Raw genomic sequence first — 47426 nt, 5'->3', positions numbered from 1 at the left:
GTACGGTCGAGCAGGTCCAGAGCTGCTCAGAGCCCGAATGCTGCCTCTCCGCCACACAGAATGAGGCAGAACCCAATTAAGGGCTACGCGACACCAGGGCTCGCGCACCAACTCCTCCCCGAGGCGCCAGGAGGAGATGTCGCCACTCCGCGGCGGCACGTTGAGCGTCACCGCGAGAATGGCCGCCGTCGCGCGGGCGGTTTCCGCCTTGGCCCGCCAGTCGGCATGGTCGTCGGCCCGGTCGAGTTCCCGAACGATGGCCCGGACCACCTCCGCATAGCCGCCCTTCGCGTAGAGCGCCTCGATGCGCGACTGCTTGAGTTTGGGCGTGCGCCGCGCCTCCCGCAGACAGCTCATCTGGACCGACCGCAACCCCGCGACGGCATCCGGATCGACGCCGCCATGCGCCGCAAGGCTCACCAGGCCCCCGAGGTAGCCGGCGATCGTCGCGGGCCTCAAGCCCTCGTCACGGAAGCTCCGCGCCATCTCCCAGCCCAGCAGCCAGCCGATACGCGGCGGACAGGTCAGGCCGGGCAGCAGCACCGCACAGCGATTGACGGAGGCCACATGCCGGCGCAGCGTGCTGTCGCCGATCGGGGCCTCCTGGAGCGCGGGCAGCAGGGCGGCCCAGTGTGCCGGCCAGTTGCGCGGTTCGGTGCCGCGATTAGGGTGCGCAGAGCCTTTCGCCCCGGTCCCCGAGGACCGGGCACGATAATAGCCCTTGCGCAGTCCCCGGCCCTCGGCAAGGCAGATCCCCGGCGCGTGGCGCTCGAGCATTCTCAGGAGCAGGCCCAGGGCGGACTCGTTGCCGCAGGCCGCCACGAAACTCGCCCGCGAGGGCAGGTCCGGATCCTCCTCGCGGTCCGCCAGCACATCGAAGAACCGCGCGACCGCGGTGATCGCGCCGGGGGGCAGGTCGGCCCGGGCCGCCATCATCCGGTCGCGCACGGGAACAGGGACGCGTTTCAGCCGCGCCCGGGCAATATCATCGCGCATCGCGCAATCTCCTTGTCAGTGTCTTGAAGAGGTCCGGGTGCTCGGCGAGGATCGCCGCGCGCGCCTCCCGCGCCGCCGCCTGCCCATCATCGCGCCCGTAGTGCTTGCGCGCCGTGCTTTCGAGGATCCCCAGGATCGAGGAGGTGAACGCATGATCGCCCGGCCGGAGCGCAAGGCAGAGCAGCGCAACCACGTGGCGCATGCGATGCGGCGTCTCATGCACGCCGAGCGCTTCCGATGCGTCCCGCCACAGATCCAGGAACGCGCTTGGCGAGTAGCTTCCGCGCAGCAGCACAACAGGATCGCCTTCGTCCTGCGACGGCAGGGCGTTTCCCGGGAAGAGGTAGATGTTGTCCGGGTCGAGACCTTGCAGGTCGATCAGCCTCGGCCGTCCGTGGTCGAGCCAGGCTCGGAGGATCTCCGCATCGGCGCCGACCACATCCACGTTGACCCAGGCATCGTTTTTGATTTCCCAGGGCGCGAACCGGAACGTCAGGAGGGTCTCGTTCGGCGACGTTCGCAGCAGGTTCGCATGCGCCTCGCCTGAGGAGGCGATCCGGGTGTGGCGCAGGCAGGTCGTCCGCAGCGGCCGCGACATCTGGAGCGCGTAGGCTGCGGCACCCGCGAAGAGGCGCAACGCCGTCACTTCCCGGGCCTCCTTCTTCGAGCTGACCGCGGCGTCGAGGGCCCGCTGTGCGGTCTCCGCGATCCGCGTCGGCGCATTGGCCCAGACCGAGGCGAGGTCGGGGCATTGCCGCAGCTTCCCGGCGATCCGGTCCACTTCCATGATGACGGCACTGGACTTCGAAGCCTTCCGCTTCGTGCGAGGGGCGTCGTAATGCTTGGTCTTCAGGAGCGTGATCACCGCCGTGAGACCGGCGTCCTCGAACCCGTGCCGCGCCAGGGTGATGAGCCGCGTCAGTCGCGTCTTCAACGTCGTCGACTCCAGCCCGGCCTTCAGGTCAGCCCCGGAATCGGATCGCGCGAGCTGCTGTGCGATGGCGGCCTTTACGATCTCGAGATCGAAGAGCTCACGCACGTCCTTCAGGTGCTGCGCATCCCGGCCACTGTCTTCCCAGGCCCGCACCAACCAGGTGACAGCCTGGCGATACCCGTTTCGCGCCGCCGTCGGCTTGCCGATGTCCCGCCCCTCCTGCAGGGCCTGGATATCGGCTTCGGCCGCGACCGCTTCAGGGTCTTCTCCAGCCTCGATCCGCGCGAGCATCCTGTCAGCCAGGTCCTCACTGTCGGCGAGACAGGCATCGGCCAGCGCCTCGAAGGAGGCCCGGAACGGCGCCGGCAGGGCGTCCCAGTCCATCCGCCGCGCCCTGGCGGATCCGGCCGGCGGCATCAGATCGATCTCGGGAAGAAACTCCCGGATCGCCGGCAGGGTATTCGAGACGCCCTTCAGCGCGTTCACGAACGCGACCGTCTTGCGCAGGCTCTTGCGATCATCCGCGGAGATCTCGCGCCCGATCCGGTCGATCTCGGCCTGTGTCAGCGCCTCCGGCGCGCAGTTTGCCCGGGCCCGCAGGATGGCCAGGCTGCGGTGCCGGCCCGTGTTCCAGAGCGCGCCTGAGCCCGGAACGCCCTCCTCGGCCTCGATCAGTGCCATCAGCTGCGTGTACCGCTGTCGATGCGCGGGCGTGGGCGGCGGAAGGAGCGCCTTCGATTGCAGGAACCGCCGGAGAGCGGACCGGATCCGGGAATCCGCCCGGCGTCCGTTGCTCTTCATGTTCCGAGCCCGGCTGACCAACGCATAGCCCTGCCCGGCGACGGTGGTCTCGAAGAACCGCATGTCGGCCGGCAGCGTGGCGATATCGTGATCGAGCATGCCGAGCCGTGCCGGGACATAACGGATGGCCCGGACCGTGTCGGTTCCCTCTTCGTGTACGACGGCCCAATCCAGCAGGTCCCGGAATGTATGTTGGGTCATGTCCATCTCCTTGTCGGGCCACCCTGCGGCCCCTCATGATGAGGGGGCCGGAGGGTGGCCGAACTGGAGATAGGGAAACGTCCGCCCACACCTGAAACCGGTGCGCGTGGCGATCGCGGCGCGATACGTCAGGCGGTAACGAATGGCTGCCGACGATACAGATCGGAAACGCAGTTCTGGAGCGCCGCGATCCCGAGCGTGCGCAGCTCCTCGGGGATTTCGGCCTCGAATGCCAGATCGCTCAGCGCCTGTGCTGTCTCGCCGAGGGACCAGTCCGGGTTGGCTTCGACCCGCCAGATCTGATCGCCATGATAGACCGCGACATGCCCGGTCAGCACTTCGGTGGTCAGCTTCAGGGCCGGCTCCTCTCCGCCGTCGAGAATGTTGATGAGGATCATGCCGAAGGGGCTTATGAAGCTGGAGATGTAATATGCCATGGTGGCCTCCTTGCGTCTGCGGGACCACTGCGGCTCCGCTTCTGCACAGAACATCGACATGCAGGCGGTCTCGCGGAAATCGGAATGGCTAATTTCTTCTCAACGCGTTGATATGGATATGTTCTTTCCATCCTCTTTCTTGTGAAAGGCAAAGCAGACCAGACGGATCCTGCTCTCTGGCGATCCTGAGGGGCCATCGGATTGCTGGCCCGGAACGGGCGAGATGCGTCGCGTCGCGCTCTTCCATGAGGAGCACCCTCTATCGGGCAAGGTCCCGGGAACCTCGGCGGATCGACACGTGAAACCGAACATCGACCTCAACGCCGGTTGCGCGGGTCTCGTCGACTCTCCGTTTCACATCAGATGTGGTCGCGACAGGCTCTGAGGACGTTCAGACCCCCGCCATAGGGACGCGGAACTATTTCGAGGGTTTCTTCTTCGTCTCGGCCGCCAAGAGCCAATGTCGGCGGCATCGACACAAACGGCGTGGAGATCTCGGGTGCACGACATCGGAACCGGCATTGCCATGGAGGACCTTCTCGGTGCGCCGCTTATCATCGGCCGGGAACCCTCGAACCCTGTAACAGAACAAAGCCGCGAGAGCTGGTCCAATGGGTGCTGAAGCCCCGCCGCGCTGCAGGCTGCAGTTCGCGCGACAACGTCGTCTCAGTGTCTATCCCGATGCGTTCGGCATGGAGCAGGATATCTGCGACGTCACCATGTGGCTCGTCACGAAGTTTCGCACCCGCTTCGTCCATCTCTGGATTGATCGCCACTACACCCATCAGGGTCGCCAGATTGCGTCTCTTCAAGCAATGACCTGGGACAAGCAGCCAGATCGCCTGACCCCGTACGCAACAGATGCGTTCCTGGCCCTGGGCTACGAAATCGCCGACACCGGGGCCGACACTTATGCTCATCAGAACTGCGACGGGCAGCATTCGAGACACGAAGTGTTGAAAGCCTATGGTCGGATCGAGGGTGCGTTGGAGAAATGGCGCCCGAAGCCGCGTAGCCACATGTGAGTGGTCGCTTGGTTGCCGGTGCCATTGCCGCACACGCCTGGCGGTTCGCCGCGAAAGTCCGCGCTTGCCGTAACTCTCGGATCTCGCAACACGCCCATTGCTACAGCGCGGCTTCCCCACACCGGACTTCCCAGGCATCGCGCAGCATCGTGTACGAGACCGAGGTCGGGTACCCAGTTAGGCTGGTCGAGGAGTCGTAGCCAATTTCCTTCAGCTGCGCCTTACCTGATGTTACCGAGCGGGATCTTTATGGGGGGATGGTTCGCCTGCTTCGCACATATGTTCCTGAGCAGGAACATATCGCCAAAATATCGCACCAACTCCGTATATGTTCCCGACCGGGAACATTCGACCTTGTATTGATGCGACAAAACCATATGTTCCCGAGCGGGAACATCAGTCTCTCTGGCCAATCAGGCGAGGTCCTGCCATGAGCAACAACGATCAGTCGTCCGCCATATCGCAACCGGATCAGCCCGGTGCCGATGATGCGCGCCGTTTCGGTCTGATGGTCCGTGCCAGGCGCAAGGCACAAGGGCTGCGCCAGGAGGATTTGGCCAGCGCGACCGGCGTGGGCCGACGTTACATCGTGGACATGGAAAACGGGAAGCCGACCCTGAGGATTGGCCCGGCCCTGATGATTGCGCGCTTCCTCGGTATCGTGCCGATGGTTGAGCACGCGTTGAGGGCGCCGCAAGACAGTAATCTTCCCGACATCATCCCCGAAGATCTGCCCGACGACTTGCCGCCGTTGGAGGACTGAGATGAAGATCTTTTACGAAAGCCGGGAAGTAGCCGAAATCGCGCCGGGCAAGGACGGGGCGGCGACGCTGACCTATAACACGGACTGGCAAGGGACCCAGGGCGCCTTCCCGGTGTCGACAAGGATGCCTCTCGAGGTAGCGCGCCATGGGGCTGGCGAGGTGCTGCCGTGGGTGGCGAACCTGCTGCCGGAAAGCCGACAGCTCGAAATGGTGGCCCGCGCCACCGGAGCCTCTCAGGCCGACCCCCTCGCGCTGCTTGCCAGCATCGGGCGGGATACTTCCGGAGCAATATCCTTCTCCGAGCGGGGCTTCACGCGAATGACCACCCGGGAGGTGCCCGACGAGGCGGCACTCGAACGGATCATCCAGGACTTGCCGCAGAAGCCATTCCTCGTCGGTGAGGATGGTGTCTCCATGTCCCTGGCCGGTGTCCAGTCCAAGATCGGCGTGCACGTCGGCGAGGAGGGCATGATCTCGATCCCCGTCGAAGGCGCGCCGTCGACCTGGATCCTGAAGCCGGATTCGGGGAGCCTGCCTGGCAGGGTCTATAACGAGGCGCTGTGCCTGCGCTTGGCGCACCTCGTGGGGCTCGCCGCGCCGGAGGTGCGCTTGGGGCGCGCCGGCGAGCGGCGGTATCTTCTGGTAAAACGCTACGACCGGCGGCAGCAGGGTGAGAATTGGCGCCGCCTGCATCAGGAAGACATGTGCCAAGCCCTGGGGCGTCTGCCGAGTGCGAAGTATGAGCGCAACGAGACCGGGCAGCGCGGCCCCACGGTCCGCGATATTGTCGGCCTGATGCGCTCGCTAGATCCGCTGCGCGGCGTGTTGTCGATTTTCGACTACGTGATTTTCAACGCCATCGCCTGCAATACCGACGCCCATGCGAAGAACTATTCGGTCATGGTCACGGCCTCCGGCGCCCGTCTGGCGCCGATCTATGACGTGATGTGCGCCAAGCTTTGGCCGGACATCACCAGCAAGCAGGCGATGTCGCTCGCGACGAAGTGGGAAGGCGATTACTTCAAGGGCCGCCACTGGCAGCGAGAGGCCGCACTCCGTGGCCTGAACCCCACGTCCGCGCTGCGTCGCGTCGAGATACTTTGCAAGGCGACCATGAAGCATTTGCCACAGGCGGTGGAGGAGGTCATTGAGATGGACCCCGACGCCGAGCATTGGGTGCGTGAAGTGGAAAAATACATAACGGAACGCGCGACCTTCCTGATCAAAGGCCTTGCCGAGCAGGACCCGGAGGCGACCACATGGGCGCGGGCGCGCCTCGATTCGGTAGGCTGATGCTCTCTGTAGCAGCCCGCACCGCGGCGCAGCTTAGCAGGCTTGACTTGAATAGGCCGCTGACAGGTAGCTTTTCAAAATCCTTCTTCGCCGACCTGATGGCGAAGCAAGCCAAAAGCGGTCCTTGGGCGGTGTCACAGCGAAAGACCGCTGACCACCCTATTAGGCGGCACTCGCGATCAAGGCGATTCGCGCTTCCCGGCAGTCCCTTGCCGGTCCCGGAAACTGATCCGGGCGGCAAGCAAATGCCGCTCCGACCGGTATGCCAAAAAAGCGGAATCGCGTTTTTGGGCCCTTGGAAAACGTTCCATTTCCTCGGCAGGAGACAACTTCCGAGGAAAGGATCCACCCGATGAACAAGACTTACCACTGCAAGCAGTGCCGCAGCCAGGACGTGAATTTCTATGCCAAGGCCGTCTGGTGCTGGGAGGCTCAGGACATGGTGCTGGAGTATGGCATTCACGACCGCATCGCAGACTGCTGGGAGTGCGAAACCGAGGTCGATGCCGTGGTACGCACGGAAGATGGCCTGCCGTTGAGCGAACGGGACCTCTTCGAGGGCGAAGTCTTCAGCCAGCACCTTCGGCTCAAGATGGCGGCACGCGATAAGGCGGAGAACAGGGCGGAACACGCGCAGGCCTGATGCCGAACGCCAGGTTTGCCGGCGCCTTCCCGTCAGGTCGGGATGCCGCCGGACCTGCGGGAGGACCGAGGTTCAACGCGTGCTTGTGATGCAGCGAGGTGGGGACCTCCGCATACCGCAGGCGCCATGACACTGTCCGACCACCCCGAAAGCGCCCGTTCTTGAAACCGACGATGGGCATCGTTACGGAGGCGTCACGGGCCATTCTCGCCACGCGACCGACGACGTCGGATCGCCTTCAGTCGCTCGTGGTTTGTCGGCGGCGCCCCGAATACGAGCACATATGGCAGCGCCGGCACCCAGTTGGCGGGCCTTGTTTCGAACCCGAGATCGCTCAGAAGGACCCGGGCAGCTGATTTCAAGTGGTCCCTGGTCTCCGCGGACCAGTCATTCTCGAAGCCCACGTCCACGGCGACCGCGCCACAGCGCCCGCGCAACACGGACGCGACGAGAAAGACCGGTGCGAGGGTCGGGTGATCGTGTTCGAGATAGGCCCGCACCAGCCGGAGGGCCGTCGCGACTGCGCCTGCATGGAGGTCGAGGTCCGGGTCGGACGTCCTCATGGGTCATTCCTGTCATGTGCGAAGGCGCCGGCCACCGCCTGGGCGGCGGCCGACGCGACGATCACGTCCGAGCAGCGATCAGGGACCTGATCTGCCCGAGGCGTTCATTCCGACTGCTCCGGGCCAGGGACGCGAGCTTTCGCGCCATTTTGGGTTTCCGTTCGCCGAGAACCAGGAGCAGCTCTGCGAGAACCTGCCGTGCCCGGACCGTGCCGCCCCGGTCCGTCAGTCGAAGACCGCCCTCCTCGGGCGCGTAGGCCTGGCAGGCCAGTTCGAGGGTGACGAGATCGACCACCGCGCTCTCGAGAAGGTCTTGTCGGAGTGCGGCATCCGGGGAGAGCATGCAGCTTGTCAGCCAGCCGCGAAGGCGCTCGCCCCATGTTCCGCTATCGTTAGCGGAGAGCAGGGTCTCGAGGGCAGAGAGATGTTTTTGCCCGAAGTCTCGAAGAGACTCGAGTGTCTGGGGATCATGCATTTGGTTCACCTTGTTTTTTGAGTGGCCTGGCGCCCGGGTTTCAGCGGCCGCGACCCTCAGATCCGGTACGGGGCCCCTGCCCTGCGGCGGCGATCACCCTTGCGCGGATGCAGACCGCGGCGTTCCGCCTCGAGCCGGGCCGCCTCCTCCGGCCAACTCGCCTTGATCCGCGCGAAGAGATCCGCCTTCCGCAGGCGCAGAGCCTCTGTCAGGCGTCCGAGAACCGGTGTTCCCGAGGCGTTTGTTTCAAGTCTCGGATCGGACCGCGCGATCCGGATCCGCCGCGCCAGAACGAAACGGCTCGCCCGGTCGAGGCCGCACTCGGCGAACTCGGCATTCACGCGGAGCTCGAAGCCCACGTTGGCACGCTCCCGCGACGAGGTACCGTACGCGAGCAGGAGTTCGTCCTCCGTGGCGTCAAGAACGACGCAGGGGCGCGCATAGGGCGCCATCCCCTCTGAATACGGAAACCTGAACGAAACGATATCGCCCGGATAAACAGGGTCGGTGGCAGCATGAGACATGACAAATTCCTATGAAGAAGGCGACACCGGCGACGTGCCGATGCGGTGGCCCCCCAGCACCGCATCGGCACGCGCGCCGGCCCTGTCGCCCTCCCCGGCTCCGACGCACTGCTTGAGAGGTCCCCAGATCGTTTCCGCGCTGCGAAGCGCCTCCTCGCCGGATCCGGCCAAGACCAGAGCCTCACAAAGGCGGGCGTGGGGACGATCCTCCTTGAGATGCATGACGTGCAGCTGACCGCGCAGGCGAGGACTCAGAGCCCCAAGGATGGCGCGGGCGTCGACCCCCTCCCGTTTTCGGAAAGATTTGATGGAATCGAGTGTCGGGAAGACCGTCGGCGCATCCTCTACGAGCCCCGCGTCCGACAGACGGATCCCGCCTTTCTCGAGGACGGCATCAGTCAGTGCGGCGACGGGTCGGGTCGGACAAAACGCCTGCCAGGAGACCAGCTCATCCACTGGCAGCCCGGGGACCGGCATGTTGCAGCCGAGGATGACCCGTTTGCGGGTCTCCGAACGCGCAAGCCGCAGACGTTCGACCAATTGCCGTGTCGCCAGCTCCCGCGTCTGCACCTGAACCCGGCGGATCAGCGGATCCGGGTGGCAGGGCAGGCGCACGGCTTTCGCGCTGCCATCCGACATCTCGTAGAGAACTTCCCGATCAGGCAGGCGCAGCGCCCCATCTTCACCGGGCGCGACGAACTCCAGATCGACCCCCGCACGATCACCCCAGAGGGCCCGCCCATGGTCCTCGAGCGCCTCGACCGGCAGTTCCTCGCGTCCGATGACAATCACCGTCGAAAAATCGCGATACCGGTTGGTCCCGAGCGACCTGCCGCCAAACCACAGCCAATGCGCCCCGTGCAGCGGTGTCTCCAGCATGAAACGGGACGCTTCGTCGTCCGACAGCCCGTCGAAGTCGTGGCCGGCATCTTCGAAAAACCGCAGTACCACCTTGCGGCTGGCGCCGACGAGCACGCCGCGGCCCTTCTCGACCCGGTCGCTCAGCACCTCGCGACGGATCACGCGACGCCAGGTCTCGCGCAGGTCCGTGCCCTGCAGCAGGCTTCCATGCGTCATGCGCCGGTCATGGACCTGCACGACCTCGGCATTGGGTCGCAGCACCATGTGCGCGGTGCGTTGGAGGTCGATATCGAGCGCACCGACGATTTCCGGATCGGCATCCGCGTCGAGGATAAGCATCGGTTGTCGATGCTTTGGGGGATGCTTCCGGCAGACCCGGATGACCATCCTGCCATTGCCACGTATGAGGCGCAGGCGCTCGATCGTCGTCCGCCCGGCCTCCTTCGCCGCGGCAAGACAGGTCCAGACCGAGGCGTACCAGGACACATGCCGAAGCGCATCCTCGGCGCGCGTGAGAAGCTGCGATTGCTCCGTTTCCGTCTGGTCCGGCGTCGGCGCGGGTATATCCGCCTGGGCCGCGTATTCGAGGCGGGCAAAGCCCCGGTAGTCCGCGGCGCTGTAAGGTAGATCCAGCGGCGGTCGGCCGGCGATCAGCGCATCGACAAGCGCATGCGCGGCCCCGATCAGGTCCGCATGCGCCTTGACGCGCGATTCCTCTTTCCGGCCGCGCCGCGTGAAGTGCTTCATGAAGGTGCGCGGCAGGCGAAATTCATCGATGCCGATCGTCACGAACGACAGCTGCTGCGCCCAAAACGTTTCGTCGACCACGCGCAGAACGCCATCGTACGCGTCGGGATCGGGGTACCCGAGGTAGCTTGTCGCCATGTATCGATGGCCGATGGTTTGGTCCGGCTCGAACTGGCGCAGCCAGGCGCAACTGCCGGCAAACTCGCACCGTGCATCGTCATTGAAACAGAAGCTTTCCCGGATATTGAGCCCCAGGCTGATCCCGCGCGCGACCAGCGCCGGTTTCCGGCACATCTGCTGGTCCGGCTCTGCCGGATCCGTCGCGAAACGTCCGCGGATCACATGCGCCGCCCCGCCGATCTCACGCGCATGATCGGCGGCCTCTTCGCAGAGCGCCAGGGTCGGCGCGTGAAACACCACCGGCTTGTCCCCGGCACAGCTTTCGAGCAGCTCCCGCGCGAGCCGGCTCTTGCCAGCCCCGGGGCTGGCCGCGATCACGGCCGCCGGGACCGGGGCCTCCTCCTCGGCGGCTTCTATCCCTGTCAGCTGCGTGATGGCCACGGACAGCGCCGCCCGAAGGTTGGGCTCGGCATCCTGCAGCCTGGTGAACATCGTGGCGGGCGCAGTCGCTCCGGCCGGGTAGGCCCCCTGCCCGCCGAACCGGCCGGCAGGATCGCGGGGAGGTATGATGGTCGACATGATCGGTCCTCGAAGTGATGTTTCGAGGAAGTCGGTCGATCAAATCCGGCAGGGAAATTTCCCGGGCAAGATGAGTGTCACACCGGTAATTAAGGTTTGAGACCGGCATGACACCAAAGTTGGCACGCGATCGGAGTTGCGCACCTCGGGCCGCTCACCACCTCCGACGCGCTCCTGCAACATGCCGAAGCGACCTTCCCGGTCAGGGCGCAGAGTAGTCGGGATCGCATTTGCCTCGCGCCGGCGTCGCGTTCGGACCGGCCGCGTGTCGTGGCCCCATCGGGGTCTGTCAAAGGCCTGGACATGCCGAGATCGGAACGACGGCTGACGCCGCCGTCCGCAGGTCCTGCGAAAAAAATTCTCAGATCGACCGAAAATCGCTTCCGGCTGAAATGAACGATCCGAATTCCTCTTCACGACCCCAACCGAAGAGGACTTCACCATGACCATCTCGCTGCACGCCAGCTCCGCCGCCGCCCGCATGTCCGTTGCACCGCTGACAGGCCCCCTGCCCCAGGTACCCCACCTCGTCGCCCCCGAACGCGCGAGCATCGGAGATATCATCGGCGTCTTCGGCGGCATCACCAACCAGCCGGACTCAGCCTCCGCGAAGCAGGTTCACTGCGAAGTGGCCTACAGGAAGGGCGTGCTGGAACCGGAGAACGCCTTCATCGACGAGATGCCGGACGCAGATGCCGCAGTTTTCAAGGAGATTACCGCGGTCCCGTTCTGCGGCATCGATCATCACCTGATCGTCCGTCAGGCGAAGATGATCGAGCCGGGGCAGCCCTTCCAGATCCACCTGGTCCAGTTCGCCGATGCCATCCTTTACGTGCATCCGGACTGGCTGCACGGCAACTGGGGCCGCCAGCCCGGCCACAGAGCGTCCCGTCCCCTCATGATAATGCTGGAAGGCGCAAGATCGCGGGCGGAGGCGGCGCAGCGCCTCGAGAAAACCAAGCGGTACATGAAACTGTTCCGTTCGGCTCTTCCGCCGGCAGTCCGCAAGAGCCTGAACCGGCGCCTCGAACTGCCGAGGGTAGATGACTTTCTCGCCAGAGGCGGATCGGACCATACCTTCGTGCGGTAACCTGCTGCCCCGCCGGGCGCGAGGTTCCGACCCCGCCCGGTGCCTTCCTCGCCCGGCCAATCCATTGGCCGGCACCGCAGGGCGCTGGCGGCTCTCAGGACGAGGAGGTTCCGCCGGATTTCATTTCCGCGGCTCTCGATCGGAACCCATGTCCAATGCAGCGGCCATTCAAGGACCGCGTTCACCTAATAAGGAGGCCCCCACGTGAGCCTTGATTACGCATTCTATCGCCAGGACGAGATAGAGGTTCTCCGGTTTCGCAATCACTCCGAGTTCCTCGACATGTTCACGGCGGAGCCCCTGGTCCAACTCGAGACCGTTCACGATTTCTACGTCACGCGCCGCATGGTGAGCGCCATCATCGAGAAGATCGAACGGGAAATGGCGCAGCACGGGCTGCCAATGCCGCCGAACGATTCCGAGGAATTCGCAGAACTCGAATACGCGGTTCCGGAGGACTTTTACTGGTCCGAACCGGAAGATTGGGTGGCCGCCCTGCCCTACTACCGCGTGCTTCTCTACATACTGCTCGAGGATGTGCGCGCTGACGGGTGCCTGGTGTGTGGTTGGGACGCATGACCCATGTCGCCGAACCGCGTCGCCCCGAAAACACCGACCCGGCCCACGTTCAAAGAGAAACCTGTGCAATGACCCTGCTGCCCATCCATACGGTCCGACGACTCTACGAAGACCACACCCTCGAGGTCATCGAAGCTCTGATCGGTGGCGGCCCGTTCGACCAGGCCAGCGATCCGCTGGCCAGCCAGTTCCTCGACCCGGAGGCCTGGCGCTCCATGCACAAGGGGCCGCTGATGCTCTCCGGGAATATCAAGGCGGAGACGGCTTGGGCCTTCGCCCACGCGCTCGCGTATGATCGTTACCTCCCGACCGTCGTGCTGTCCCGCGCCCGGAGCATGTGCCAGGCAAGTTACAATCCGGGACCTGTCGAAGTTGTCTATTTCCCGGACGCCATCGGCATCCTGCACCATGGCGACGGAGGGACCAGCGGTGAAGACAGGTTGCCGCCGGCCGAGGCGAGAATGTGTCTCGTGACGCGGGACATTGATCGCCCTCGGGACTTCCTGCGTCGCAATGATCCGTTCGAAAGAACCGTGTGGCGCTGGCTCGACCACCTGCATGCCGCGTCCGTCTGCTGCAAGGGCCTGAAGCTGCCAAGGATCGAGCACCTCGCGCGCGCCGCCACGGCGGACCCGCTCGAGCTTGCGCCGATCGCAGATTGAACCAAACAACATCGGGAATTGCCGGGTAGGCGCCTTCCCCCAGAGAAACACGCCAAGGAACAGACCATGGGAAACGACCGCAGATACAAGGGCCTCCTGCTCGACGAAGCCGATTTCGCCCTGCCACGCAACTGCGACATGGAGGCTCTGACCGAAGCCGTGGAAGGCTATCTCGTGCCAGAGTTCAGCGACGAGTTCGACCGCCCTTCCCTCGAGATCATCGGCGTGGTCTCGGAAGGGTTAGGTCAGACGACGGCCTGCAGCTCAGACCATGTGCGACCCACATGGGTCAAACCCGACATTGAGTTCCGGGATATTGTTCTCGGGATCGCAATCGGGCTTGGCTTTCCCGAACCCTTGGCGATCACCACCTTGGAGACGGGCCGCACGGATGGCATCGAGGCGCATCTCGAAAACCGGATCAGGGCACTTGTCGAGGACCGCGACTATGACGGCGCCCGGATGCTGATGGAGCATCTGTCAGGCCTCCGGTCGAGTGGCATTCCGGGCGTGATAGAGGCCAGCAGCTTCGACACGCGTGGCGAGGATGAGATCGTGGACTTCCGGGTCAACAACTACGGGCCGGGCCGACGCATCCTCGCCGAGATCGCGTTCAACTGGGGCCAGTAGGGCAAGCACGCAAATCCCTGGAAACAGATGCGCGTCGTTGGTGTTCGGCCGCAGTCCGAAGGGATCACGGCCGTCGCGATCGGCTGTACGGCCCTCCATCCAGATGGCAGGCACCCACAACGGGCGAAAAAAAATGGCCGAGACAAGCTCGGCCAAAGTCCAACAGGGAGGATGGATGCCGTTGGCCATGATCCGCCTCTTGCACCCAAGCCCGATGTATGCACCGAGCATGTAATCTGCAAGCTCCTGGCCATCGGACAAGGTGATTTGAGCGTGTTCACGTGAGCAAAGGGCAACACACAACTGCGTCTGATCTGGTGAGACAGATGGAATACCTGCTTCAGCCTGCTGGCCGGTAGCCTCTCCGTCGCTTCGCCGTTTCGAGCGCAAGCATCGACGATACGGCTTCGTCCTCGCAAGAATGACGCTCGATGAGGGATTGGCCCCGCGACCCGATCCGGCCCCACTCACGCACCACGTCGACACCGCCGAAGAGATCCGGCTGCAGGCTCATGCGGTAGAACCGCCGCATGTTGAGCGACGGATCAATTCGCCTGAGATCGACACTTGGCGGTCTTGTGTTAAATTCCTCGGCGGTAGGGAACATATTGGGAGTCAGTTTCATGACGACCACAATATCAGGTGGGCCCCGATGTTTCCATTATGTTCTACGTCGGTTCGAAGCCAGCGCGGAATAAAACGAATGCCCGCTGATGGTCCTGCTCGAGATCCTGGGCGTCGCCTCGGAGCGCTTCGGCGCCACGCACTGCTTCCCCTTCGAGGACGCCCGGCCGCAGTGGATCGAGGCGACCGGCGAAGTCCACTGCGCCCTCCTCGCCGAATGTCGTCGCCTCGGCTCCCCGATCCCGAGGCGCTTTTAGACATGGCGGACACGGCGCAGGGCCTGATCGAACCGCGTCTCCGTGCCCTGATCTGCAAGCATGTCATGGCCGGCGAGGACGGCGCCGCGGACAACCTGCACTCCGCCCTCGCCAGTCCCGGCGAGTGCGGCCTACCGGGCGTCCTGGACCGTGCGAGTTTCAGCGACGGAGGCGACGAGATGCTGCACGACTTCCACACGGAAGATCACGGCCCGGGCACCCGTATCCTCGCTGAGATCGCCTTCAACTGGGGCCAGTGAGCCCGCGTCCCGGGGGCGGCGCCTTCCTCCGCGTCTCACTGATGTATCCGGGGTCCCTCGCGTGCCTTTCTGGATGCGTGTCAGCGGCCATCGATCGCTCAGCCGCTTCGCCTATCTCGGACCCCTGCCAATCGCTCCATCGCCGCCGTGACGGCGGCAATGGAGCAATTCCCGTAGGCCGCCGGCCATCAGTTGCACCCGGTCCGGCCCGACAAATGCGCCGCGCCTGGCCCACTACAAGACGAAGTCTCCCTGCCCGAGCACGCCGAAACCCTGGACAAGGCGGAGGCCACGGCGGATCTCCATACGCTGCAGGCACGCGTCCTTTTCGTTGGCTATGGACCGGGCGCAGATTTTCAGGAGCGCGTGGTGAGGAATTTCGAAGTCCTCGCGCCGATCTTTCCCCTCCCAGTGTTCCTCGAGGTCGTCGAAACTGCCGGAAATCCAGAACATGCTGAAGCTCGCGAAGTGAACGGATTCGATCACCTCATGGCTTTCGAACCCGACGTCGCCGTATACCATGCTGAACAGGTGCTCTTGCTGGAAGAATGTGGCGAGAACCTCCGACACCTGCGCCCGGCTCACCGGATCAAGCTCCTTCATCCGAGTCCTGTCTATCCATGGGCCGTGATGGCTGAGAACCGTTATCAGGCGGGAGTAAGAATCATACCACGCATTGCCGAGAGAGTGCTTCAGCCAGAGCGCCACCGGAGCGGCCGGCCGGCGTAATCCCTCGATATCGCCGAGACTGGCCAGGAGCACATCCTGCGTGGCACGCGTGAAGACCGCGTCGGCCGACATCTGTTCGGGAGCGTAGTCCGGAAGATCGTGCAGGAGATCGAACGTCATGGCGGAGCCTTTCTGTATATAGGGGTAGCGCGGCGAGCACCCGGCGCTTCGCGGCCGCTCGCCGGGCAGAGTTGGACTTCATGAGAGAAGGATGGGCATTCCCAATCGCGCGCGGAAACGGTTCCGCCAATGAAGTCGCGCAATTGCCGCAACGTCAGTCTGGGTCGCGGCAGCTGGGGCCGCCTGGATCGACGGCGTACGCCTGATCGACAATGTCTTCATGGCGGGCCCCCACAGCTTCAAGAACGCGGAAGATCAACCGCTCGAGCCGACCTGAGGGAGATAGGTGACAATAGGACGGGCCATTATCGTTACCGGCCGAGCGGACAAGGCATGTGTTTATCGCCAACAATCGACGATCAATCCGAGCGTCCACCAACCAATGCCACCAGCAACTTCCTTACGAAACCGGACAGAACGGCCGCAGTTCGACGCAGCCAGGACGCAGGTTTTGTATCTTGAGAAGCGTGGCGCGCAATCTGCGCGTGCATGATCCTGCTTGCCTGAGCACCCGAAAAGGCCGGGAGCCACTGGACGTTTCCAGCGCGAATTACATAGTGGGACTTGCATGGCGCATCGAAGACGCCGACTGACGGTTGAATGGTGGCATATCCACCTTCATCCCATACCCTGTGGCTATCTGGAACGATGAGCGTGATGCGGTGGCCGCATCCACATGCACAAAGTAGCCCTGCGAGTTCAAATTCCTCGGTGTGGTAGACGACGCCCTCCTCCATCTGTTTCGGGATCCGATCCACAAGCTGATAGCGAAACCTCATTCGACGGGCATCCTACGGTCGATCTCCAGCGACGTAGTCTCCAAGACGCATGACATCGCCGCATCTTCGCGGTCGTAAATCCCAAAGTGCTGCTTGAAGCGAAGGACGGCCAGAGCTGCATTAAGTGCATTCAACTCGGCAATCTGACCTTGTCGCCGGTACTCGCCTTCTTTTGGGTCCTCGCCTGGAAGGAAGACAGTACCTGCCGTTCCCTCGAAAGCAGTGCGATCCACACCTGTCACTCTCACAACACCATTCAAGCCCGTAGCTACTCTGTTCAAGCCCATTCCGCAGTCCACGAAGTGCACGTCGTTCGAACTGAGCCAGTCCGTAATTGTGATACGTGCCGGGCCGTTGTCGATCGACACAAACACAAAATCCAATCCGCGAAGTTGCTCAATATTTTCCTTCGTAACCCGTTCCGGATTCGGTATGATTCTCGAATGCCAATTTCCATACTGATGCGCCAACGCGTCCACTTTTGGAGTTCCGATCGCGCGGGGAATAAACCCCGGAAACCGAAAGATCGTATGAACATGCACCTTGTCGTCGTCAAATAGGATGATCTCGGCGAGGTGGGTTCGCGCAATGAAATCCAGGATGTATGAGCCAGTACCTCCTGACCGCCAGAGGCGCAGAATCCCGGCACAGTGCGGCGAGACGGCGCAAGCGCGACTGCGAGAGCCCGCGCACGACGATGTCGGCGAGTGCCGCTGCCACTTGTCCGTCACGTGTGGTGATGGCCGGAACGCCATGGACGAAATGCAAATCGATATTGGCATCGGCGCGCAGCGCGAGAAAGTGATCGTCGTAGTCGGCCGGCGACGCGGTGGCGATGGCAATGTCAGCTGGAGATACGCCCGACGCGAGCAGCGCCCGGACCCAACGCAGCGTCTCTACTGCCTCATGGTAAGCGGTCGCGGCACTGACGGATCGAATGGCCGGCGCCTCAGCATCGCCACGAGCGACGGAGACGCCGCATTCCTTGAGCCAGGCCGGGACAGGGCGAGGACCTGAAGACCATTGCATGGGGATGTGCTCGGCGAGCGCCTTCAAGAGAGGCCGCCAGCAGGGAGACAGTTCGGTCAGCCCGACGATTTCCATCGAGCCGAATATAGCGGGCGCATGGGTGATCCGGCTGATGGCTACGGCTACAATATCGACCGAACGCATCATTCCGCTCGGAAGTTCGGCAAGGACAGCGGCCTCCAGGCGAGCGATGGCTTCAAGCCTTGGATGATCATCTGACCGGGAAGCGAGATCGATACCGGCTCGCCACGCCTTGTGCAGTGTGTCGGCGGCCGCGCCGATCATGCCCGGCAGCATCTTGATATCTTCCAGTTCGCCCATCGGTGTTTCGGGGAGGACCGTTTGGATCGCCGCGCGCAGGCTTTCTTCGTCTATCGCGCGTGCGAAGCCGCCCGCGAGCCGCACAGCGGCTTGTTCGAACGACATGATCTGGAGGCCATGTTGACCACCGCGGGCCGCCGCAAGGCGGGCCTCCCGCATTGCGTGTCGTCCATAGACAATAAGCGTGGACCGGCTCGTCGTGGACATCTTTAAGTTCCTTTTTGAAGAATAGCTTTGACCAAATCGGGAAGTGCTTGTGTCGAAAGCTTTGAGGATTCAGCGTCCCGAACCAAAAGTTCGATAGTAAGAAATTGATGGAACTTCTCTGATATCAGATTGCCAGCGCCTGCGAACAAATCGATGGGTGCGCCAGATCGAATATCGTCCAGCGCCGATCGAAGATCGGGCGTTTCGTCCCCAGCCTCTACAATCAGAAATCCGTCATGCTGTTCGACCGAAAACCCCTCGTTTCTCAGTGCTAGCGCGAGGGTTGATGTCTTCACCGTCCCGACCCGCGTCGCAATGACTGATGTATGCTCGCCGATGCTGTGTATGTTATTGTCCCTAAACCCCAGCTGTTCAAAGTGAGCACGCGCTTCCTTGAGCATCATCAAAGAGACTGTGTCCATGTAAGCTGGGCTGGAATCCCCCTCGAGCACGGCGAACATTCGGTCAATTACCTTGTCATGAATGTCCCCTGCATCGCCGCCGAAGACGGGAGGCACACCAGCCTTCGCGGGCCTGACGACGATAACCTTTTCACGATCATGGATTTCTTGAACCACCCAACGCCGCCCAGAAAAAATCAGCAGCATCCCCGGAGCAAGAATATTGTCGATTGGCAGGGTTCCAAGATCCCGCCCCTCTGCAACCAAACGGAATTCTTCAGGTGTCTGGAACACCGCATAAAAGCTGTAATGCTCAACCAGCTTTTCGCCAGTCGGTCCCAAAAGCAACAGCCCGCTGCCGGTCTGTTCAATCAAGCCGGTTTCTGGATGGCCGATCGCACGCAAAACATCTGCGAATACTTGGGTTGTGACCTTTCGAAAGGGGCCTTCGCGGCAGACCACGTTGTAGACCACGCTTGCAGACGCGCCGCCGCGCTGCGCTATGACAGACAGAATCTGATGGACGAGCGTCGAGAGACGAAGCGCCTGAGGTTTTGGCGGTTCGCACCAGCCTTCAAGCAGGAGGTCTATCATCGCGATGGACCTGATCAGGCCGAGGCGAAGACGATCCACGAAACTGCTCTCCGGCGTCAGTTGGGCTTCGATAGCGTACTGCCTGAGAATGGCCGGTTGTCCTTCACGTCGGCCTGACCGGCCAAGCCGTTGTCGCAACGCCGCGACGCTGAATGGCGCACCGATTTGAGCCACGCAGGTCACGTCACCGATGTCGATTCCAAGCTCGAGCGTCGACGTGCAAACGGCCGTCGTCGGTTTCGCAGGATCCTTCAAGCGCCGCTCAACGAAGTCACGGTGTTCTCGGGAGAGGCTCGCGTGGTGGGGATAGAATTCCTGTGGCAGGTGCTCCCGTTCGCAAAGCTCCCGCAACCGATCTGCGTAAATCTCGACCCGTTGGCGCGCTCCAGCGAAGACCAGGTTGTCACTGCCTCGAAGGTGTTTGAAAAGATGGGCTGCTATGGCATCCGTTGCGGATGGACTGTTTTCATCCTCATCGCCTGAGAGGTAGCCGCGAAGCTGAAGCCTCAATTCTGCCTCGCCGCCATCTGCTTCGATCAGCTGGACAGAGCTTGCTGCGTCAGGGCGAAGATAGGCCTTGGCGAGGTCCATGTCGCCTAGCGTAGCTGACAGACCTATCCGACGGATTGGGCGCTTTATCGCGAGCTCGAGCCTTGTGAGCAGTGAACGAAGCTGGACACCGCGTTCGCTATCCAGAACCGTATGCAGTTCGTCGATCACGACCGCCCGCGTGGCCCCAAATAGGCGGGCAATTTCCAAACCGCGACGAATGAAAAGCGCTTCAAGGGACTCTGGGGTTATCAGGAGGATCCCTTTTGGAGATTTCAACGCGCGCGTCTTGATCGATTGCGAGACATCCCCGTGCCAGGGAACAACCGGAAGCTCTGCTTCCTGGCAGATGCCCTCCAGCCGCATGGCCTGGTCCGTGATCAAGGCTTTCAGCGGACCGATGTAGAGCAGGTCGAAACCGGTGCCGCCCGACGGCTCGTCAAGCACCTGTGAAATCAACGGCAGGAACGCCGCCTCGGTCTTTCCGCCCGCCGTGGACGCCGCAACGATCAAATCGGCGTTGGTCTCGTAGATCGTCCGGATGGATCGCGCCTGGATGTCGCGAAGTTCGCGCCATCCTTTCTGGCGTATCCATTTCTGCACAGGCCTCGCCAGTTTGTCGAACGCACTGCTCATCGGCGTCAGAGCTTGAAGCTGATCAGGTCATCGTCACCGGCGTCTTGGGTGCCAGTCGCCTCGTCTACCTCGGTCATGTCTTCGCCGAGGTCTTCGGACACCTCGATCTTTTCGATCAGATCGCTCCACTCGACACCGGGGTTTTGCTCAAGCACGGAAAGCAGGTTCACGAATGCCGTCACCGTATTGCGCGGGGTGCGGAAGTAAGCTTCACCGATCCGGTCCGAGCAATGCGCCATAAAGGCTTCGAGCGCGTCGTCCGGCAGAGCACCGGCATCGTCCTGCATGATCCGCCGGACATTGGCCAGAAGAACGAAGAGATCTTCAGGGGTCAGGCTGGCCAGCCGGACAACGGGTCCTGAAAGGTCGACCAATCCGTCTCGCGCGAAGGTGTTCTCGGCCAAACGCGATTGAAGGGCTTCGTAGCTGTAGAGCCCTCGACGGGTGTTCATCAGAAACTCCGGGGTCCCGCCCATCAGAAATCCGAGGTTCTCGGCACTGCCCTGCAGCACATCATTCAGGATCCGTAGGATCTGTTCGTAGTTTGCATTGCGGGCCTGCGACGATGTGAGCTTGTAGAGGTTCACCATCTCGTCGAGGCCGACGAGCAGGCCTTTGTAACCGGCTTCACACACGAATGCCGACATCAGCTTCAGATGGTCGTAGACACTGGCATCGTCGATGATCGTTCGCACGCCAAGCGCCTTGCGCGCGTCGGTACGTGTCGCGAATTCACCGCGCAGCCATCTCAGGGCTGCGGATTTCAGCTCGTCGTCGCCTGTTTCATGGCCTTCCCAATATCGACGGATGACTTCGGCGAACTCAAACCCTCCGGTGAGTTCTTCGAAGTGGCCAAGGCGTTCACGAATGACGATCCCCGTGGGCAAATCCCGTTCTTCAGCATCTCGGTGAGCCTGGCTGACAAACCGTTCCACCACGCTGGCCAATGCCCCGCCATCGGGTTTTGTCCGCGTCGAGAGGTTTCGGGCCATCTCGGCATACAGCCCCCGAGCTTGTCCGCCGGTCGCGTGAATGCGCCGATCTGGCGCTAAATCCGCGAACATCACGACCAGGCCTTTCTCCAGAGCCACGAGGCGGATCAGGTTCATGAAAAACGTCTTGCCCGATCCGTATTCCCCGATGATGAACCGGATCGCCGATCCGCCATCGGATATCCGGTCCATGTCCTTGACGAGCTCTTCAATCTCTCGGACGCGGCCAACCTGAATATGGCGTAAACCGAGCTTGGGCACGACCCCGGCCCGAAGCGCCTGTACGATTGCATCGCGTTCACGTGGTTTCAACTTAGACATCCCTGCCCTCCGCACTCATCTTTTCTCTTAACGCCTCCGCAATCTCCGGAGACACGTCATATCCATCATACTCGTCGAGAAGCGCTTCATCGTAGGTCTCAAAAGCCCATTCATTCACGGCTTCCAAAGCCCCGGACGCCATTAAGCCATGCGAGGCGCAGATCGTCTCAAACTCGGTCTCAGACCAATGCTCCCGAGTAACCAGTTCGAGAACAAGGGCGCCGTGTTTCGGGTCAAGCCCTGATAGCTGGCTTTGGCTGGCAGGCCCGGAGGCACCACTTTCTTCCTCTTCAACATCGAAAATCTGACCGAGGACGGACGACACGCGCTCGGTGTCCGAACGGATTGTCGCGATCCGCGAAGCGTCGAGCTTCGGTCCGCTGGCTTTTTCAAGCGCGGGTGTAGCTTCGCCCGGGCGACCCGGTTGCGAGGCACGAACGGTGCGTGGACCATCCGCAACTTCGCCAGCATGCAGGTCCGAGTAGGCCAGCGCAGGATCAAGGCCCAAGGCCTTGTAGATCTTCTCGATGCTTGCGACTTCGTCGGAGTGAATAATGCCATCGGCATGTGCTGCACCGACCAGCGCTGCCCGCATAGCGGCTTGGCTGTCTTGGCCCACCTCCTTCAATTTGCGCCGCAGAAGCGTCATGTCCGGTGGCACGGCCAGGAACCATTCAAGGTTTGCACGCAGCCTGCGGCGTTCCTGATCGCTGAGGGCCGCGGCAGCAACTTGCTCTTCCAACGCCCTGCGTTCAGGCTCCGCGATGCGACCATCCGCATGAGCAACGAACGACCCAAGTGCCAATTCGATTAAGGCGCTTCGATAGCTGTCGGAAACGTCCTCCAGTCGCTCGATAGGCTCGCCCAGACGAAACAGCACAACAGGCTCTTCCGCCTTGGGCGACCGGAGCGCAAACCGAGGGTCGGGCGCCAGACCGAAACCGAGGCGCGCGAGCGCGTCGGCCGCTCCTGTCATTTGCCGTTTCCCGATCTTCTCGTTCGTTTCTCCCTCCAGACGTCCGATCACCTCTTCAAGCGGCACCAATCCCCCCCGATCGACGATATCGGCAGCCCAAGATTTCAAGCGGTCCATTTCCTCTGATGGGAAAGCATCCCAAAGTTCTGAGGGCAGCAAGGCGTGCGCTTCCACGCTTCCGCGACCGTCAGGGTTTCGGCCCAGGAAGCGACTGAGCTTGTCGAGGTCGTTCATCACCTCGTCAGCCAACTCCTGGGCAATCTCGACCGGTTTGCGCAACCCGGAGATATCCGGGACAGGCTTGCCATCCACGGTTGGGTTGGCAGACCCCTGAAACTCGCTCGAGGCGGCCCTATAAGAAGCCGTGAGTGATTTCCGGGGTTTGGTCACTTTGATCCCATCAGGGAAACGCCGATCAAACCGCATACGGAAAAGAGCGACGAACTCGTCACGGCACCGCGTCGCGGGAGTTCTCAGATTTGTTTCCGGATGGCAGATGAACCAACTCAGCAACCAGTCAGCTGTCAGGTTCTCGCCTTTGTCGATCCGAGCTCCGATTGCGTATTTGAGTGAGAACGGAAGTTCCCAGCCCTGCTTCTCGAACATCGGCTCGATAGCGTCGAGGTCGGTTTCGGCAAGCATCGCTATGTCGAGGAACTCACCCAAATAGCGCCTGACGGAGTGGTTGTCAGGGTAAAGTGCCTGCAGTCGCCGAACTTCTTGGACGATATCCTTTGCGTCTTCGTTGGACTGATCAACGAAGAAGCGACGCTCCAGCCCATAGAAGTACAGGAACATGTAGCCGGGGTTGTAGGAGGCATCGTTTCGCCCGCTGGCCAGCCAGTCGAGGTAGGTCGCCCGGCACTGAGGTGAGATATCCGAGTATCCGGGCCAGTAGGGCATACCTTCACCAGCTTTGTCGGCTCCAGAGCGCGCGACAGACAGGGATGGATCGATATAGGCTCGGCACTTGTCACGATACCCGTAGGTGTTCAGCAAGGGAGGCGTGCCGACATAGACCATCCCGCCGATGTTGCGGCCGGCGACGCTAGCTGTTTCATTAGACGGGACCCACCCGCTTTTCGATGATCGGGCCGATGCGCTCGATGCCACTCGCGTTGGTTGGTTTCGTTCAGCGACCACTGCAAGTGCCGGCGCCGCAGACTTTCCAGCCCGAACGACATCGGCGTAGTCCTTCTTTGGTGGGGAATAGCCCTGAACGGTCGCCGGCGCTTTGGGCGCATTGGCTTGGCGAGTACGTTCGCGCTCACGCTCGATACGCTTGTCGTAGGCACTTGGGCGCGGCACCGGCTCAGGTCGGGGGGGGTGGGTTTCGGAACTCCCCTCAGCTTGCGCCTTTGCAGCGACTTTCCGCGATCTCCGTTTTTCTTGCCACCAGACCAGAATGACGGGAACACCAAATGCAAACAGCATCTGGCCACCAACCGGCCAACCCTGAAGCATTATGGTCACCACGACCATGCATAAGAAAAAATACAGGGCGAGAAAGAATGTAATTCGGAAAAACTTGAGTATTGAAGACATTATCGGAACCCTCTCCGAACCACACTATTTTGGATGCCCATCATTGCAACGACTATCGCAATGATTGAATGCGCTTTTGATGCGTAGACGTTCTTCGGTCGGGTTCGATCAACGATCTAGCGCAGGTTCACTCCTTTCAGGTCGTCTGGTTTCAGCCGATAGCGGATTACGTTGCCTTCATGGAGCCCAGCGATCTGCTCACGAACGTAAGCGACAACATCCGCTCGATCAGCATCGGGCACGCCAGCAGCCAAAGCCATCTCATCAACCGCGTCGTTTCGGAACTCCTTGAATTCGAGAACGCAACGCCGGACCGCAGCGCGAACGAATTCCCGATAGGCAAGCGCAGCCTTTTCCGGGCTCTCCACCTCAGCGCGAAGAATTCGGTATTTCTCCGCAGACGCCAAGTACGCGTCCATGTAGACCTCACGCAGCAGCGCGACATTGTTCAATTCATAAACCCCGATGAGCCCATCGATATAGTCGCTGTCGTCCATCGTCGTGAACGACATCGGCGCAAGATCCGACTTTAGAAGTGGGATGTTCGAGGCCACGCGCGAGGTTCGCTTGTTGACGTCGGCAAAGGGCTGGAGGTACGGGATGTGCACCAAGAGGAAAAAGGACTGCTCGAACGGATCGGTGATCTGCGCAGCCTTGTGGAGCAGGATGTCGAACTCCTCTGCGATCGTGACCGCATCGTCGAGCGGTCGATAGCTCGAGTGCGAGATGCCGACCGGCATCGCTCGCAATCGGCCCGACATCGCCGGGTCCGCCAGAAGACCATCCGAGAGCAGCGCATGAATCGCGAACAGATCAGGACGCCGAAGCCCGATCTCATCGAGATTGTCGACCACATACTGGATAGCTTCCTTATGGTTTAGGATCATCAGGGCTTCTTTCCGATCCTTTCCCGCAGCTTCCTCACCAAACCTGATCAATCGCTCGGTCTGCAAAATATCGTAGGTGTTCCCCTCCATCCTGGACGACGCCCAACTGAGATCGACCAGAAGCTGTTCAAGGATCCGGCGCGCGTATGTTCCGGCCGGAATTGCGCCTCCCTGCGGACGGCCAGCCTCCAACAGTCTTTCGCGGTTAGGTGCAGACAGATACCAGGTCTTTCCCGGAACGTACGCATCGAGAAACTCCGGTCGATAGGACACCGGTGCTCGCCTGTTGTACGGCGTCGACAGGTGCGCCCGGACGACCGCACCACCGGCGATCCTGTATCCCGTGGCCCTACCCTTGCCAGATACCTCGAGGCGACCTTCCTCCACCATGCGCTTCAAGAGGCGCCATACAGTGGTTTCGCTCACATCCGTTGCAACGCCCTTCCGGATGGCATCGCGTCCGGCACCCGGGTTCTCGCCGACAAAGTCGAGAATGTCTTGATCCGACAAGGCCATGAAACGATATCCCGCAAGTGTGAAACGATTAGGATATTGATACACCTATATTTTTCCTCGCCGCAAGTTTTCGTTTCACGCATTTTGCAACGATTTCGGTCTCGGGAGGCAAGAACCAACTTCGTCAAAAGGACGAAACGATTATCACTTTGAAATTGTGAGTATTTATGGGCCCACGCATGAATTGTTGCACTGCAGATGAAACGATAAGCGGAACAGCAGAGTCTAAATCAGGTATCGGCAACGGAAATCGGCACGACTCGAAACCACTGGGGAGAAAACATTGCTATCACATAGTCTTAGCACCCAACTACATCGGCAACAGCTTAGCCGAAATCAACTTGTGGTGCTGACCTGCCCCCCGAGGCTCCCTCATTCATAACGAGAGTTTGCGGGTCTGGTTTTCATAGTTCTGGTCGCCGGTTTGGGCAAGCGCGCGGGGCGTGGAGCCCTCAAATTGCTCAAGCGCCCGGCGCGCTTCTGCGGGTGCTTGGTTCCCGAACGATGAGTGCGGCCTGACATTGTTGTAATCGTATCGCCAAAGGGCCAGCTTGTGCCGGGCATCGTCCAGGCTGTCGAACATCTCTTCGTTCAGGAGTTCATCGCGCAGGCTGCCGTTGAAGGACTCGATGAAGGCATTCTGCTGTGGTTTACCCGGGTCGATGTAGTGCCAATCCACATCGTTCTCGTTCGTCCATGTCAGGATCGCCCGGCTGGTGAACTCCGTCCCGTAGCACGTCGGGAAAAAGCGCCGCCGACAGGTTATGGCCACGCGCGCAGCCCCCAAATAGCGCAGCGGGTGGCCATAACCGGGTCTCAGGTCTCAACAGTGGTTTTGTTGAACCACACCGCTGAGGAGACCGGCTATGACCGCCACCCATTCTATGGCTTCGACCGTGCTGGTCGCCATCGACATTTCCAAACACCGCCACGAGGTCCTGATCGGGGTGCCGGGCAAGAAGCGCCGTCGCCGGATGACGGTCATGAACACGTTGGACGACTTCCAGCGCTTGTCTGCGGCGCTGATCAGCTACGATCTGCCGGTTCAGATCGGATTTGAAGCGACTGGCAACTATCACAGGCCGCTGGCGCATCATCTTGGACAGGCCGGGTTCGACTTGAAGCTCATCTCCTCAGTCGGCCTCGCCCGGACCCGCGAAGCCCTGCACAACAGCTGGGACAAGAACGACCCGAAGGATGCCCAGGTCATCCTGCATATGCTGGAGATCGGCGCCGTACAGTTCTTCCACGACCCTTTGGTCGTCGGCACCGCAGACATCCAAGAGCTGTCGAAGACGCATGAGATCGTCTCGCGTTCGAAGACCGAGCTCTGGCACCGTATCCTGACGCATTACCTGCCGCTCTACTTCCCCGAGGCCGAACGGTTTCATCGAAGCTCCCGAACCGACTGGTTCCTGGCCTTCCTCGAGAAGTATCCGACACCGACGATGATCACCGCTATGAGCCGAGAAGCTTTCATCGAAGATGCCTGGCAGGTGGTGGGGAAGAAGGTTTCCAAAGAACGCCTGCTTTCAGATATTTACGCCACAGCAGTCGACTCGGTTGGTTTACCCGTCAGCCCGGATTCCGACGCGGTTCGCATGTTCCGCCTCGTCCTTGCCGAAGGCAGAAGCCTTGTCCGCCAGCGCAACGAGATCGAAGCCCGGGCGGTCGAACTGCTTTCCGATCTGCCGGACTACCAGCTGCTGACAACCATTCCTGGCATCGGCCCGATCAATGCCATGACCATCCTGGCGGAGGCCGGGGACCTGCGCCGGTTCCGTCACCATCGGCAGTTTCTGAAGTTCTGCGGCATGGACCTAGCCACGGTCCAGTTTGGCATGTTCCGCGGCCAGAGCCGGATCTCGAAGTATGGCAATGCCCGGTTACGCCGCACGCTCTGGATGGCCGGCCAGACGGCGGTCCTGACAAAGACCAACAGCTTCCGGGACAAGTTCGAACGCTACATCTCGAAAGACCGACACAACGCTCATCTGCGCCGCAAGGCCTACACCGCGATCGCGGCCAAGATGGCGCGCACCGTACACGCCGTGGTCAATCACGGCGAACCCTATCGCCCCTTCTACGAGGGGGTGAGCCCAGGCGGAAGGACCTCTCTCTGACATGAGCCGTGGAGGCAGGCATCTGACCTCGTAGATAATGTTCGGGCCTTCTGCTTGGGATTTGGGATCTCGTATTAAGGACGGTGAGGGCCGCCAGCGCGCGTACCCTGTGTTTGCTATGGATGAGATCATTTCTTGACGGCAGAGCCCGTCTGGGCAACCTTATCAAGGTATCCGGTTCGCCGGATGCCCCATGACCTGCTGACCTAAGCAGCCAGATTTTCCCGACATAGGACGTTGTCACTGACAATGCTGGCGGGCTTTCCATAGATGCGGACAAGGGCATCCAGTTCCCGAGCAACCCGCGCACCAGAGATGCTTGTGTCGGCCATCAGGCAGAGGTTCTCGCGACAGCAATCATCATTCACGGCCAGAATACGGAACCTGCGCGATGTCCCGAACGTGTCAGACAGGAAGTCCAAGGACCAACGCTCGCCAGGCCTCAGAGCCTCTGGCATCGGTGTTCGCGAACCACGCGCCCGTTTGCGCCCTCGGCGTCGCCGGACCCCAAGCTTCTCCTCCTTGTAAAGCCGATACAGCTTCTTGTGGTTCATGATCATACCCTTGCGTTCCAGCATCACCCCGATCCGCCGATAGCCAAACCGGCGCCGCTTGGCCGCGACGGCTTTCATCTCCCTGCGTATCTCGGGATTGTCCGGCGGGCGTTCACGCCGGACCGTCTTCGGATCGACACCGACAAGTCGGCAGGCCCGGCGCTGCGAGATGTCATGATCCCGCATCGCCATCAGCGCTGCCTCTCGCCGCTCATTCGGCGTCGTCAACTCTTTCCCAGCAAGTCCTTCAACACGACATTGTCCAGCATGCTGTCCGCCAGCAGGCGCTTGAGCTTGGCATTCTCGTCTTCCAGCGCCCTCAGCTTGGCGGCGTCAGACACCTCCATGCCGCCATACTTGGATTTGAATTTGTAGAACGTGCCTTGGCTGAGGCCGTGCTTACGGCACACCTCCGCCGTAGGCATTCCGGCTTCTTGTTCCTTGATCATCCCGATGATCTGCGCCTCGGTGAAACGGCTCTTTCGCATCTGTTTGCTCCTTCGAAAGGTTGAGCAAACTCTACATCACAACGAGGGAAGTTTCGGGGGGCAGGTCAGTGCTTCCGCCACAACCCCCGCATCCTCCAACTGCTCCCGATCGGGAAGATCGCGCAGGCTCTCCAACCCGAACGCGACAAGGAACTGCTCGGTGGTGACGAAGGTATAGGGGGACCCTCGCCTGGGCGACCTTGGTCCGGTCCCGATCAGGTCGCGCGCATGCAGTCGACCGATTAGGTCACGGCTGATCTCCTTGCCGAAGATGTCCTTGAGTCCGTCGCGCGTGATCGGTTGGTGGTAGGCGATAGCCGCTAGGACCGCGACGTCGAACTCGCTCAGGTCCAGCAGTTGGTCCCCGACGTCTGCCGAAGCCCGGATCGCGGGCGCATAGGCCGTCCGCGTCCGAAATATCCAGCCGCCAGCGACCTGCGCAACTTCAAAAGCCCGCCCCTCCAGATCGGCGGCAAGGTCCTCGATCAGCAGATCGACCGAGGCCCCCTGCCCCACCACGCGGGCCAGGTCTTCGCGCGGCGCGGGAGAGGCAGAGGCAAAGAGCACCGCCTCGATCCGCCGCATCCATTCCCGCCAGCGCAGCTCTGGCGGCAAGTCGGGCAACTCGCGATCCAGTTCGGGGTGAGAGCGATCCTTCGCCATCACTACACCCCGTAGAGCCGGAACGTGTCGCGCCCGGTCAGCTCGCGCACCGCGCCGAGGTCGACCAGCCGGTCGCAGAGCCGCCGCGCGGCGCGATCCGGCAAAGGCAACGCCGACGGCGCTACAGCGTCCCGGGTCAGGAACATCGCTACCGCGTCGCCCGCCCCCTTAGCGCGAAGCTTCGGCGCGACCGTCTTCAGATGCGCAGCGCGGCGCGCGAGGTCGGCGGCCTGCCGTACGGCCTCGATCGCCGACGTGATGAGTGCCCGATGACTGGCCAGGCGCAAGTCGTCCCCATGCTTGCGCAGGTCTGCGCGTTTCAGGCCTGGGGCCAGCAGCGGAACGAGATGATCCCAACCGAGTGCCTGAGCGAGGGCCGCATCCGCGAGGATCAACGCCGGCACTTCGGCACGCGGTGTCTCCGTCAACACCGCCTCCAACACCATCGCGGCCCTGGTTACCGACGACCCTTTCCCCGCATCCAGCCACGTGGCGATCTGAACCGGCTCGAAGGTCGGCAAGGCTCGACCCATAGCCTTGATCGACACCGGCCGCTCCACCGCGCGCTGCCAGGCGAGGCAGGTTTCGCCCGCTGGTCCGGGAAGGTCTCCTGGTCGCAGAAGGTGCACGGTATCGCGCAGCTCCGTCGCCCGCTCCGGACGACCGGAAAACGCGACACAGGCCTCGGCCGAGCGCAGCGCCAACCGATCCCGCAACAAGTCATGGGGCACCTCTGCGCACCCCAACACAAGATGCAGGTGTTTCAGCGCCGCGCCCGACAAAAACGCAACATCTTCAAGGGTTTCAGAACGTGTGGAGGTGACCCAGGCAGGCATCCGGGGTAACGTATCGAGGTCGCTGATGTGATCTGGCCGGGCAAAAGTCATGCCAGAAACCTACATCAGCGCGGCGCTTTCTACCAGAAAATAGCAAGATAACCGCCCCTGCTTGTGAAATCCATCTATGTCCAATAAGTTTGCATTATCGGACATAGAAAGATATGCTCCGCGACATGTCAGAAAACACCGAGAAATCGAGCTCCGAGGCGGCAAACTGGTCTTCAATCAACGAGGACAACGAGAGCGACGCTGTGCCCGGTGAGGCTCTCACACTTCCTTCCCATGTCGCCGGAACCGGTAGTCTCGATCGCCTGGTCGACACCGCGCGCGACTATGCCCGCGCCGCAGCTTCTGAAAACACGCTGAAAGCCTATGCCAAGGACTGGGCGCATTTCGCGCGCTGGTGCCGGTTGAAGGGTGCGGAGCCGCTGCCGCCATCACCCGAGATGATTGGGCTCTACCTGGCCGATCTGGCGTCCGGATCAGGCGCCTCCCCTGCCCTATCGGTCAGTACCATCGATCGCCGCCTGTCAGGCCTTGCGTGGAACTATGCGCAGCGGGGATTCGCCCTCGATCGCAAGAATCGGCATATCGCCACCGTGCTGGCCGGGATCAAACGCAAACATGCCCGTCCACCGGTACAAAAGGCAGCGATCCTGGCCGAGGATATCCTCGCGATGGTCGCCACCCTTGCTTTCGACCTGCGCGGGCTGCGGGGTCGGGCCATCTTGCTCCTCGGCTATGCAGGTGGTCTGCGTCGGTCGGAAATCGTCAGCCTTGATGTGCACAAGGATGACACGCCGGATTCCGGCGGCTGGATCGAGATATTCGACAAAGGTGCCCTGCTCACCCTCAATGCCAAGACCGGCTGGCGTGAGGTCGAGATTGGCCGCGGCTCCAAGGATCAGACCTGCCCCGTCCATGCGCTCGAGCAATGGCTGCACTTTGCCAAGATCGACTTCGGGCCGGTCTTTGTGGGAATCTCGCGCGATGGCAAACGCGCATCTGAAACGCGGCTGAACGACAAACATGTGGCGCGCCTGATCAAGCGCACGGTCCTGGATGCCGGCATCCGATCCGACCTGCCCGAGAAAGACCGCCTCGCCCTCTTCTCCGGCCACAGCCTGCGCGCCGGTCTCGCCAGTTCGGCCGAGGTCGATGAACGCTATGTCCAAAAGCACCTCGGCCACGCCTCCGCCGAGATGACCCGCCGCTACCAGCGGCGCCGCGACCGGTTCCGGGTGAACCTGACCAAGGCTGCCGGTCTCTGATCGCGCGCTCATTCGGTCGTTTATTGGTAATATCTTAAATTGCAAAGGGCCCGTTTTATGCCCCTGATAGGCTACGCGCGCGTTTCCACAGACGATCAGACCCCCCTGCCCCAGTCTGAGGCCCTGCAAACTGCGGGATGTGTCGAGATCCATGAAGAGCACGCCTCAGGCGGCAATCGAGCGCGGCTGGTGCTTGCCCGCGTGCTGGAGCGCATCAGCAAAGGCGACACGCTGGTTGTTGTTCGGATCGACCGGCTCGCGCGGTCTCTTTCGCATCTACTGGAGGTGATCGAACATCTGGAGGCCAAGGGTGCCTTCTTCCGCTCGCTCCAGGACCCGATCGACACGTCCTCCCCCCAAGGCAAGTTCACGTTGCAGGTTCTCGGCGCCGCGGCCGAGTTCGAGCGCGCCCTGATCTGCGAACGTACCAAGGCCGGGCTTGCCTCTGCGCGCGCCAAGGGTCGCGTGGGCGGCAACCCCGGGCTTCGCGCAAAGGACCCCGCCGCGCTGCGCAAAGTACGGCTGGCACGACAGGACGGCTATATGGAGCGCTTGAGCGAGACCGCGCAGGACTGGGTGCCCCATGTGCGCCGCCTGCGGCCCGATATGGCCTGGGAAGATGTGCTGCGGATCATCAACGGCCCCCTGCCCCATGATGGGCACTGGACTCAGAGCCGCCTTCTGCGCGCCGTGAAAGCCTATGTGCGCGACGGGTTCCTGCCCGCCGAGGTTCTGGGCCGCGCCGGACGTCGCGAAACCGACGACCGCCTGCCCGCCATCGTCGCTGGCATCAAGGGCGCGGACCCCGACATCACGCTTCAGGCGATATGTGACCGGCTAGAGGCGATGCGCGAACGCACCCCGCGTGGACGCGCCAGTTGGCAGCCGTCGTCCGTGAGGATGCTGCTGGAACGGGCGGAGAAGTTGGGTTTGCTGAAGCCCGCGCAATAATCACAACCTTGCAATTCTTCCATTCGATGGAACGATTGCGAGGTTGCCGCCCGTTTTGCGGTCAGGAGAATGGATTGATGATGCGCAACTGCTCTTCCACGAGTAATCCGTCGTGCATGTCCTCGCACCACAGTGTCGTGCATCCGGCGATCAGCGCGGCAGCCACGATCACCGCGTCATGGACCGAGAACTGATACTTCTCCGTTATGGCGCGACCCACCTGATGGGTTTGGATCGTCAGATCCTCGACCAGGCACAAGGACTGGATGCCCGCGAGACAAGCTCCGGTGTCGTCACAGCTGAACCCGCTTGCCTCCGGCAATTGATAAGCGCTTCGATCAGGACCTGGACATTGATCCGGGGCCCCTGCCCTAGTATTTCGTCGGCGGGTGTTCCTGCACCTTTGAGCTTCGCAAGGCAACTGCCATCGATGTTCAACGTGGATCATCTGGACAGCGAAACTGGGCGCAACCTGCCCCCAGAAAGCTGGTGAAGGAGTTGCGTCATTGAGCCGTAGTTTGGGCGGCGGCAAGCACGGTATCCGCTCTTCATTTCCAGCGCTTTTTCGAAGCGGCCGAGCGAGCGCATCGGCTGTAGGGAGTGCGGACCGTTCGTTCTACGGACAAACTCGGGAACTTAAATTGCCACGGATCGCCACTCATCCGTCCTAAACAACGAGGGCTCAACTAGCAGGTCTTGAGGTCCGGCGAGGTGTAGTCGAACTAGTTCTATCTACGCGGTGCTCTACGTCGAATATTGTTCCTGCCGGGAAAGCAACGGTGCCGCCCCCCCTACCCTGCTGGGCACCGTTGACGCGCCAGACGTCAGGGTCTTAACCAACCTTGTTGATGCGATGCGAATGTGATCTCGGCGTTTAACCTCGGCTCTTGAGCATCAATGTAACTTCGACATTTGGCCCATTGGGGCCCTTGTTCCGCGGTAGATCTGTCGGTGCTTGGTTTCAATCCGCCTATGTGCATTGTCTCTCTCGCCAGCCTAATTTTCGGTCGAGGGACCGTTATCGGATCGGTTGGGAGCGACGCCCAATCGACGACAGATGTCTTGCTGTACCGCTAGTTCGTGGGTGCTGTTAACAGCTGTTAACTCTAGAGGGTGCGTGGCTTCCCTAGTAGCCCTTTGGTCCGACAGCACAATTTGTGGATAAAATCCTTGACTTAACATGGTGAATCACGGCCATTAGAGTCAAGTTGCGCAAATAAGCGCGTTCGAGCAGAGAAATAGCAACCATGTTCCAGACGGCACCAATCGAAGCGGCGTCTCAATCCGAGCTTACAAGCCAGATAGCAGCGCGTCTACACACCGCGCTCACGACGCATCTTCAGCAAGCCTACGCGCCCGATCAACGCAAGAATTTGAGACTATTCAGCGCTACAGAGACTGCTGATCTTCTAGGGGTGACCGGGCAATTCTTGCGCAAGTGCCATAGCGACGGGTCCTTGCCGGAGCCGGAAGTAATCAAGAACGGACGGCGATTTTATTCCGGTGAAGAGATCCTTCAAGCCCGCCATTTTTTGGAGGCTAGCTCTCGTAAATCCGGCAAATACCTTCCTGGCCGTCGCGAGGGCGACAAGCTTCAGGTTATTCAGCTGATGAACTTCAAAGGTGGATCTGCGAAGTCCACCTCTGCGATTCATCTGTGTCACTACCTTGCATTGAACGGTTACCGGGTCTTGGCGATTGACCTGGATCCGCAAGGGAGCCTCACGGGTTTTTGCGGGATTCAGACTGAACTGGAGTTTGAAGGGGCGTCGATTTACGACGCACTTCGCTATGAAGACCCGGTGCCGATGTCCGAGGCCATCGTAGAAACCTATTTCCCTGGCCTTCATTTGGCTCCTGCCCGGCTTGTTCTAAGCGAGTTTGAAACAGAAACTGCGGTCAATGCAGGTCGTGGCGTTGCATTCTTTGAGAAGCTCAGCCTGGCGATCCAGTCCGTTGAGGGTGACTACGACGTGGTGGTTATCGACAGCCCACCAGCTCTCGGATTCTTGACTTTGACCGGCCTCTACGCTGCGACCTCGGTCATCGTGCCGATGACGCCGAGCATGCTCGACCTTGCTTCCACCCAGCAGTTTGTCGAAATGACTTCTGCTTATCTTGGTGTGATCGAGGACACGGGCGTCAAACTCGATCATGATTTTTTCTCCTTCCTCATTACGCGGGACGATCCGAGCGATATCCCCAGTCAGCAGATCGTGAGCCTTATGCGCGCTCTTTTTCAGGATCGTGTTGTTGGGGCGACCGGACTGCGTAGTACGGCTATTGGCGACGCATCGATGCTCAAGATGTCGATCTACGAGGTTGCGCGATCCGAGATGACCAGATCGACCTATGATCGCGCAAAGAACAGCATGGATGCGGTTGGTGCTGAGATTGCGGGAATGCTTCAACAGGCTTGGGGGCGGTAATCATGGCTATGGGTAAAAACAAAACCGGCATCATGGCTGCGATTACTGCGGCGACTGAGACGCCGAAAGATGGGGCTTCTGATAGAGCTCATCGAACATTGCCGAAAGGAACCATCGGCTCTGTTCGTGCGGGTCTCGGCGGCATCCAGGATATCGATACAAATCTTATCCTAGCTTGGGGACCCAAGGACCGGCTGGATATCGAATTAACAGCTGTTAACAGCGCCGCATCGAGTGAATCGATCAAGGATCTCGCAACCAGCATCGCTGATGCCGGGCAGCAAGTCCCGGTGCTTCTACGTCCTTCGAAGGATCGTGACGGGCATTTCGAGGTCATCTACGGCCAGAGACGAATACTTGCGTGCCGCCATCTGGGGATACCAGTGCGGGCTCTGATCCGGACGCTCGATGATACCGATGCATTGATGGCGAAAGGCCTCGAAAATGCGGGCCGCGCTGAACTGAGCTATTATGAACGTGTTCGGTTCGCGCAAGCGATCCTGGAGCAGGGCTACTCGCGTGTGGAGGCGTGCCAGGCTTTGGCTATCAGCAAGAACACTCTTTCGCAGCTTGAGCGTATCAATCGGCTAGTACCCTTGGCTGTCGGTGAAGCCATCGGCGCGGCTCCAGGAGCAGGGCGCCCGAAATGGACCACACTCGCAACGGCGTTTGAGAAAGAACAACTCTCGGAGGAGGGTGTTCTGGGTGTTCTTGGTCAATCTGGTGATCTCGCCTCCGACGGACGGCTAGACCTCGTTCTCAAGGAAATTGGCAAACGAGGTAAGCAAGAACGATCTGTCGAGGAGCGCTCGCCCGTTCCCGGTGTGCAGATCAAAAGTGGTAAATCGGTGCTCTCGGTCACCGTCAAGCGGGCAGGGGAGAACACGAGATTCGCGAATTGGCTGGATCAGAATTTGGACCAGCTCATTCAGGATTCCTTCGATCGGTTCCAATCAGAGAGCCACGAAGGATAGCGGCGGTTAACAGCTGTTAACCGCCAAAACAGAGGCAATGAGCAGAAAGGAGAACGGCACCAAAAAGAAAACCCTCGAAACCGAAGTCCCGAGGGCTGCTGCGCACAAGGCGCGATTTGTTTTCACATCACAATCCTAGCAGCCCGCGAATCGCTAAACAACGAAAAACGTCTTCGGGCGAACAGGTTTTCTGTGCCTAGCTAAAAATGACGAAATTCAATAATGCTCCGCATGGAGCGACTGAGACAGGCATGCCTCAGAACAGTAGAGATATGTCCAATATCAACCAACCCTCGGGGTGGCGGAAGGCGACAGCCGGACTCGCCGTCGCTGAACAGCACGCACAGGCTGGTGAAAGAGCAGCCGTGCCCAAAACACAGGCCTTTGTCGCCGTGAAACGCGTCGGTGCGCATATCGGCCTCAAGGCAGGGGATATGATGCTCCTCGATACACTTGGGGCCTACACGCAGGCGCAAGATTGGGAAGAGGGTCAGCGCCCGATCGTCTGGGCCTCCAATGCCTATCTGATGGAGCAAACGGGCTTTTCACTCTCTGCGCTCAAGCGCCATGCGCGTCGCCTGGCCGAGATCGGTGTAATCGCCTTCAAAGACAGCCCTAATGGCAAGCGTTGGGGCCACAGGGACGCAGAGGGCCGTATCATTGAGGCCTACGGCTTTGATTTGTCGCCGCTGTCCGCTCGCGTAGAAGAGTTCCAGCAGCTACACGCAGAGCTGCAGGCTGAGCGCGCGCACTGTCAGCGCCTGAAGCGGCAGATCACTGTGGCCCGCAGGATGATCCGAGCGCGGATCGAGGCTGCGCTCAGCGGCGCGCTGAGAGGCCCGTGGACGCAGCTCACAGGCCTTTTCGAGGATCTTTTGGACCGCCTTCCGCGCAGGAACACGGCCTCTGAGGCACTGGAACGGCTTTTGGCGTGGTTCAAAGAGCTCCAGGAACGTGTAGAGGCCACGTACCTCAAGGCAGTTCGAGCGGATGAGGTTGTGGAAAACACAGCTGAAACCACCGAGCAAGTACTTCAGAAGACTCAAGAAATGGACCCCAGGGAGGTCATTTCCGAACCTCATATACTAATTACAAATCAACTTAATCCTGTAACCTGTAATTCCTCAGAAAAAGAGGAAACGGCGAGCGTGGTGCCAAATGCGCCACCGGAAGAGCGAGTTGATAGGGAGTTGGAAGATTGGGTGGCTGAAACGCGCAAGAAGCGCGGGGCAGCTCTTGATCTGCCGACAGTCATGCAAGCCTGTCCTGAATTTGTGTCGTGGGCGCGCAATATGGGCGGATATCTGAAGGATTGGGGCGATCTGCACCGTGTTGTGGGGCAGTTGAGGCCGATGATCGGCGTTTCTGAACACGCCTGGAACCTCGCGCAGGACCGACTTGGGCCACAAATCGCAACTGCGGCGCTGGTTCTCACGTTCGACAAGCTTTGCGCCGGCGAAGTGGCGTCACCGGGCGGATATCTGCGTGGGATGGTCGAGAAAGCCGGGGCAGGGGAGCTGCATCTCGAGCGCAGCTTCTATGGTCGATTGAGCGGGCAGGCTGCATAATGGGATGGGGACGCAGTTTTTCCACGTTCAGAGTTCCAGGTGGGGCATGCGGAGATTGCCGCCTGTATTCTCCGCAGATTTTGCGGCAGTTATTGTTGTCTTGACGAGATTATGCGGTATAATCTCCGCAAGGAATGCGCAAAATATGACCTACATTCACGAAATCACTGACTGGCCGCAGTTTTCTTGGGACAAGGCCAAGCTGTCTTCACAACTTGCCGCTGTCCGCCACCGACAAGGCAAGCTCTTGGGACGCATGGAAGGCCTTGGCTTTGATCTTCGCAATGAGGCGATGTTGCGAACTCTCACCAGTGATGTCGTCAAGAGCAGCGAGATCGAAGGCGAGACGCTCGACAAAGATCAGGTTCGGTCGTCTATCGCAAAACGGCTGGGGCTCGAAATCGGCGGGCTGATCCCGTCTGATCGCCATGTCGATGGGGTCGTCGAGATGATGCTGGACGCGACGCAAGCGTATGACCAACCACTGGACGCAGAGCGATTGTTCGGCTGGCATGCCGCCCTTTTCCCAACCGGGCGAAGCGGAATGACCCGGATCACCGTGGGGCAGTGGCGTGAAGGCCCTATGGAAGTTGTTTCAGGACCTATGGGTCGTGAACGCGTGCATTTTGAGGCGCCGGGAGCAGCACGGCTTGATACAGAGATGGGGCGGTTTCTGACCTGGTTCAATCAGGTCCCTGACACGGATCCAGTTGTTCATGCCGCAATTGCACATCTGTGGTTCGTCACGATCCACCCCTTCGACGATGGCAACGGGCGCATTGCGCGTGCGATCGCGGATATGGCGTTGGCTCGATCCGAACGCCGTTCACAGCGGTTTTACAGCATGTCGACCCAAATCCGGCAGGAGCGGAGCGCCTATTATGATATGCTCGAGACGACGCAGAAGGGCGGGCTTGATGTCACCGCCTGGCTCAATTGGTTCCTCAATTGCCTCGACCGTGCTTTTGATGGCGCAGAGATCATTCTGGAGGCCGTGTTTCAAAAGGCGCGGTTCTGGGAGAAATACGGAACGGCCAACTTAAACGACCGCCAGCGGGACATGCTTAACCGCCTCCTGGATGGGTTCGAAGGAAAACTCACGACGTCGAAATATGCGAAGATCGAGAAGTGTTCGCAGGACACCGCATATCGCGACATCCTGGACCTGATCGACTTGGGAGCACTTGAGAAAGATGACGCTGGTGGACGTAGTACCAGCTATTCCCTGTCAGCGAAGTGAAGAGGCTTGTCGCATCCGGTGCACAGGACAAGCACCGCCAGAAAAAATTGCCGATCTGAGATTTGCCATTATTTATTGATATAAATTCTAAAAATGGAACTCTTAGGTCTGGCATTGCCGATGTTCGTTGCCGATCCGGAGTTTCTGCGTGCAATGAAGAAAACTGGGGCCGTGCCGGCCCCTGAAGTTCTTTTCCCGGGCTGGTGGGGCCGGGAAAAGTGAAAGTGTCCTTCGGGTTTTGTGACTGACGGATGAGGGCTTTGGGGTTCCTCGGACGGGTCCGGGCCGGGTTCCGGTCTGTCTTTCCTGATGAAGGGCATTCCCATGCAAACAGGTGTCTTGCGCGTGCTGCGCGCGACCGCCGCCTCCTGGTGGCGGCACAAGGAACTGCGCCGAACTGGCCAGCTGAAACTGGCACGGCGGCTCGAACGCGAGACCGTGTTGCGCGATCTCGTCCATCTCAGGCAGGCGGCGACATTGTCGAACGCCCATGTGACCTGCGGCGATGGCGGGACGTTTGTCCAGCTCGGCTGGACCACCGTGTCGACTTTCGCGCCAATCGAGCGCTTTCCCTTGACCGCTCTAGCGGTCGCACGAGGCACGCCGTTCATCGATATTCGACCCGTCACCGATGTCATCGCATTCGCGAACCTGCCCCGCGTGACCCGAGACGGATCGGTCGACCCTGAACCTTGGGGTCCTGGCCGGGCTGTCTCTCTAACCGCCTACATCGACATGGTCGAAGAGCTTGGTGCCAGGATCGTCAACGATCCACGCCCCAGTCGGCCAGCCTGATCACTATCCCCTCACACCAACACTCGAAAGGAGGCCAGCCATGGCCCGTTCCCGCACGCCCAAATTCGATGCCTCCGAGGTCATCACAAACGAAATCATCCGTATCATCGAGCGCGGCGTCCTGCCGTGGCGCAAGCCCTGGACCGCCGGTGGCAGTTCCCGCCCGCTCCGTCACAACGGCGAGGCATATCAAGGCGTCAACAACTTCCTGCTGACCATGCGGACCGTGATGGCTGGCCACAGCTCGCCCTACTGGATGACGATCCCACAGGCCAATGCCCTGGGCGCCAAGGTCCGCAAGGGCGAGAAGTCCTCCGTGGTGGTCTATTACGGCCAGAGCCGGAAACAGGACAAGGCGTCTAGAGACGCCGACGAGGCCGATGGGGATGAGGCCCGCGTCTTCCGTTTCCAAAAATCCTATCGCGTGTTCAACGCCTGCCAGATCGAGGGGTTGCCGGATAGCTTCCATCCCGAGCCGGACCCGGTGCCTGAGCATCCGCCCGCTGAACCCATTCCCCATATGCAGGCTTTTTTTGATGCCATCGATATCACCACCGTCTTCACGGGTAGCGATGCCTATTATCTGCCACCGGTAGACAAGGTCTACATGCCGCCGATTACGCGGTTTCAAAATTCGCCAAATTTCTATGGGGTTTGGGCCCATGAACTGGGCCATGCCACAAAGGCGCGCCATCGCTTGAACCGCGACTACGGTCTTTCGCGGTTTGGCAACACAGCCTATGCGCGCGAGGAGATCGTGGCCGAGCTCACGTCGTGCTTTCTGGGGCAGGAACTTGGCTTCACGTCGCATACGCTCGAGATGAATGCCGCTTACCTCTACAACTGGCTGCGGGTGCTGCGCTCGGACAAGCAGGCGATTTTCAAGCACGCGGCCGATGCGCAGCGCGCCTGTGATTACCTTATTGCGCGATCGGAGGCGGGCAGGGCAGGGGAGGTCGACCAGGCCGCTTGAGGGGATGTGTGTCGGCAAAGGGAAAGCAGGCTTTGGGAAGGGTGTTTCAAACTTCTCAAAGGACAGACCCATGACCAACGCAGCACAGCCTCTGACAGACCGCCCAGACCCCGCCGTAATCGCCGCTCAGAATGACGCTTTCCGCAAGCTCGCCTGCCTCGGGATAGCACCAGAGGCGCCCATCCAAGGCCGGATGCATGTGACCCGCTCGCTCATGGAGGCGGGGGACGGTTTCATGGCCGAGGCGGTGAATGTCACGGGGGCGTTCGACACATTCGAACCCGAGAATGACCCGGAGGGCTGGCATGATTTCGGGGCGCTCGAGATCCAGGGTGAAACCGTATTCTGGAAAATTGATCTCTATGAGGCAGATTCCGATTTTCGCTACGGTGCCGAGGCCCCGGATAACCCGGAAACCACCATGCGTGTGCTGACCATCATGATGGCGCGCGACTGGTAGGCGAGGGGTAGCCTCAAAACCTATTTCTCAGCCTCCTAAGGCCCGCTGCCCACTCAAAAGGCAAAGCGGGCCTTTTGTCCTTTTGATCCCCGAACCCGGGGATTGGTCGCGCAGCAGGTCGCGCCGGCCGCACCCTACCCATCGAAAAGGACATCCCATGACCGCAAGCTTCAAACCCGTCTCCGTCGCTATTGGCGATCTGACTGCCCACCCCGCCAACGTGCGCAGTAACTCCCCGGAAACCTATGATCCCGAGAACATCGCCCATCTGAAGGCCAGCATCGCCGTTCTGGGCCTGCTCCAGCCGCTCCTTGTCCAGAAGCTCGACGGCAAATACGCTGTCCTCGCCGGTGGCCGGCGTCATGCCGCGTTGAAGGAGCTGGTCGCGGAGAAGGCCGCGAAGGGCTTCACGGCGAAGACCAAGGTCGAGTGCCGCCTCGTGCCGGAGGATTGCGACGTAACCACGGCCCTGTCGCTCGCCGAGAACATTACCCAGGCGCCGATGAATGCGATCGACGAGTTCGAGGCCTTCGCCCGGATGATGAAGGTCGATGGTCAGACGCCCGAGACGATCGCCAAGACCTTCGGTACCACCGTTGCCGCCGTGAAGGGGCGGCTGCGCTACGGCCTCATTCACCCTGACATCCGCGCCGCAGCCCGGGCCAAAGCGATCACGCTCGATACGATGAAGGCCTTTGCGGAGCATCCGAGCCAGGACGTGCAGAAGGAGGTCTTCGAGGCGCTCACGACGGAAGACAGCTATCTGCAGGCCTACACCGTCCGTCAGGCTCTCAAATCCCGCGGCGTGCAGATCAGCGACGATATCGGGGCTTTCGTGCGCGCGGACTACGAGGCACGGGGTGGCGCCGTTGCGGCCGACCTTCTGGAAGAGCATTCCGTGCTCGAGGATGCGGCACTGGTCGAGGTCATCCTGCTGGAGAAGCTCGGTGCCGCCGCCGAGGAAGCCCGTGCGAAACTGGGTCTTGCCTGGGCCGATGCGATGGTGCGCTATGATTACGCGACCATGGCCGACTACGGCCGCGTCTATCCCGGCCCTATTGAGCCTGATGAGGCCGCCCAGAAGCGCATCGATGAGATCACCGCCGAACTCGAGAAACTGCAGCTCGAGATGGAGGATGAGGGGCTCGAGGACGACGCCTACACGGCGCTCTACGAACGTGTGGACGCTTTGGAAGACGAAGCGCGCGATTTGCAGGAGGCCTACGGTGCCGAGGACCTTGCCCGCGCCGGTGTGATTGCGTCGTGGTCGGGCGGTCAGGTCACGCTCCATGTGGGCCTCGTGCGCCCGGAGGACAAGCAAGAGGCGTCTCAGAGCCCTTCCGGTAACCAGACCAGTAAGGATGAGCCCGACCCAGGCGAGATCGCCTATCCGGCTTCGCTGGCCGAGGATCTCAAGACCGAGCGGGCTATGGCCCTTGGAGCCGCGATGGCGATGAACCCTGAGGCCACGCTGGATCTGACGCTCTTCAAGCTGGTCAGTGACGTTCTGGCCAGCGGCATGAGTGTCACGCAGGCGATCAAGATCGATGCCCGCAAGGAATGCCGCAGCCATGCCAAGATGGACGAGATCGATGGCGCCTCGCTCGAGCAGGTGGCGGCGGCGCATGATGCGCTTGACCTCTCGTGGCTCGATGAGGCCCGGTCCCCTGCCGATCAGTTCGCCGCGTTCCGCGCGCTGGAGGCCGCCGAGAAGGCCACGCTTGTCGCGTATGCCACAGCAAGCACCACGCAGTCCTGCTTTGCGCGGGATCGCCAGCGCGACAGCCTGATGCATGATTTCGAGATCGAGATCATGCCCGACATTCGCGCACATTGGACGCCGAACGCGGCTCTGTTCAACCGCTTCAAGAAGGCCTGGCTCCTGAAAATCCTCGGCGAAGATCTTGGCCTTGCCCAGGAGGCGGTGACGCTGGCCTCGTCCAGCAAGAAGGAGATCGTCGCCTTCTGCGACAAGCTCTTCGCCGAACCCTTCGCCACTCTGACGGACGCACAACGCGCTGCGGTAGCCGCCTGGTGCCCGCCGATGATGCAGACCGCCGGAAGCGCGACGGACGAAGCGCCCACGGTAGAAATCTCGGAGCCTGACACTGGCGTCGCGAAAGCGGCCTGAGCGACCCTCTCGACCTGCGCAAGGCTCAAACACCGCGCGGGTCGACCCTTTCCCACACTGAACAGAAAGACATCCCCATGGCTATTCTCAAGTTCTCCGCGTCCGCTGTCGCAGCGCAGATCGCCCATGCGCGCGGCTGCAAGACCTTCCTGCCCAACTGGAACGGACCCGTGGACAGGCCCGCCCTGATTCTGATCGTCGGCAATGGCGTGCATCTGCGCTCGAACGGCATTGATGGCACAACCACCCGCATCGTCACCACCGAGCAGGCGGATCCCTCCTTCGCCTTCGCCGACGGCATGAACCCGTTTCGGGACACCGACTGGATGGCGCAGCGCCGCATGGCGTTTCGCGACCTGACCGGGCAGTTCTACACGGACATCCTGGACGACGTGCAGGTGCTCATCGACCGGGGGCAGGGCACGATCCGGCTCGCCACTGATGGTCACAGCATCCGCGTCTTCGTGCGCCGCGCAGCGGATTATCTCATCGGCGGAGCCTATGACGTGCCCTCTGGTCTCGGGGGTACCTTCCGAGTCATCCTCAAGGACGCCTGTGACACCTTCGCGATCGTCCAGAACTGCGGCAATTGCGAGGATTTCGACGCCATGCAGCCCTATCGCGTGCCGCTCGATGCGCTCACGGAGATCGACGATCGGAGGGCGGCATAGTGGGATGGCTCTTTTACACCGACCGTCGTATCAAATCCTACGCGGATGAGAAGGCGGAAATTACACGGCTCTGTACCTTCGAGACCGACAACCGAAAGACAGAACTGCTCAAGGCCTGCAAGGTGGGTTCGACCTGGTACGCGGCAGCGAGGGTCACAAACCTCCACGGATCTCCGGTCGAGGATGCGACCTATGTCACAGACCCTGACGGCTCCGTCACCTTCGGTGCCGTATTCCTCGCCCGATACGACGACGGCTGCTGGGGCTACAAGGACATGGAGGAAAGCGCTGGTCCCGTCGAGTCGCGCGCTCCGCTCAGCCTTCTGGCGCTGCTCTCGGAATTGAAGAACCCAGAGAGCTATGCCCATGCCTGGCGCCAGCGCTGTCGTGATTGGGCGTCGATTCCGGACTACCAGGAAGGTGACAGGATCAAGCTCGCCGCTCCCGTGACGCTCACAGATGGCAGTACCTGCCAGATCGTCACCGTGACCCACTACAGTCGGGGGCGGCAAAAACGCCGCTGCTACCGCATCGAGGAAACCGGCGCGCTCGTGCGCCTGTCGAAAGCGACGCTCGCTGGCTCGGAGCTGCTCAGCTCCGCGAAGGGCGCGGCAAGTCCTGTGCTGGCAGAGTTCCTGGCGGGGCAGGAGGATTGAACGACTAGACCATCAAGCACCGGCGCTTCCTTCGAGCGTTCTGCTCTTACAAAGTGTAGAGGGGGCTTTTTGTCTTTTGGAACTCAGACCCTGATCCAAAGGACAAACCCCATGGCCAAGCCAACCCCAACAAACCCAGTTCTTACCGTCTCCGATCCCGATCTTTCCACCGCTCTGAGGCAGATGGGAGCGGAGATTGATCACCAGCCCCTGCGCAGTTCGGCGCTTGCCCGTATCATGCGGGAGGCGTTCGGCGGCAGCGATGCCAGTGGCGCGTGGGACTGGCGCATGGCCTATGACATGATGCATGCTGCGGCTGTTCAGGTGCTGCTGCGTCAAGACGGCGCCGAGGGTGGTATTGCCGCTGCAAAGCTGCTCGCCTCGCGGCTCCTGACGGAAACCCGCCGCTCCGAGCAGCAGATCCGGTTGCAGCAGTTTTCCACGCCACTGCCATTTGCCGCCTTTGCCGTGCGGGCGGCTGCGGTCCGCAAGGGCGAGACCGTGCTCGAACCATCCGCCGGAACTGGCGCCCTGGCCGCTTTCGCCACCCGCGCAGGCGCCACGCTTCTGCTCAACGAGATCGATCCGTTTCGCCAGCGCCTCCTGTGCGCGGTCTTCGGGGGCGAGGTGACAGGTCACGATGGTGAGCATATCGACGATCTGCTGCAGACACTGGTCCTGCCCCAAGTCGTGGTGATGAACCCGCCATTCGCCTCTTCGATCGATCGGTCTAGGGATAAGCACATCGCGGCCAAGCATCTCATCGCTGCCGCGAAGCGCCTCGCGCCCGGGGGGCGGCTGGTGGCGATTATGCCGCCTGGGTTCACACCCGACCGTGATGCCGCGCATTGGTCGCGCGCCTGCGGCCTCTTCACGCCGCGCTTGGCGCTGACGATCCCGGGACAGGTTTATCGCAAGCTTGGCACGAGTGTGGAAACCCAGCTGATGGTCTTCGACAAGGTGCCGGAGGGTGGTGAGTTCATCCGCGCCACGGTGCGGGATCTGGACGACGCTTTGGCATATGTCGACGCCGTGGCTGCGATTCGGCCCGAGGCGCGTCTCGCCCAAAGGGCGGCGACGAGCCCTCACGCGGGGAGGGTCGTTCCAGTGCCTGTCACGCGCAAGCGGCCTGTTGCAGCGGTCGCGGCATCCAAGACCAAAACCAACGCCGCCGTTCCGCTTACCTTCACCAGTCTCGAGACCCCACGGGACAACACGCCGGTCTCGGACATCTATGCCCGCTACCGCCCGCAGCGGATCGAGATCGCGGGCGCTCGGGAACATCCCACGCCGTTGGTCGAAAGTATCGCAATGGCCGCCGTCGCGCCGCCATCGCCATCGCATGAGGCGAGCGAGTCATTGCGTCTGCCCGCCCGACTGATCGAAGAGGGCCACCTCTCCGAGGCGCAGCTTGAGACCATCATCATGGCCCATTATGCCCATGGGTGCGATCTGCCAGGGCGTTTTACCATCGATGACGACCAGACCAAGATGACGCGTGCCGATCATGACCCGGATGCGCGCGCCTATCGCCTCGGCTACTTTCTTGGCGACGGCACCGGCTGCGGCAAGGGTCGGGAATGTGCGGGGCTGATCCTCGCGGGATGGCTCGCCGGACGCCGTAAGGCCGTCTGGGTCTCGAAGTCCGCCACGCTCATCGAGGACGCCATCCGCGACTGGACTGATCTCGGCGGCTCGCCCGCCGACATTCAGCCGCTGTCGAAATGGAAACCGGATCAGCCCATCCCCATGGGCGACGGTATCCTCTTCGTCACCTACGCCACGCTGCGGTCCGCGGGCAAATGCGGCACCACGCGACTGAGCCAGATCCTCGACTGGATGGGCGAAGACTTTGAAGGCGTTCTCGCTTTTGATGAGGCCCATGCCATGCAGAACGCGGCAGGGTCCGAGCAGGGCAGGGGGGTCAAACCCTCCCAGCAGGGCCTTGCTGGCCTGCGGCTGCAACTGGCAGCACCCCGCGCCCGCGTCTTCTACATCTCGGCCACGGGTGCCACGAGCGTGCACAACCTAGCCTATACCGCGCGGCTGGGGCTCTGGGGGCAGGGCCCCGAATACCCCTTCCCAAGCCGCGAGAGCTTCGTCTCGGCGATGGAAGCCGGCGGTGTCGCCGCCATGGAGGTGGTTGCCCGCGATCTCAAGACGCTCGGGCTCTACACGGCCCGCGCCCTCAGCTTCGACGGCGTGGAGTATGACGTGCTCGAACACGCGCTCACCTCGGCCCAGATCGAGATCTACGACGCCTATGCGGGTGCGTTTCGAACGATCCACCACAATCTCGAAGCCGCGCTGACGGCGACCGGCGTCAACGACGCCTCTGGCGAGACCAATGCCTCCGCCGCACGCGCCTCGGCCAAGTCCCGCTTCGAGAGCACGAAACAACGGTTCTTCAATCATCTCCTGATGGGCATGAAGGCCCCGAGCATTGTCCGTGCCATCGAGGAAGATCTGTCGGCAGGCTATGCTTGCGTCATCCAGGTGGTCTCGACGGGTGAGAGCCTGCTGAAGCGCCGGCTTGAGATGATGGACCCGGACGATGAATTGGTCGAAGGCGCGCTGACGCCCCGCGACTACGTCTTATCCGGAACTCCGGATAACTACCAATATGCCGCGTCACCGTTATGCGGAGTTCGGGATTTCAACCTGTTGTTCTGCTGATTCATTTTCGGGTTTCCGCTTTGGATAATCATGATGCCTCTGCTCTCATCCGCAGAAGGACATCCTCCATGAACTCCCCCTCCAACTCTCCGCTCGGTGGCCGTGCCGGCGCTGACGACGTCGCTCTGGTCAGCGCCTATCTCGCAGACAATCCCCGGCTCTCGAAGGGCGCCGTGGGTGCCGCCCGGCATTTTCTGAAGTGGGCACGCGCCCGGAAGATCCCGACCAGAGACCTCGATGCATCGGCGGTGGATCGGTTCCTACGCCATCGCTGCCGTTGCGGCCGCTACAGCCCTT

Annotated in this window: 42 protein-coding genes and 4 pseudogenes; 25 read left to right on the top strand and 21 right to left on the bottom strand. The window is 61.3% G+C overall.

Translation table 11 applies throughout. The annotated features are described in order from the left end of the window. The 3 genes from BMW90_RS24355 to BMW90_RS24345 all read right to left on the bottom strand — a co-directional run. The coding region (locus tag BMW90_RS24355; protein WP_074840175.1) for a hypothetical protein at nucleotides 1-996 on the bottom strand (996 nt) is incomplete at its 3' end. Beyond that, complete coding sequence (locus BMW90_RS24350) at nucleotides 986-2932, bottom strand: hypothetical protein (protein ID WP_139211542.1); 1947 nt, start codon at nucleotides 2930-2932, stop codon at nucleotides 986-988. The genes BMW90_RS24355 and BMW90_RS24350, both read right to left, overlap by 11 nt. A gap of 128 nt (nucleotides 2933-3060) precedes the next feature. Further along, nucleotides 3061-3369 carry a hypothetical protein gene (locus BMW90_RS24345; RefSeq protein WP_074840171.1) on the bottom strand — a complete coding sequence of 103 codons (309 nt, stop codon included), beginning with the start codon at nucleotides 3367-3369 and terminating at the stop codon, nucleotides 3061-3063. Nucleotides 3370-3980: 611 nt separating this feature from the next. Between BMW90_RS24345 and BMW90_RS24340 the strand changes: the two genes are divergently transcribed. The 4 genes from BMW90_RS24340 (at nucleotide 3981) to BMW90_RS24325 (ending at nucleotide 7094) form a co-directional block, all read left to right on the top strand. Then, on the top strand, nucleotides 3981-4394 hold the full coding sequence (locus tag BMW90_RS24340) for a hypothetical protein (RefSeq protein ID WP_074840168.1): 414 nt from the start codon (nucleotides 3981-3983) through the stop codon (nucleotides 4392-4394). Between the two features lie 430 nt (nucleotides 4395-4824). Beyond that, nucleotides 4825-5157, top strand: coding sequence for a helix-turn-helix transcriptional regulator (locus BMW90_RS24335; protein WP_074840166.1), 333 nt, complete (start codon nucleotides 4825-4827; stop codon nucleotides 5155-5157). A gap of 1 nt (nucleotide 5158) precedes the next feature. Continuing rightward, on the top strand, nucleotides 5159-6451 hold the full coding sequence (locus BMW90_RS24330; protein WP_074840164.1) for a HipA domain-containing protein: 1293 nt from the start codon (nucleotides 5159-5161) through the stop codon (nucleotides 6449-6451). A 352-nt stretch (nucleotides 6452-6803) separates the two neighbouring features. Continuing rightward, on the top strand, nucleotides 6804-7094 hold the full coding sequence (locus BMW90_RS24325) for a hypothetical protein (RefSeq protein WP_074840162.1): 291 nt from the start codon (nucleotides 6804-6806) through the stop codon (nucleotides 7092-7094). Nucleotides 7095-7288: 194 nt separating this feature from the next. Here BMW90_RS24325 and BMW90_RS24320 read toward each other — a convergent pair whose 3' ends face one another. The 4 genes from BMW90_RS24320 to BMW90_RS24305 form a co-directional block, all read right to left on the bottom strand. Continuing rightward, nucleotides 7289-7657 carry a hypothetical protein gene (locus tag BMW90_RS24320; RefSeq protein WP_074840160.1) on the bottom strand — a complete coding sequence of 123 codons (369 nt, stop codon included), beginning with the start codon at nucleotides 7655-7657 and terminating at the stop codon, nucleotides 7289-7291. 61 nt (nucleotides 7658-7718) lie between these two features. Then, nucleotides 7719-8132, bottom strand: coding sequence for a hypothetical protein (locus BMW90_RS24315; RefSeq protein WP_074840157.1), 414 nt, complete (start codon nucleotides 8130-8132; stop codon nucleotides 7719-7721). 56 nt (nucleotides 8133-8188) lie between these two features. Continuing rightward, nucleotides 8189-8656, bottom strand: coding sequence for a hypothetical protein (locus BMW90_RS24310; protein ID WP_074840155.1), 468 nt, complete (start codon nucleotides 8654-8656; stop codon nucleotides 8189-8191). Between the two features lie 9 nt (nucleotides 8657-8665). Continuing rightward, on the bottom strand, nucleotides 8666-10963 hold the full coding sequence (locus BMW90_RS24305) for a hypothetical protein (RefSeq protein WP_074840153.1): 2298 nt from the start codon (nucleotides 10961-10963) through the stop codon (nucleotides 8666-8668). Nucleotides 10964-11405: 442 nt separating this feature from the next. On the opposite strand from BMW90_RS24305, the gene BMW90_RS24300 reads away from it, so the two are divergent. The 4 genes from BMW90_RS24300 (at nucleotide 11406) to BMW90_RS24285 (ending at nucleotide 13924) form a co-directional block, all read left to right on the top strand. Beyond that, entirely contained in the window at nucleotides 11406-12053 is a 648-nt protein-coding gene (locus tag BMW90_RS24300) for a hypothetical protein (RefSeq protein WP_074840151.1), read from the top strand. Nucleotides 12054-12257: 204 nt separating this feature from the next. Next, nucleotides 12258-12632 carry a hypothetical protein gene (locus tag BMW90_RS24295; protein WP_074840149.1) on the top strand — a complete coding sequence of 125 codons (375 nt, stop codon included), beginning with the start codon at nucleotides 12258-12260 and terminating at the stop codon, nucleotides 12630-12632. Continuing rightward, nucleotides 12629-13294: a hypothetical protein gene (locus BMW90_RS24290; protein ID WP_139211541.1), complete on the top strand. Its 666-nt coding sequence runs from the start codon at nucleotides 12629-12631 to the stop codon at nucleotides 13292-13294. The genes BMW90_RS24295 and BMW90_RS24290 overlap by 4 nt, the downstream gene beginning before the upstream one ends. Nucleotides 13295-13360: 66 nt before the next feature. Next, nucleotides 13361-13924, top strand: a complete 564-nt coding sequence (locus BMW90_RS24285; RefSeq protein ID WP_074840145.1) for a hypothetical protein — start codon at nucleotides 13361-13363, stop codon at nucleotides 13922-13924. A 340-nt stretch (nucleotides 13925-14264) separates the two neighbouring features. On the opposite strand, the gene BMW90_RS24280 is transcribed toward BMW90_RS24285, so the two are convergent. Continuing rightward, the gene (locus BMW90_RS24280) at nucleotides 14265-14549 is read right to left on the bottom strand and encodes a WGR domain-containing protein (protein ID WP_139211540.1); all 285 of its coding nucleotides are present in this window, start codon (nucleotides 14547-14549) and stop codon (nucleotides 14265-14267) included. 88 nt (nucleotides 14550-14637) lie between these two features. Between BMW90_RS24280 and BMW90_RS26835 the strand changes: the two genes are divergently transcribed. Both BMW90_RS26835 and BMW90_RS24275 read left to right on the top strand, forming a co-directional pair. After that, nucleotides 14638-14805: a hypothetical protein gene (locus BMW90_RS26835; RefSeq protein ID WP_170850621.1), complete on the top strand. Its 168-nt coding sequence runs from the start codon at nucleotides 14638-14640 to the stop codon at nucleotides 14803-14805. 2 nt (nucleotides 14806-14807) lie between these two features. Continuing rightward, entirely contained in the window at nucleotides 14808-15065 is a 258-nt protein-coding gene (locus BMW90_RS24275; protein ID WP_074840141.1) for a hypothetical protein, read from the top strand. 234 nt (nucleotides 15066-15299) lie between these two features. Here BMW90_RS24275 and BMW90_RS24270 read toward each other — a convergent pair whose 3' ends face one another. The 9 genes and pseudogenes from BMW90_RS24270 to BMW90_RS24235 form a co-directional block, all read right to left on the bottom strand. Continuing rightward, a complete protein-coding gene (locus BMW90_RS24270; protein ID WP_074840139.1) occupies nucleotides 15300-15914 on the bottom strand; it encodes a hypothetical protein in 615 nt (204 codons plus the stop codon). A 359-nt stretch (nucleotides 15915-16273) separates the two neighbouring features. Next, a complete protein-coding gene (locus tag BMW90_RS26520; RefSeq protein ID WP_139211539.1) occupies nucleotides 16274-16693 on the bottom strand; it encodes a ubiquitination-like system serine protease family protein in 420 nt (139 codons plus the stop codon). Further along, nucleotides 16690-17256: a ThiF family adenylyltransferase gene (locus tag BMW90_RS24265; RefSeq protein ID WP_244526616.1), complete on the bottom strand. Its 567-nt coding sequence runs from the start codon at nucleotides 17254-17256 to the stop codon at nucleotides 16690-16692. Before BMW90_RS24265 ends, BMW90_RS26520 begins: the two co-directional genes overlap by 4 nt. Beyond that, nucleotides 17246-18250, bottom strand: a complete 1005-nt coding sequence (locus BMW90_RS26915; protein ID WP_244526615.1) for a hypothetical protein — start codon at nucleotides 18248-18250, stop codon at nucleotides 17246-17248. Before BMW90_RS26915 ends, BMW90_RS24265 begins: the two co-directional genes overlap by 11 nt. A gap of 2 nt (nucleotides 18251-18252) precedes the next feature. Continuing rightward, nucleotides 18253-20430 (bottom strand): DEAD/DEAH box helicase, encoded by a 2178-nt coding sequence (locus tag BMW90_RS24255; RefSeq protein WP_074840135.1) that lies wholly within the window; start codon nucleotides 20428-20430, stop codon nucleotides 18253-18255. 5 nt (nucleotides 20431-20435) lie between these two features. Beyond that, nucleotides 20436-21743, bottom strand: coding sequence for an ATP-binding protein (locus BMW90_RS24250; protein ID WP_074840133.1), 1308 nt, complete (start codon nucleotides 21741-21743; stop codon nucleotides 20436-20438). Further along, nucleotides 21736-24264, bottom strand: a complete 2529-nt coding sequence (locus BMW90_RS24245) for a tellurite resistance TerB family protein (protein WP_074840131.1) — start codon at nucleotides 24262-24264, stop codon at nucleotides 21736-21738. The genes BMW90_RS24250 and BMW90_RS24245 overlap by 8 nt, the downstream gene beginning before the upstream one ends. A 116-nt stretch (nucleotides 24265-24380) precedes the next feature. Continuing rightward, complete coding sequence (locus BMW90_RS24240) at nucleotides 24381-25667, bottom strand: Fic family protein (RefSeq protein WP_074840128.1); 1287 nt, start codon at nucleotides 25665-25667, stop codon at nucleotides 24381-24383. A gap of 376 nt (nucleotides 25668-26043) precedes the next feature. Then, nucleotides 26044-26397, bottom strand: a pseudogene (locus BMW90_RS24235) (integrase core domain-containing protein); the annotation flags it as partial. Between the two features lie 136 nt (nucleotides 26398-26533). On the opposite strand from BMW90_RS24235, the gene BMW90_RS24230 reads away from it, so the two are divergent. Beyond that, nucleotides 26534-27790 (top strand): IS110 family RNA-guided transposase, encoded by a 1257-nt coding sequence (locus BMW90_RS24230; RefSeq protein ID WP_074840124.1) that lies wholly within the window; start codon nucleotides 26534-26536, stop codon nucleotides 27788-27790. A gap of 236 nt (nucleotides 27791-28026) precedes the next feature. Here BMW90_RS24230 and BMW90_RS26215 read toward each other — a convergent pair. The 3 genes and pseudogenes from BMW90_RS26215 to BMW90_RS24210 all read right to left on the bottom strand — a co-directional run. Then, nucleotides 28027-28832 (bottom strand): annotated as a pseudogene (locus BMW90_RS26215) (IS3 family transposase); the annotation flags it as partial. Nucleotides 28833-28868: 36 nt separating this feature from the next. Further along, complete coding sequence (gene scpB / locus BMW90_RS24215; RefSeq protein WP_074840120.1) at nucleotides 28869-29495, bottom strand: SMC-Scp complex subunit ScpB; 627 nt, start codon at nucleotides 29493-29495, stop codon at nucleotides 28869-28871. A gap of 2 nt (nucleotides 29496-29497) precedes the next feature. Beyond that, nucleotides 29498-30382 carry a DUF1403 family protein gene (locus BMW90_RS24210; RefSeq protein ID WP_074840118.1) on the bottom strand — a complete coding sequence of 295 codons (885 nt, stop codon included), beginning with the start codon at nucleotides 30380-30382 and terminating at the stop codon, nucleotides 29498-29500. A 113-nt stretch (nucleotides 30383-30495) separates the two neighbouring features. Here BMW90_RS24210 and BMW90_RS24205 point away from each other — a divergent pair, with 113 nt between their 5' ends. Both BMW90_RS24205 and BMW90_RS24200 read left to right on the top strand, forming a co-directional pair. Next, the gene (locus BMW90_RS24205; protein WP_170850620.1) at nucleotides 30496-31605 is read left to right on the top strand and encodes a tyrosine-type recombinase/integrase; all 1110 of its coding nucleotides are present in this window, start codon (nucleotides 30496-30498) and stop codon (nucleotides 31603-31605) included. A 57-nt stretch (nucleotides 31606-31662) separates the two neighbouring features. Next, nucleotides 31663-32556, top strand: coding sequence for a recombinase family protein (locus tag BMW90_RS24200; RefSeq protein WP_074840116.1), 894 nt, complete (start codon nucleotides 31663-31665; stop codon nucleotides 32554-32556). A 61-nt stretch (nucleotides 32557-32617) separates the two neighbouring features. Here the strand turns inward: BMW90_RS24200 and BMW90_RS27250 are convergent. Beyond that, nucleotides 32618-32943 (bottom strand): annotated as a pseudogene (locus BMW90_RS27250) (PIN domain-containing protein); the annotation flags it as partial. A gap of 860 nt (nucleotides 32944-33803) precedes the next feature. On the opposite strand from BMW90_RS27250, the gene repA reads away from it, so the two are divergent. From repA to BMW90_RS26910, 12 genes and pseudogenes are all read left to right on the top strand, one after another. Further along, nucleotides 33804-34985 carry a plasmid partitioning protein RepA gene (gene repA, locus BMW90_RS24190; RefSeq protein WP_074840114.1) on the top strand — a complete coding sequence of 394 codons (1182 nt, stop codon included), beginning with the start codon at nucleotides 33804-33806 and terminating at the stop codon, nucleotides 34983-34985. Between the two features lie 2 nt (nucleotides 34986-34987). After that, on the top strand, nucleotides 34988-35959 hold the full coding sequence (gene repB / locus BMW90_RS24185; protein ID WP_074840112.1) for a plasmid partitioning protein RepB: 972 nt from the start codon (nucleotides 34988-34990) through the stop codon (nucleotides 35957-35959). Nucleotides 35960-36231: 272 nt separating this feature from the next. Then, nucleotides 36232-37527 (top strand): plasmid replication protein RepC, encoded by a 1296-nt coding sequence (repC, locus tag BMW90_RS24180; protein WP_074840177.1) that lies wholly within the window; start codon nucleotides 36232-36234, stop codon nucleotides 37525-37527. Nucleotides 37528-37672: 145 nt separating this feature from the next. After that, entirely contained in the window at nucleotides 37673-38767 is a 1095-nt protein-coding gene (locus tag BMW90_RS24175) for a Fic family protein (RefSeq protein WP_074840110.1), read from the top strand. A gap of 309 nt (nucleotides 38768-39076) precedes the next feature. After that, complete coding sequence (locus BMW90_RS24170) at nucleotides 39077-39562, top strand: hypothetical protein (RefSeq protein WP_074840108.1); 486 nt, start codon at nucleotides 39077-39079, stop codon at nucleotides 39560-39562. Between the two features lie 40 nt (nucleotides 39563-39602). Next, the gene (locus BMW90_RS24165; RefSeq protein ID WP_074840106.1) at nucleotides 39603-40535 is read left to right on the top strand and encodes an ArdC family protein; all 933 of its coding nucleotides are present in this window, start codon (nucleotides 39603-39605) and stop codon (nucleotides 40533-40535) included. 70 nt (nucleotides 40536-40605) lie between these two features. Then, nucleotides 40606-40995 (top strand): DUF3768 domain-containing protein, encoded by a 390-nt coding sequence (locus tag BMW90_RS24160; RefSeq protein WP_074840104.1) that lies wholly within the window; start codon nucleotides 40606-40608, stop codon nucleotides 40993-40995. Between the two features lie 157 nt (nucleotides 40996-41152). After that, the gene (locus BMW90_RS24155) at nucleotides 41153-43126 is read left to right on the top strand and encodes a ParB/RepB/Spo0J family partition protein (RefSeq protein WP_074840102.1); all 1974 of its coding nucleotides are present in this window, start codon (nucleotides 41153-41155) and stop codon (nucleotides 43124-43126) included. A gap of 77 nt (nucleotides 43127-43203) precedes the next feature. After that, the gene (locus BMW90_RS24150) at nucleotides 43204-43797 is read left to right on the top strand and encodes a regulator (protein ID WP_074840100.1); all 594 of its coding nucleotides are present in this window, start codon (nucleotides 43204-43206) and stop codon (nucleotides 43795-43797) included. Next, nucleotides 43797-44453, top strand: coding sequence for a DUF6927 domain-containing protein (locus BMW90_RS24145; protein WP_074840098.1), 657 nt, complete (start codon nucleotides 43797-43799; stop codon nucleotides 44451-44453). Before BMW90_RS24150 ends, BMW90_RS24145 begins: the two co-directional genes overlap by 1 nt. A gap of 111 nt (nucleotides 44454-44564) precedes the next feature. Then, on the top strand, nucleotides 44565-47129 hold the full coding sequence (locus BMW90_RS24140) for a strawberry notch-like NTP hydrolase domain-containing protein (protein ID WP_074840096.1): 2565 nt from the start codon (nucleotides 44565-44567) through the stop codon (nucleotides 47127-47129). A gap of 68 nt (nucleotides 47130-47197) precedes the next feature. Beyond that, nucleotides 47198-47426, top strand: a pseudogene (locus tag BMW90_RS26910) (tyrosine-type recombinase/integrase); the annotation flags it as partial.

Origin of the sequence: Marinovum algicola (assembly GCF_900109145.1) — a bacterium.
GTDB classification, from domain to species: Bacteria; Pseudomonadota; Alphaproteobacteria; order Rhodobacterales; family Rhodobacteraceae; genus Marinovum; species Marinovum algicola.
This window is presented reverse-complemented; position numbering and strand designations above follow the sequence as displayed.

Coding starts and splice junctions, on each gene's coding strand:
- BMW90_RS24280 (WP_139211540.1), bottom strand. CDS start 14,549: ATGAAACTGACTCCCAATATGTTCCCTACCGCCGAGGAATTTAACACA.
- BMW90_RS24175 (WP_074840110.1), top strand. CDS start 37,673: ATGACCTACATTCACGAAATCACTGACTGGCCGCAGTTTTCTTGGGAC.
- BMW90_RS24275 (WP_074840141.1), top strand. CDS start 14,808: ATGGCGGACACGGCGCAGGGCCTGATCGAACCGCGTCTCCGTGCCCTG.
- BMW90_RS24245 (WP_074840131.1), bottom strand. CDS start 24,264: ATGTCTTCAATACTCAAGTTTTTCCGAATTACATTCTTTCTCGCCCTG.
- BMW90_RS24240 (WP_074840128.1), bottom strand. CDS start 25,667: ATGGCCTTGTCGGATCAAGACATTCTCGACTTTGTCGGCGAGAACCCG.
- repC (WP_074840177.1), top strand. CDS start 36,232: ATGTCCAATATCAACCAACCCTCGGGGTGGCGGAAGGCGACAGCCGGA.
- BMW90_RS24150 (WP_074840100.1), top strand. CDS start 43,204: ATGGCTATTCTCAAGTTCTCCGCGTCCGCTGTCGCAGCGCAGATCGCC.
- BMW90_RS24255 (WP_074840135.1), bottom strand. CDS start 20,430: ATGAGCAGTGCGTTCGACAAACTGGCGAGGCCTGTGCAGAAATGGATA.
- BMW90_RS26520 (WP_139211539.1), bottom strand. CDS start 16,693: ATGAGGTTTCGCTATCAGCTTGTGGATCGGATCCCGAAACAGATGGAG.
- BMW90_RS24200 (WP_074840116.1), top strand. CDS start 31,663: ATGCCCCTGATAGGCTACGCGCGCGTTTCCACAGACGATCAGACCCCC.
- BMW90_RS24165 (WP_074840106.1), top strand. CDS start 39,603: ATGGCCCGTTCCCGCACGCCCAAATTCGATGCCTCCGAGGTCATCACA.
- BMW90_RS24250 (WP_074840133.1), bottom strand. CDS start 21,743: ATGTCTAAGTTGAAACCACGTGAACGCGATGCAATCGTACAGGCGCTT.
- BMW90_RS24140 (WP_074840096.1), top strand. CDS start 44,565: ATGGCCAAGCCAACCCCAACAAACCCAGTTCTTACCGTCTCCGATCCC.
- BMW90_RS24160 (WP_074840104.1), top strand. CDS start 40,606: ATGACCAACGCAGCACAGCCTCTGACAGACCGCCCAGACCCCGCCGTA.
- BMW90_RS24310 (WP_074840155.1), bottom strand. CDS start 8,656: ATGTCTCATGCTGCCACCGACCCTGTTTATCCGGGCGATATCGTTTCG.
- BMW90_RS24305 (WP_074840153.1), bottom strand. CDS start 10,963: ATGTCGACCATCATACCTCCCCGCGATCCTGCCGGCCGGTTCGGCGGG.
- BMW90_RS24335 (WP_074840166.1), top strand. CDS start 4,825: ATGAGCAACAACGATCAGTCGTCCGCCATATCGCAACCGGATCAGCCC.
- BMW90_RS24290 (WP_139211541.1), top strand. CDS start 12,629: ATGACCCATGTCGCCGAACCGCGTCGCCCCGAAAACACCGACCCGGCC.
- BMW90_RS24340 (WP_074840168.1), top strand. CDS start 3,981: ATGGGTGCTGAAGCCCCGCCGCGCTGCAGGCTGCAGTTCGCGCGACAA.
- BMW90_RS24345 (WP_074840171.1), bottom strand. CDS start 3,369: ATGGCATATTACATCTCCAGCTTCATAAGCCCCTTCGGCATGATCCTC.
- repA (WP_074840114.1), top strand. CDS start 33,804: ATGTTCCAGACGGCACCAATCGAAGCGGCGTCTCAATCCGAGCTTACA.
- BMW90_RS24325 (WP_074840162.1), top strand. CDS start 6,804: ATGAACAAGACTTACCACTGCAAGCAGTGCCGCAGCCAGGACGTGAAT.
- BMW90_RS24155 (WP_074840102.1), top strand. CDS start 41,153: ATGACCGCAAGCTTCAAACCCGTCTCCGTCGCTATTGGCGATCTGACT.
- BMW90_RS24330 (WP_074840164.1), top strand. CDS start 5,159: ATGAAGATCTTTTACGAAAGCCGGGAAGTAGCCGAAATCGCGCCGGGC.
- BMW90_RS26915 (WP_244526615.1), bottom strand. CDS start 18,250: ATGTCCACGACGAGCCGGTCCACGCTTATTGTCTATGGACGACACGCA.
- BMW90_RS26835 (WP_170850621.1), top strand. CDS start 14,638: ATGGTCCTGCTCGAGATCCTGGGCGTCGCCTCGGAGCGCTTCGGCGCC.
- BMW90_RS24315 (WP_074840157.1), bottom strand. CDS start 8,132: ATGCATGATCCCCAGACACTCGAGTCTCTTCGAGACTTCGGGCAAAAA.
- BMW90_RS24350 (WP_139211542.1), bottom strand. CDS start 2,932: ATGACCCAACATACATTCCGGGACCTGCTGGATTGGGCCGTCGTACAC.
- BMW90_RS24320 (WP_074840160.1), bottom strand. CDS start 7,657: ATGAGGACGTCCGACCCGGACCTCGACCTCCATGCAGGCGCAGTCGCG.
- BMW90_RS24270 (WP_074840139.1), bottom strand. CDS start 15,914: ATGACGTTCGATCTCCTGCACGATCTTCCGGACTACGCTCCCGAACAG.
- BMW90_RS24285 (WP_074840145.1), top strand. CDS start 13,361: ATGGGAAACGACCGCAGATACAAGGGCCTCCTGCTCGACGAAGCCGAT.
- BMW90_RS24210 (WP_074840118.1), bottom strand. CDS start 30,382: ATGACTTTTGCCCGGCCAGATCACATCAGCGACCTCGATACGTTACCC.
- BMW90_RS24170 (WP_074840108.1), top strand. CDS start 39,077: ATGAAGGGCATTCCCATGCAAACAGGTGTCTTGCGCGTGCTGCGCGCG.
- BMW90_RS24205 (WP_170850620.1), top strand. CDS start 30,496: ATGCTCCGCGACATGTCAGAAAACACCGAGAAATCGAGCTCCGAGGCG.
- scpB (WP_074840120.1), bottom strand. CDS start 29,495: ATGGCGAAGGATCGCTCTCACCCCGAACTGGATCGCGAGTTGCCCGAC.
- repB (WP_074840112.1), top strand. CDS start 34,988: ATGGCTATGGGTAAAAACAAAACCGGCATCATGGCTGCGATTACTGCG.
- BMW90_RS24300 (WP_074840151.1), top strand. CDS start 11,406: ATGACCATCTCGCTGCACGCCAGCTCCGCCGCCGCCCGCATGTCCGTT.
- BMW90_RS24230 (WP_074840124.1), top strand. CDS start 26,534: ATGACCGCCACCCATTCTATGGCTTCGACCGTGCTGGTCGCCATCGAC.